Here is a 40,755-nt window from a genome sequence, read left to right on the forward strand (position 1 = left end):
AAAAGCGTGGTTTTCCCTTCCCTCACGGATCGCTGACATATTTACCGGTCATCGATCCGGGCGCCCTTCCCAGGCGCAGCTTGTCATTGACTTACGGTTCGAGTCATTGATTTGGGCGCCCCGCGCGGGGCGCATTGATGGACTTTTTGCGAGTCCATCAACCTTGCGCGAGGAAACGATCCCCACGCAGTAGGCGTAAAGCAGCAAGCTCACCATCATCTGGGGGTCGTAGGGTGGCTGCCCGCCGGCCGAACCGTCATAGGATGCGTAAATCCGTTCAAGACATATAATTCTGAGGGCGAACTTCTTCAGAATTATATGTTTTTCAGTGACATCATAGTACCATGGGCCGACAAAATATATCTAGGAGTCTGTGCCCTGCCTGTCTGGTTAGACAGGCAGGGCACAGACTCCTAGGCCCTGTTAAATCCTGATCCCCGGCTGAACTGTAAACTGAACTGGGAACGGTGAGCAGAAGATCCGCCCCCTGTATGTATTGTGAATACACTTTGTGAAAGTTCCCATTAGTAACAGGTCTTTTGGCTTTAAATATACCTTGTGCATAATTTCTCAAGAAAATCCTTGACAAGGGGAGGGAAGATTGTTATAAATTACACAAGCTCGGAAGACGAAACCCGGTTCAGAAATTCAGGGAGGTGATCAAAATGATGGAGTTCCTGCTGACGATGGCGGTAATCGCCTTGATCTTCGTCGCGGCGACCATCCTGGTAGCCCTGGTTGCCGGCGGCCTCATGAAACTCAAAGACGCGGTTTTTAAGCGTGAAGCAGAGAATACGAACCCGGAATGATCCGGGTGCCTTGTATCTGGAGGAGGTAAATAAAATGCTGGAATTCATCACAATGCTTTCGGTTATCGCCATGGTTTTCTGCGCCGCGACAGTCTTCGTGGCCCTTCTGGCCGGCGGGCTCCTCAAGGTCAGCCGAGCTCTCAAGAGGAAAGAGACGGAAGAGGCGGCATAACCATCTCGCCCCAGGCGATGGCAGGACGGGGAAGCTTTGCAGCTTCCCCGTTTTGTATTATAAGATAAACGTCATCCTGTTTAAGTGAGGGAGGGAAGAGATCAATGAAGATCACGAAGGCCGCTGATTACGCGGTTCGCTGCTGTCAGCACCTTTCCGGCGCCGGCGTCGGGGTACTTGTCAGCCGCAGGGAAGTCTCTGAGGCCATGGATATCCCTTCCCCTTTCCTCGGCAAGATCGCCCAGCAACTGACCAGAGACGGCATCATCGAGATCGTCCAGGGGGCTCGTGGTGGATACAGGCTGCTCGTGGGTCCAACGGAACTTTCCCTGCTCAGGATCATCGAAGCGGTCATGGGTCCCGTTCTGCTCAATGCGTGCGCTTTGGACGCGGGAAGCTGCACCAGGTCCGTCACCTGTTCTGTCCATGGGGTGTGGAAAGATCTCCTGGCGCAGTTCCGTCAGCAGCTGGATGAAAGGAAGATCGCTGATCTGCTGAACTGAGGAGCTGTCAGCTGACAGCCTCCTTCAGCCGCCGTATCCCTTCCACCACATCCCCCCTCACGTGAAACCGGATAACACGTCGACCGGCGTCCAGGAGAGCCTGGCGGTCTCCCATGGCCTGGGCGGCCTTGAGAACTCCGAAGGTGATGGCTGAAGGCTCTTTCCCTGCCTCGTCGGGAATGGGCAGGTCCCTGGGGGACCAACTGGTGATCTGCATGAACAGGCCGTTTCCCCTGTCTCCCTTGTGAAGCTGTCCGGTGGAGTGGAGGAACCTGGGTCCGAAACCGACCGTGGTGGCTGTCTTGAGCCGGTCCCGGATAGAGTGGCGCAGTTCACCAAGGGCCAGGGCTGCGTGAGCCGTGGGGTGGAGGAAGGCCTGGACAGCAACATAGTCACCCTCCCCTGCCTGGGCCAGGAAACCCGTTACAGCTTCACTGAGATCGCTCGCACCAGTATCCGTGAACACCTGGATATTCCCGTTATCCAGGTCCGCTTCAGGAGAGGGAAGTCGGCCCGTTTTGAGGTATGCGTCCAGCATGGCCCGGGCCTTTATCTTGGCCGCCTCCACGTTGGGTTGATCGAAGGGGTTTATCCCCATGACATGCCCGGCCACGGCGGTGGCCATCTCCCACCTGATAAACTCTCCTCCCAGATCATACAGGTTGGAAAGCTCGATGCGGACCACGGGATGCCCCGACTCAATGAGGGAATCGAAGGCCTCGTGAAAAGTCGTGTCCCCGTCAAGGTACAGGTAGGCGAAAAGCCGATCGCGGCCGTATACTTCCGGTGAGCCGGGGATCTCCCCTTCTACCGGCAGGATCCCCTTGCCCTCCTTGCCGGTACTTTCCGCGATGAGCTGCTCGAGCCAGGCGCCCATGGCGGTGAGGGAAGGGGAAGTGATAAAGGTCAGCTTGTCCACGTTTTCCCCATGGAGAGTGCCCAGGATCGCTCCCAGAATGGCGCCGGAGTTGTCTCCGTCAACGGGACAGTTGGACGGTTCACAGTTGCACACCATGGTGGCGGCGCGACAGAGCAGCCGTGCGATATCGATGCCGAGGAGGGCTGCCGGGACAAGGCCGAAATAGGACAGGGCGCTGTAACGGCCGCCGATATTGGGGTCGTTCAAAAAGATATCCCTGAACCCCAGCTGTCCGGCAAGACCGGCCAGGGAACTGCCGGGGTCCGTGATGGCGATAAAATGCTCCCCGGCGCTGAAGGCGCCCAGGGCGTCGCAGGTCCAGTTGTAGAAGTACTTGAAGAACGAAAGGGTCTCGGTTGTTGTCCCGGATTTGGTGGATACGATGAAAAGGGTCCTGGCCGGATCGAGACGCCTTGTGTGCTCGATGACCGCGCCCGGGTCCGTGCTGTCCAATATCCTGACGTCCAGGAACCCGGGGGTGATCCCGAAGGTCCTCCTCAGGAGGTCCGGTGCGAGGCTGGAGCCGCCCATGCCAAGGAGAAGGGCATCCGTGTATCCGGCCGCACGGACGTGGGAGACCATATCCATGATCCTGGGGATAACACCCTGCATGTTTTCAGGGCTGCTCAGCCAACCTAACCTGTTGGAAATCTCCTCCGGGGACTCTTTCCAGACGGTGTGATCGTGGTCCCGGATGCGGTCCATGATCCTGTTATCCCGGATCCCTTCCAGGGTGGACTGGATTTTCTCCCTGTAGGGCCCGGTCTCCCAGTTAAAAACAGATCTGCCCGCTCTCAGGTCGTCGACCTTGTGCCGGATCCCGGTCATGAGAGAGCTGAAGGATAACGCGAAAGCCTCGACCCCGGTAACCAGCAGTTTGTCGGTCACAGCCTCAATGTCGATGCCGTGTCTGGCGATGGCAGCCATGTGCTGTTTCGCTTCGGAAATGTCCTCCCCCAGCGTGAAGGCGGCTGTTCCATGATCCAGGAAGGCCTGGAGGGTGTCAACGGGAAGGGCGCTCACCGTGTGGGGCCCGATGAGATGGTCCACGTACATGGTGTCGATGTAGGCAGGGTTCTTGGTGCCGGTACTGGCCCAAAGGGGGCGCTGGACACGGCCACCGAGGTATGAAAGCTGTTCCCAGTCGTGACCGGCAAAGAGCCCCAGAAAATCGGCGTAGGCGAGCCGTGCGTTGGCGATGGCCGTACGCCCCCGCAGCTCGTCGGTCCCCTTTTCCTGCAGGAGTTCGTCAACAGCTGAATCCACACGGCTGAGGAAAAAGGAGGCTACGGAGGCAAGCGTGTTGATGGATCGACCTTCGGCCGATCGTTTTTTAAGACCAACGATATAGGCTTGAGCCGCGTCCCGATACTGCTGGAGAGAAAAGATCAGGGTGACGTTGACGTTGACACCTTGTCGTGTCAGTTCCTCGACGGCAAGGATGCCCTCTGTCGTGGCTGGAACCTTGATCATGATGTTTGGGCGGGCGAGGCGATTGAAGAGCCTGACCGCTTCAGAAACAGTACCCTCGGTGTCCGAGGCCAGATGCGGGTCGACATCAAGGCTGACGTAGCCGTCCCCTCCCCCTGTCCTCTCGTAGACAGGGCGCAAAAGGTCGGCTGCCATACCGACGTCTTCTACGGTGATAGCGTCGTATGCCAGTTCAGGGGACAGTCCGGTGCCCACAAGGGCAGAGAGAGCCCTGTCATAATCGGAACTGCCTGTGATCGCTTTTTCGAAAATGGTGGGGTTTGAAGTCATCCCGGTCACACCGAGGTCGATGAACCTTCCCATCTCTCCTGATGTGATGAATGATCTCCTGATATGGTCGATCCAGATCGATTGGCCGAGGACGCGGGCTTTATGAATGTTGTTCATTGGTTCCTCCGGAACGGAATACAGGGCGTAGCGCACAGAATAAAACCATAACAACTGTTTGACAACTACCCTGGGGAAACGATGTTTTTCCGAGTTTCTGGTCCTTACCCCTGTTGAAGAATGATGACTTCGCAAAAAGTCATCAACGCGCCCCGCGCGGGGCGCCCAAATCAATGACCCGCCGCGCCTGGGAGCGGCGCCCGGATCGATGACCGCCAAATATGTCAGCGATCCGTGAGGAAAGGAAAAACCCCGCTTTTTCCTTTCCGTGGAGCGAAAAGTCCCGGATTGGACTTTTTGCGACCCTGTCAAGTATAGCATTGCATACGGGAAAATCGATGGGGAGCGTTGTGGGAGGACCTCCGGTGTGTTAGCCTTTTAAAAGAGGTCCGAGTCCAGCCGCTTAACAATGTTGACAACCTCGCAATTAAAACCCTGGGAAATTCCCAGGCTTTGCCGTGGGTACCTGACAGAGGGGTTCCATGAACAGGTTCGAAAAACTCGTCTCCGGGACCAAAGAGAAAGGCCTGTACGCCAGCGGTATCGAAACCCTGCAGGTCAACGTTGGGCTGATCTGCAACCAGTCCTGTGCCCATTGCCACCTGGGCGCCTCGCGGGACAACCATGAGATCATGCAGTGGTCCACCATGCAGAAGGTCCTCTGTCTGGTCCGGGAGGTTAAACCGGCCCTGGTTGATATTACCGGAGGGGCTCCGGAACTGAACCCTCATCTGCGGCGTTTCGTCGCGGCCCTGGCGGGAGAAGGGTGCCGGATCCAGGTGAGGACGAACCTTACAGCACTCGCGGAGAAGGAAGGCGATGAACTCCTTGCCTTCTTTGGAAAACACCGCGTTCTGCTTGCAGGATCGCTTCCCTGCTACCTCGAGGAAAACGTGACGGCTCAGCGGGGAAAAGGTGTCTACGGCAAGAGCGTCGAAACTGTCAAGCGGCTTAACAAGCTGGGCTACGGAATCGATGAAGGCCTCCAGCTCAACCTGGTCTATAACCCCGGGGGCGCTTACCTGCCAGGTGACCAGGCGGGTCTCGAGGCCGACTACAAGCGTGAGCTGAAGGAACGTTTTGGCATCCGGTTCAACAACCTTCTCACCATCGTTAACATGCCTGTCGGCAGGTTCAGGAATATCCTCGAGGAGAAGGGAAACTACGACAAGTACATGAACCTTCTCACCGCGTCATTCAACGCCGCTACGGTCCAGGGGCTCATGTGCCGAAGCCAGATCAGCATCCGATGGGACGGCGCCCTTTACGACTGTGATTTCAACCTTGCCCTCAATCTGGTCATGAACCATGGAGCTCCCGACCACATCGACAAATGGGTTTTTGACGCTGTGGCCGGGAGGAGGATCGTAACCGGGACTCACTGTTTCGGATGCACGGCCGGTGCCGGATCGTCTTGCGGGGGGGCCATAGCGGATAGCTGAAGAGCTATCCGCTGAAGGGGGAAAAGAGGAAAAGGAGAAAAGGGGAAAGATCGGTTATTGTCTCCTCTTCTCCTCTTCTCCTTTTCCTGTAAACGTGGGGCTCCATGAACAAGGAACATAAAAAAACACCACCCTGGCGGCCGATCATCCTCCTTGTCGTGGTCATGGGGATCGTTGCCCTGTCGGCAAGGGTCGGGATCGGCCAAAAACTGGGCGATCTTCAGGAGTGGATAAGGTCCCTGGGTGCTCTCGGGCCCCTGGTGTTCACAGCGGTGTATGCGGTTGCTACCGTGGCCGCCCTGCCCGGATCTGCCCTGTCCATTGTTGCCGGAGCCCTCTTCGGGCCGGTGGTAGGGGTCATTACGGTGATCTTCGCAGCCACCCTGGGGGCCAGCCTGGCCTTTCTGGTGTCCAGGTATCTTGCCCGCGGTTCCGTCGAGGGATGGCTGGAAAACAACGAGAAATTCCGCAGGCTCGATGAGCTCACCGCGCGCCACGGTGACATCGTGGTGGCCATTACCCGCCTGGTTCCCATCTTCCCCTTCAACCTTTTGAACTACGGTTTCGGTCTGACAAAAGTGCCCTTTCGAACCTACGTCCTGTGGTCTTTCGTGTGCATGCTGCCGGGTACCATCCTGTACGTTACAGGCTCGGCAGCGGTGGTCGAAGCGGTCCGTGAAGGAAAGGTGCCGTGGATCCTGGTTCTGATAGTGGTCATGATCCTGGCGATCATTGTCGTCCTGGGTCAGCAGGCGAGGAAAAGGCTGGGAGAAGGCCCTTCGATCCCGCCAGGGCGGGCCTCAGGGTCGGGTAGCAGGCCCGTCGACCAGGCTTCCCAAGACCTGGCTCAGGGCGGGCAGGACAGGGAGGATAGAGGAGCAGACCATGGGTGACAAACCACTGCTGACTCCACAGGATGATTACAACCGGATCCTGGAAAACAACGTTCATCCGCCCGGCTGGGTTAACCCGAAGCCGCAGAGCCGGTACAACCTGGTTGTTATCGGAGCAGGAACGGCCGGGCTGGTGACAGCGGCCGGGGCAGCCGGCCTGGGAGCAAGGGTGGCCCTGGTTGAAAGACATCTCATGGGTGGTGACTGCCTCAACGTGGGGTGCGTCCCTTCCAAATGCCTTATCCGGTCTGCCCGTGCGGCGGCGGACGTCAGGGACGCGGCCCGTTTCGGCATCGAGGTGACCGAAGGCTACGAAGTGGATTTCGCTGCCGTTATGGAGCGGATGCGAAGGCTTCGTTCGGGGATCAGCGCCAACGACTCCGCCCGGCGCTTTTCCGGGGAGTTGGGTGTCGACCTCTTCCTCGGGGAAGGGAGCTTTACGGGGCCCGACACCGTGGAGGTGGATGGCGCAAGGCTCCGGTTCAAGAAAGCCGTGATCGCCACGGGAGCTAGAGCTTTCGTTCCCCCGATAGACGGCCTTGCCGATACCGGGTATCTCACCAACGAGACGGTTTTCTCCCTTACAGAAAGGCCGGAGCGCCTCGCCGTCATCGGTGCCGGTCCCCTGGGCTGCGAAATGGCCCAGACCTTCCAGAGGCTGGGCTGCCGGGTTTCCCTTCTGGAGATGGGACCCCGAATCCTATCAAGGGAAGATCGTGACGCAGCCCTCATGGTAGAGGCTGCCATGGTTCGTGACGGGGTCGAACTGATCCTGTCTTGCGGCATTACCCGGGTGGAGAAGGGGGCTGACGGTAAAACCGTTCACCTGCAATGCGGGGGTGACGAGAAAACGATCACGGTGGACGAGATCCTTGTCGGCGTGGGACGGGTGCCCAACGTGGATGGTCTGAACCTGGAAGGCGTGGGAGTCGATTACGACGAGCGCAGCGGCGTCAGGGTCAACGACCGTCTTCAGACCACGAACCCGGCCATCTACGCGGCCGGGGATATCTGCTTCCCTTACAAGTTCACGCATACCGCCGATGCCCTGGCCCGGATCGTCATCCAGAACACCCTGTTCCGGGGGCGGAAGAAGACCAGCGCCCTTACCATACCATGGTGCACATACACCGACCCAGAGGTCGCTCACGTGGGCATGTACGAAGGTGATGCGGCCTCAAGAGGGGTCGAGGTCCACACCATAACGGTTCCCATGGCTGATGTGGACCGGGCCATAGCCGAAGATGAAACCGGGGGGATGGTACGGATCCACCTGAAAAAGGGGACCGATACCATCCTTGGAGCCACCATCGTCGCCCGTCACGCAGGGGAGATGATCAGCGAACTCTCGGTGGCCATGGCCGCGAAGATGGGTCTCGGCGCTCTCTCTTCAGTCATCCATCCCTACCCCACCCAGGCCGAAGGGATCCGCAAGGCCGCGGATGCTTACAACAGGACGCGGCTCACGCCGGGAGTGAAAAAGGTTTTTGAAACGATCCTGAGATGGCAGAGGTAGGTGTATACTTGATGACTTTTTGCGAAGTCATCAAGAATTCTGCTTACTTCTTCCAGCAGGCAGCGGGCTTTTCCAGTATCTCCATAACCCAGAGCTTCGGTAAGAATTAAATGGTATCTACGTTTCTGGTTTGGGGTTAATCAATCATGAGAAAGTGTGTGCAAAATCGTTGCCTGATCATATGCATCAGTAGCTCTCGCCTATCTGGTTTTAAAGTTCTACGCCCTGGATGCCGGGTACCGCATACCGGGTACTGGGTACTGGCCTCATGAATTTCCGCCTCATCCTGTTCACCCGCTACCCCGTTCCCGGTTCTACAAAAACCCGCCTCATCCCGGCCCTGGGTGCCGAAGGCGCTGCCGATCTTCAGCGTGAAATGACGGAACACATCCTGAGTCGGCTCCGCCCTCTGGGGGGAGAAGGGGTCGAGATCGAGGTGCGGTACGATGGAGGGGACGAAAGTGCCATGGCCGCCTGGCTGGGAGACGGCCTCCTTTTAACGGCGCAGGGTGCGGGAGACCTCGGGCAGCGGATGGAGCGAGCGTTTACGGGCGCCTTCGCGGACGGCATAAAAAAGGCTGTCATCGTCGGCGGCGACTGCCCTGAGCTGGACGCTCCGGATGTCCGGGAAGCGCTGGCGCTGCTGGAGGACAACCCCATTGTCCTGGGACCGGCCTCCGACGGAGGCTATTACCTCATCGCCATGACATCGAGCGCATCGCCGGCTCTTTATGGGGCCGTGTTCTCAGATATCCCGTGGGGGACGAGGGAAGTTCTATGGCGTACGGTCAACGCCCTGGCAGACGCTGGTATGGACATGGGGCTCCTGGATGAAAAAGCAGATGTGGACGAGCCGGAGGATCTCGCCGTTTGGGAAACGGCGAGATCCAAGCGTAAAGCACGAAGCGCGAAGAGAGAGCCAGTTACCAAATGGTTCGCTTCTCCCTTCGAAGCAAGTCCCAAGTACCCGGTACCCAGTACTCAGGAAAGCAAACCTCAGGCGATCTCGGTAATTATTCCAACTCTCAACGAGGAGGAGCGGATCGGGGAGCTTCTGGTCGCCCTTGAGGATGAGGGTGTTGAGGTTGTGGTTGCCGATGGAGGCAGCACGGACAACACAGTGTCCATTTGCGAGGAGGCAGGGGTCAGGGTTGAAGTTTCACCCCGGGGGCGTGCGGAGCAGATGAACGCGGGTGCTGAGGCTGCGTCCGGGGATATTCTCCTTTTCCTCCACGCGGATACCCGCTTGCCCGAGGGGTTCGCCTTCAATGTCAGGAAAGCGGTTGCGTATGGTGCAGCCGGAGGGGCGTTTCTTTTCGGAACAGACAGCGACACGGCTTCCATGAGGCTCATAGAGAATGCGGTCCATTTCCGGACCGTCAGGCTTGGTATTGTTTTTGGTGATCAGGCGATTTTTATCCGTTCCGAAACTTTCCGGAAGATCGGCGGTTTTCCAGATCTTCCGGTCATGGAAGATTACGAGCTGTGGAAGCGGCTGGGCAAGGCGGGCAGGCGGGAACTGATTCCCCTGCAGGTCACGACATCTTCCCGGAAATGGACGGATCGAGGTGTCTGGCGCACCACCCTCATCAACCAGGCGGTCATGTGGCTGTATGTCCTGGGGGTGGATCCGGGGTGGCTGGGGAGATGGTATGGGAAAACAGGGAGAAGGGAGAAGGGAAAAGGGAAAAGGGATTTATGAATCTCATATCCCACATCTCAAAGTGGTGAAGATTCCAATCAACAACGCAGTTCCTTGAGATCTGAGATTTGAGATCCGAGATGGTGATTCCTGGATTCCATCCCTCCTTCCTCCTCCCTCCTTCCTCCTCCCTCCTCCCTCCTCCCTCCTCCCTGCTCTTTCCCCTTTCCCCTTTCCCCTTTCCACTGTTATTCTCCCTCCATGTCCCAACTTGCCTGGTTCCTCATCTTTCCCCTCGTCGGCGCCCTCGTCGGCTGGTTCACCAACTGGCTGGCTATCCTCATGCTTTTCCGTCCCCGTCAGCCGATCCGTGTCCTCTGGTGGTCTCTTCAGGGTGTCATTCCGCGTCGCCACTACCAGTTCGCCGACCGCATTGCTGAAACGGTGGAGAAGAGCCTCCTGACGCGGGAGGATCTGGATAAGGCCATGTCGGGGGTCGGGTGGCACGAGGAGATAAGCCGTCTCATAAGGGATGTCCTCCACGACAGGGGGCCGGGAGGGATCATCGAACAGATCCCCGGCGTCGCCCAGATCTGGAAGAACATCGTCCTGCCTTCCCTTCAGGAGGTTCTGAGCCGAGAGGTGATCCGGTTTGTCGAGGGGTACCGGTCCGGGTTCGTGGACCGGCTCAGGGATTCGGTGGATGTCAGGGAGATCGTCCGGTCCAGGGTGGAGCAGTTCGAGATCGAAACCCTGGAAAATCTGGTGATGTCAGTGGCCCGCAGGGAGTTCGGCCACATCCAGGTTGTGGGAGCGATCACCGGCGCCCTCATCGGGGTGATCCAGGGGCTGATCCTGCTGCTGGCAGGATGACTTGAGTGCAGAGTGTAGAGTACAGAGGGCAGAGGTGTAAAAAAAGACCAAAGATCAACAGCTGACCCACCGCACCCTTCCGAATATTTACCGCGTGATAAACGAGCGAGAGAAAGCCTTTTCTACCCTATACCTGCTTACTCCCTTACTCCCTTACCGCTCTTCCCACCGGCACCCTCATGTCTCCGCGTCCATCGGTTCTCTGGAAGCTCCAGACTTCGGTGCGTCTCCGTTTCTGTCCCGCAGGTTCAACGTCAACTGTGGATTGTCCGGGATGTCCAGGGTCACCATGTTAAACGGTATGGTGATCCCTTCCTCGTTGTAGCGCCGTTTCAGGTGTTTGACGAACTCGTGGGTCAGTTCGTAACCGCTGAGGAACTCCTCCACGGCCAGAACGGCCCTGAAATTGATGCTCGAGCTCCCGAACTCGTTGTACCGTATCCTGGGTTCATGGTCACGCTTGGCTCCGTTCACCGCGGCCTGGACATCACGGATCACTTCCAGGGTGACCCTCTCCACCTGCTCCAGGTCGCTGTCGTAGTGCACCCCCACGGGGACGAAGACCAGCATCTCCTTTGCCGGCTGGTGGTAGTTCGTGAGGATGGCCGAGGCAAGCTTTGAGTTGGGAACGATGACCATGTTGTTGTTGATCCCTTTAATGGTCGTGTTGCGCCAGGTCACGTCGGTGACATACCCCTCCTCGCCGGTGTCGAGGTGGACAAAGTCACCGGGCTTGACCTGGCGCGCGGCGATGATCTGCAGACCTGCGAAAAGGTTGGAAAGGGTCTCCTGGAGCGCCAGTGCCACCGCCAGGCCTCCCACCCCGAGAGCCGTGAGGACCGGCGTGATGGAGACGCCGAGGGTCTGGAGGATGACGAGGATGCCCAGGATGTAGACCCCGAGCTTGATGAGGTTGGAAAAAAGGGAGATGGTGGGTGTATCGCCTTTCCCTTTCCCGGCCTTGAGGTCAAAAATACCAACGGAGATCCGGGCGAGGAGCACGGTCAGTGACAGCAGGAACAAAACAACAGGGATCTTTTCAAGGAACCGGATGAGGTCCGGTTTCATGGGGGCGGCCGCAATGGCGCCGGAGAGGCCGGCAAGGAACCCCCACAGCAGGACCATCCCCTTCAGGGACCGGGCGACGAGGGTCACCGAGTCGATGTCGAGCCTCCTGGCTGCCCTGAGCAAGAGGGGCAGGATCACCCTCTCTGCCAGCAATCCCAGGGTAATACCGCCAACCAGAAAAGCGGCGGGGATCAGCCACTCCTGTAACCATTCGATCTGCATCGGCAACCCTCCCCGGATTGGCCCTGCTCCCTGATTTCCTTAGCGTTTTGACGACCATATTGTATCATAAAAAAAAGGGCGCCCCCGGAATTGTAAAATCAGACCCATCGCAATTCCGGGCGCGCCCTTTTTTATAAGTCTCCCGGTATGGTACTATTCTGACAGGGACAGGTACGGGGCGTGTTACGGACTCTTGGGACTGCCGGGAGAGGATGATGGAAAGAGTGAAAGGGAAGGTAAAGAGGCGCAGGGTGTTTCACCGCCGGACCATGCCCGGGGAGGTTCCCGGAACCGTCCAGACAGATCCCGGCGCCCCTTTCCCGGTGATCCACATCATCTCCTTTTCTCCCGAGGAGAGCGTGGAGGTCGAGCACGCGACGGTTGAGGAAATCGGTTCCTGCCTGGAAAAGTGGCCCGTTACGTGGGTCAACGTGGACGGCCTGGGGGATGCCGACACCCTCATTGCCCTGGCTGAACTTTTCGGGATCCACGGGCTGGCCCTCGAGGATGTGGTCCACGTTCACCAGAGGCCCAAGGTCGAGGAGTACGAGGATAACCTTTTCATCGTGGCGCGGATGCTGTCGCTGGCAGAGGGGCGGGTCGGCTCCGAGCAGGTGGGGGTCTTCCTCGGTGACAGGTTTGTGCTGACCTTCCAGGAGCGCCAGGGCGACTGTCTCGATCCGGTCCGTGAAAGGATCCGCAAAGCCCGTGGCCGGATCAGAAAATTCGGGGCAGACTACCTCGCCTACGCTATCCTCGACGCTGTGGTCGACGCCTGGTTCCCCCTGCTGGAAGATTACGGTGAACTGTTGGACAATCTTGAGGTCGTCATTCTCGACGAACCCGACGAGACCACCGTTAATGACATCCACCGGGTCAAGCGCGACCTGATGGAGATAAGGCGCACCGTTTGGCCCATGCGGGAAACGGTCAACTCATTGTTCAGGAACGATTCCTTCATCAAACCGGAAACCCAGCTGTACCTCCGGGACTGCTACGATCACGTTGCCCAGGTCATCGACATGGTGGAAAGTTACCGTGACATGGCCAGCGGACTCATGGACGTTTACCTCTCCTCGATCAGCAACCGCATGAACGAGGTGATGAAAGTCCTCACTATCATCGCCACCATCTTTATCCCCCTGACCTTCGTGGCGGGGATCTACGGCATGAACTTCAACACCGAAGCGTCTCCCTTTAACATGCCGGAACTCAATTGGAAGTACGGCTACCCGGCTTTCTGGGGCCTGATGCTCGTCATAGGCGGTGCCATGGCCCTTTTCTTTCGCAGTCGCGGGTGGCTGGGTGGGGGAAAACGACCCCGCAGTTGAGTCCTCAGCTTGAAGCGCTGGATATGAACATCCCCAGTGACCTTTGTTCCGCCAGGAGGTTTTCGTGAACGGGGAAAAGCAAGACAAGCCGCTTATTCTGCTCACGGGAGCCTCAGGCTACATCGGAGGCCGCCTGCTTCCCTTGTTGGAAAACAAAGGTCTCCGGGTCCGGTGTATCGCCCGTCATCCGGCGTACCTGATATCAAGGGTGGGTAAGGGGACGGAGGTGGTTCACGCTGATCTCCTGGAGCCCGATAGCCTTGAAGCCGCCCTGGAGGGCGTCCAGGCCGCATACTACCTGGTCCACTCCATGGGGGCGGCGGGCGATTTTGAGGAAAGGGACCGGGTGGCGGCGCAAAACTTCGGACGCGCCGCACAGAAGGCCGGTGTGGACCGGATCGTCTACCTGGGGGGGTTGGCGCAGGGGGAGGAGCTGTCAACTCACCTTGCCAGCCGGCATGAGGTGGGAAGGATCCTGGCTGACTCCGGTGTCCCGGTCATCGAGTTTCGCGCCTCCATTATCATCGGTTCGGGCAGCCTGTCCTTCGAGATGGTCAGGGCGCTGGTTGAGCGGCTTCCGGTCATGACGACTCCCATGTGGGTGCGGTCCTGCACCCAGCCCATCGCTGTTGAGGATGCCCTGGCTTACCTCGTCTCGGCCCTCGACCTTCCTGAAGGACAGGAGGGTATCTTCGAGATAGGCGGCGCCGACCGCGTTTCCTACGACGGCATCCTCCGGGAGTACGCCCGACAGAGGGGCCTTCCCCGGCTCATCATCCCCGTGCCTTTCATGTCGCCCCACCTGTCCAGCCACTGGCTGGCGCTGGTTACTCCGCTTTACGCGAAAGTGGGCCGCAAGCTCATCGAGGGGGTGCGTAACGACAGCTGCGTCGCGGACCCGCGGGCGCTGCAAATGTTCGATATTCAGCCCAGGGGGCTTTCCGATGCCATAGCCAGGGCCATTGCCAACGAGGATCAGCAGATCGCCGCCACCCACTGGTCCGATGCCCTTGCGGACAGGAGCGACGAACACCACTGGTGGGGGCTGCCCTTCGGAACACGTCGTGTGGATTCCTACTCGCGGTTCCTGTGTTATGAACCGGAAGAGGTCTTCGCTCCCATCCAGTGCATCGGCGGGGAAAATGGATGGTACGCTTACAACTGGATGTGGAAGTTTCGGGGGGCGATGGACCGGATCAGCGGCGGTGTCGGTCTGCGCCGGGGCCGTCGCGACCCCTTTGATATCAGGGAGGGGGACGCCATCGATTTCTGGCGGGTTGAAAAGTACGTCAAGGACCGTCTGCTCCTCCTTTACGCAGAGATGAAGCTTCCGGGGCGGGCATGGCTTTATTTCGAGGTCGGCCCCCACGAGGGAGGTTCAGAGGTCCGGATGACAGCCGTGTTCGATCCTGTCGGGGTCTGGGGAAGGGTATACTGGTACGCGGTCTACCCCTTCCACTTTTTTGTCTTTAACGGGATGTTCCGGGGGATCGTCAGGACCATCGAGCGCAGCAGAAAGGAGTGTACCGTCTGATGGACCGTTACCGTTGGGCCGCGGCGTTCTTCATATTCCTGATGATGTGCCTGGGTGCCGAGCTTACGGGAAGCCTTCTCACCGCTCCTGCCATCCGTTCCGGCTGGTTCGAAGCCCTTGAAAAACCGGCGTTTAACCCCCCGGCATGGGTCTTCGGCCCCGTGTGGACGGCCCTGTTCTTCCTCATGGCAGTGGCCGCCTGGCTCGTCTGGAGACAGGAGGGTGAAAAACCGGTACGCATTCCCCTGGTCGCGTTCTACATCCAGCTTGTGTGCAACGTCATGTGGTCGGCCCTGTTTTTCGGGTCCATGCGGCCGGGGTGGGCACTGGCTGAGATCGTTATCCTCTGGGGTCTCATCCTGATAACGGCGATGCTGTTTTACAGGGTCAGCCGTCTTGCCGGGCTCCTGTTCATCCCTTACCTCGGATGGGTGGCTTTCGCGGCGGTGCTTAACGGGTTCATCTGGTGGATGAACCGCGAAGGAGTCGTGCAGGTCACCGGAATGCAGTTGTAACCCGGTCCCGCCCTGGGAGGGGGAAAACCTTCCCGGCCCCTGATCTCTTCTGGCTACGGAAACTTTACCCTTCCGTAAGGTACCTGGATATTTCGGTCTGCAGGATGTGGGAGATGGCATCAGGGTCCTCGGAGATCTCCCAGATGGAATCGATGTGTTTGAAGCGGGCTACCGATCCCTTGCTTTTCTTTACGATAACAAGGGACGTGGATAGGAGTTGGAACTGCTCCAGGTAGTGCCTGTTGGCCGGATCGTCGATGTTGACCACGCACATGGCCAGCCGGCCGTTAGTGAAGTGAGGACCGTAATAGGTTTCGAGGGCTCTTTGCAGCGTCGATTCGATGACCTCACACGAACCGCATCTGAACTTTCGATGGAAATAGTAAACGATGACCTGGTCGTCGGTCAGGTTGCCGAGGCAGCCATCGGGCAGGACATCTTCGGCATGGGCCGGTCCGGGTCCCGCGGCCATAAGGCCCGGCAGCGTCAGGAAAATGAGAAGGAACCCAAGGAGGCGGAATACGGTCATTTCGGATAGATTCTCCAGCGTGCAGGCCACCTTGACACGATCGTCTGAAACAACACCCGACAGGCCGGTGAAACCGCCCCGTTTACCTGCCGAACAACTAGTTATACTAGACCTATGTGAACTAAAATTCCAGCTAAATTAGGGATTTATCGTAAAGATCGTGACCTCCGCTGGAGCCAACAACCTCAGGGGCGGCCCCCAGGTCCCCGTCCCCCGGCTGGTGTAGATACGGCTTCCGCTGTCGAGTTCGTACAGGCCGGCAATGTAGGGGTGCCGCAGCTTTACCGGGAAGTTGAAGGGGAAGATCTGGCCTTTGTGGGTGTGTCCGGAGAGCTGAAGGTCGAACTGCCCCAGCGACCGGGTCGTGATATCGGGTTGGTGCTTCATGAGAATGGTGAAGCTGCTCCCGTTCCCCATGGCGAGGGCAGCGGCCTCATCGGTGTAGGACGCTTCACCGGTCCGTGATCCGGCCGGATCGTCCACCCCGGCGATGCGAAGCGGACCGGCCTGTGCTGACGTGCCGCGGAGCACCGTAAAACCGGCTTCTTCCATGAAAGCCAGGCTCCCCCTGAGCCCGGCGTAAAATTCGTGGTTCCCGGTGACGGCAAACTTTCCCAGGGGCGGATCGTACCGGGTGAAGGCTTTGCTGAGGTGGTTGGTGTGCGGCGTCATGCCGTCGATGAGGTCGCCGGTACACAGGAGGATGTCAGGCTTTTCCCTCTCAAGGATGGCAACGATCTGTTCCAGGCGCCTTTGCCCCTCGATAAGGCCGATGTGGATGTCGGAGATCTGGGCCACCTTCACGGGGCCGCTGGTCGAGGAGAAGGCTCCGCTTTTAATGGTGACATGCTCGACGGTGAGCCCGCGGGCCTCCACCAGCCCCCAGATGGTGGCGAGGGCGATGAGGACGAGGCTGACGAGCAGGGCGGGCCTGGCATGTATGATGAGGCGGTAGGCATCGGGTGCGATCTGTGCGGCTATCCGCACCCCGATATTGAACAGGTCCCGGATCACCGCGAGGAACCAGAACCAGAGAAGAAAGGCCATCCAGGTGTAGGAGATCCAGGCCAGCACGGTAGCCGGCATGATCTGGCCGTTTCGTTCCAGGATCCTGACGAGGATGGGGCCGTTGAGCATGAGCAGCAGGAAACCTGTAAAGGCGGCAAGAAACAACCCCTCGGGCTGGAGCACCTGGTGGATCTTCCAGAAAAGATAGGCGTGCATCGAGCCGTAGATGCCGAAATAGACAAGCATGAAAAGAATCATAATGACTCCCGGTTCCCGGATCTCTTCCCCTTTTAAAAATTACCACGATTCTTGCTGCGGTTGGCGAGCATCGACGGATTCCTCATCGCAATGCTGATGCCCGATAAGGCAATATACTGCGATTTCTCCATGTGTTAGAATCTGTAATGTATCATAATGAGAAATATATCCAGGCAAGTGGCCGAGCCTGGAGTCAATTTCATGGATTGTTATATTAGAATACGTTCAGGTTCCGCAAGCGCAACCTGAATGGAAATGTCCTGGGGGGCAGACGGATAAATGGTCGAGCTTGTCTAGCAGCGTGTCGGAAAACCTCTTGACACGCTGCTATAGGTTTTTCGGAAAGCCCTTTTTTGGGTCTTTTCTTGAAAACAAGAGCATTAAACCGGTAAATAACTCCGGTGAACTACCAAATGTGCCATATATTTGTTCTTTTCGGTCTAAATGCTACTTCCGAAAAACTATATTTAGGAGCCTGCATGGGGTTCTCCGACAGGCTCCTAGAAAGGAGCTTCCCATGTTTGTTTCTGTGCGGCTAGTCATAATCCTTGTCGTTGGATTTATCGCCACCTTACCAACAGCTTCGGTAGAAGCTGTTGGTCTCAACGAGGACGGGCAGGCGGTGGTAAGGCTCGCTGCCGACGAATACCGGCGAGTCAGCGAACAGAACCCCGTGGTCTCGCACCGGGAACTCGGCAGCTACGTCGAAAAGGTGGCGAGGGGCCTGGTCCCTGGAGGGACAACGCTGCCCAAAGGGGTGTCCCTTTCAGTGACCATCCTGGACAAACAGGTGCCGGAGATCTTTTCCCTCGCAAACGGGGTGCTGGTGATCACGACGGGGGCCCTCCTGACCCTGGAAAACGAGGCCCAGCTGGCGGCGGTCCTGTCCCACGAGGCGGCTCATATCACAGGTTCCCACTATCCGGCTATCTACCAGGCGTTCAGGGAAGGGGAGAAAAAGGCCCGCAGCAGATCCCTCGCGTCCGGCCTGGCGGGAGTGGTGGTGGGGGCTGCCATAGACTACACGGTCCTGTCGAAGACCAACGAAGTATACAGCGACCTCGAAGCCGGCGATGTCAGCTACCGGGAAGCCATGAAGAAGGTCCTTGCCCTCGAGGCCGGCGCAGGGGTTGTCGAGGGGTTTTCGGATGTTTACCAGGGACTGCCGCCGGAGACGAGGGCCGGTTCCGGGGATCCGAGGGTACCTCTCGAGATGGTGGCCGACGCGGAGGGGCTCAAGCTGCTGGCCATCGCGGGATACGATCCTTTACAGGCCGGAGAGGCGTGGCGGCGGCTCAGGAAGGCCGGCGATAAGGCGAAGGCTGGCAGCACCGAGTCCATGGCCATGGCGTTCCTGCCGCCGGAGATGCGGACACTGCTCACCGGGGTTGAAGGGCCCATGGGCGGGATCCGGGCCGAGCGCCTCACCCGGACGGTGAGCCAGAACCCTCCCGACCGTCCCGGCTTCCTGGATTCCATGGCCAGGTCGAAGGAGGTCACAGCCCTGACGAAAGGACGCGGGAAGGTCGGCCGGGAAGAGTTCGCCGCGGTCATCGGCAACTATGTTATGGGGGACGCCAGGGCTGCCTTCGACGCGGGGGATTACGCGACCTCGAAAAAACTTTTTCAGGCTGCCTGGGACTCCGGAAAACGCACCGCCCCCATCGCCTACTACCTGGGCCGGTCCCAGGTGGGAGAATTTGCCTTCGCCGCTTCCCAGCGGGAGAAGGAGAGCGCCGAGGAGTACCTTCTCAAGGCGACCGAAATGGACCCGAGGATGCCGGAGCCGTACAAGGCGCTGGGGGACCTTTACGGGGAATGGGAGATGTACGCCGAGGCGGCGGCGATGTACAAAAAATACCTCAAGGTAAACCCCAAGGCGTCCGATCGAAGCCGTGTCGAGAGTCAGATCGGCAAGATGGAAAGGAAAGCGAGATGAGAAGAGCCGCGGTTAACCTGGCAGCACCCATGACCTGCATCCTGCTTGCCGTCGCCTGCGTCGGGGTGTCGGAGGCCGCATCGGTAAAGCTGCGGTACGGCTTTCAAACCGGATCGGTTTACAGGGTGACCGAGCAGTACCACGACGTCGGCAAGTCGGTCACCGAAATGAACGTCATGGGGCAGCAGCAGACCATGGAAACCCCCACAGACCAGGTGTCCTCAGGCACCTGGAAGGCGAAGGTGGTAGGCAAAGTCGCAGGCGGCGTCAAACTGGCCGTTGAATACGGCCAGTACAAGGGAGGGGAGCGGTGGGCCTCCAACAAGATGGAGACGGGCGATATCTTCGGCAGCAGCAGCGCCGAGGTTGTGGTGCATCCTGTCGACGGGGCCGTTAAGGTCGTGGCCAGTCCCGCCGGGGACCAGACGGTCGAGATCATCTACCAGGGCCGTTTCGCGTGGATGCCGGAACTGCCGGAAGGCCCTGTCGGTGTGGGCAGCGAGTTCACCCACGAGTATGTGCTCCAGTCCGGGATGTACAACATCAAGGCTACGGATGAGTATTACCTCGCCGGGATCAAGGGCGGGTTTGCCACCTTCGATGTGGAAACGAGGCAGCTCATGGTGATCAGAATGGACCAGGGGGCCGGCGGTGGCGGGGCCATACCCGGTATGGCCATGGCGGACATGAAACTGGCCTACAAGGGGGAGGGGACCGCCGTTTTCGACCTGAAGGAGGGGATCTTCGTCGAGCGGGAAGGCAGGATGTCCTACTCCAACCTGGACAGCGGCCAGACAAATACCATGGGGATGGCCTTCTCCACGAGGATGACCGGGGTAGCAAGATACAAATGGGAAATGGAACGCCAATAAAGGCTACGCCTTTATTGGCGTATTGTCTGGGGGCTGGGAAAAACAGGGTGAACAGCGACTTGGCGATAGGGCGACCCTCTTTCGTATAAAGCTTCCACCGGCACTCTTCGAGCTATGGGGGACAAGTCGGAGGGCAGGCTGAGCGAGGTGGTGAAAAGGCCGTCATTTCGTGACTCCTCCGTGTTTGTCATCGCGAGCCGTGACCAGAGCGAAGCGATCTCACAGCGAGGGCCGTAAAGGCCGTAATTCCGGAAATCGACGCCCGGTGCGCGATTATCCGGAATCCAGGGGGAATATCCGAAACAGAGAAACAGGGAAAAGGCTGAAACATGAAACCTGAAAAACTTCACTACCACGGGGGAAGTGGAACGAATCTATCGATCAATCCGGGTTCGGCTCTGGTCGCAAAAACGATCTTTTTTATAACCCTGGCCATTTTCCTGTTCAGTGCTTCCCCCGCCATGGCTACCGAGGATTACGCGGCCGAGACGGGGCAGGGATGCCCGGTGTGCCATATCTCGGCCTCCGGCGGCGGCGGGCTGACCCAGGCCGGGGAGTCCTACAGTGAAGATCCGGGAAACTGGCGGCCGCCGGTGAGTTCAGGAAGAAAGACTCCCGTGTACCTTCGCATCGCTCACGTTGTGGTCCTGTACGGTCACCTCTTTTTCGGGATCATCTGGATCGGGACCATTTTCTACGTCCACCTTGTGCTCAAGCCCAGGTATGCCCTGGGAGGTCTTCCCAGATCGGAACTGAGGCTCGCCTGGATGTCCATGCCCATCCTCGCCGTGTCGGGGGTGCTTCTCACATTCTGGAGGTTGCGCCTGGCTCCAGGGCTCTTTTCCTCCCTTTTCGGGAAGCTGCTTCTCGTAAAAATGGCTGTCTTCGGACTCATGGTTTCATCGGCCGCCTTTGTCACCCTCTACGTGGGGCCCCGGTTAAAGGCCCTGGCCGCCATGCACGGGCCTGTGGAGGACGAGCCCGGGAAGGACAGGTACACCCTGGAAGAACTGAGGGATCATGACGGCGCCCAGGGCCAAAGGGTTTTTATCGCGGCCAATGGAAAGGTTTATGATGTTTCGTCGAGTCCCATGTGGAAGGGGGGGACGCACGCCAGGCGCCACAAGGCCGGGGCGGACCTCACCGAATTCCTCAAGGACGCCCCTCACGAATCGAACGTCCTGGACAGGTACGAAATGGTGGGGGAGCTTGACGTGAAAACCGCTCAGGTCCCTGCCGTGGTGAGGATCTTCACCGTGAACGCCTACTTCAACCTCATCGGGTGCTTTGTCATAATCCTCGTTCTCGTTCTGTGGAGATGGTAATGCCCATTGAGGACGAAAAGTAAGTCACGGCCACAGAATCAGTCACAGTCTCAGGCTCAGTAATCGCTCCAGCAAGATAACCAGGGGAGGAAGGGGATGAAGGCAGTCCGGTTTCATACCTCCTCCCTTCTGCCTCCCGCCTTCTCCCTACTTTTTCCTCGTCGGCGGCGCCATGAACTCCGGGCCTACCGGATCGGTGACCGTTTCAGACAGGATCGTGTCTATCACTGCCATGTCCTCTTCGGTAAGTGACCAGCCGAACGCCTCCTCTACCGCGTCCAGTTGACCCGGATGCCTTCCGCCCCAGAGGGCGATTTCCACTCCCCGGTCGAGGATCCACCGTACGGCCAGGGCCATCACTGTTTTTCCGTAACGCTCCCGTGCCAGGCTGTTAAGGCGGGTCACTGCTTCGAGGTACTGTCCAAAACGGGGCTGCTTGAACTTGGGGTCCCATTTCCGCAGGTCATCGCCGGAAAACTCCGTGTCCGGCCGCATCCTTCCCGAGAGCAGGCCCCTGCACAGGGCACCGTAGGTGAGAAGGGCAACCCCGTTTTCCTGACACCAGGGCAGGACATCAGCCTCGATCCCGCGTTCGAAGAGGTTGTAGGGCGGCTGAGCGGTTGAGAGCCTCGCCTCCCTGGAAAAAGAAGCCATTTCCTCCGGGGAGTAGTTGCTCACACCGACGGCCCGGATTTTCCCCTCCTCGACAAGGCGCTGCATCTGCTCCGCGGTTTCCTCCCTGGCCACAAGGGGATCCGGCCAGTGGACCTGGTACAGGTCGATAACATCCACATCGAGGCGGCGCAGGGAATCCTCAACCTCAAGTCTGATCCTCTCCCCCGTTGAGTTGCGGAAGACCTTGTTCTCCTTCCACTCCAGACCCACCTTGGTGGCCACGATGACCTTGTCCCGATCCAGCCCTTTAAGGGCTTTCCCCACGATCTCCTCTGACTTGCCGAAGCCGTAAACGGGAGCTGTGTCGATGAGGGTGATCCCCATCTCCACCGCCCGATGAATCGTGTTGATGGACTCCCGCTTGTCGGTCCCTCCCCACATCCATCCGCCGATGGCCCAGGTGCCAAGGCCCACCCTTGAAATCTGCATGTCCGTTCCCGGAACTGTGACGTATTCCATCTCGATCCTCCATTTGCAGTTCAGTGCGAAGAGCCTTTCGGCAAGACCCCTTCGACAAGTTCCCCTCGACCAGGCTCCCTTCCATGACCTTCCACCTTCGCGTAAACCTCCTTCGCTGAAGAACAATAAATACAGTGTAGCAGATTGCACCGGGAACCTGCCGGAGGACCCCACACAGACTCCTGGTGTGATAAACTTCTTTCACTTGACCACGCACAACGTACAGGCGGACAGTTGTTCCAGGTCCGAGGGGAGGTGCATTGAATGAAGTTATCACAGACTCAAAAAATGATCCTTCTCGCAGCCCTGGCTTTTTCCCTCTTCTCCGTTTCCTCCGCCCTGGCGACGACCGACTACGCTGCAAAAACGGGTCAGGGGTGTTCGGTGTGCCATATCTCGGCATCCGGTGGCGGAAGCCTGACGCCGGCAGGGGAATCTTACGGCGAAGATCCTGGAAACTGGCAGCCACCGGTGAGTTCAGGGAAAAAGATATCCCTGTACCTTCGCATCGCCCACGGAGTGATCCTGTACGCCCACTTCTTTTTCGGGATTATCTGGATCGGGACGATCCTGTACGTCCATCTGGTGCTCAAGCCCAGGTACGCTCTGGGAGGTCTTCCCAGGTCGGAACTGAGGCTGGCATGGGTGTCCATGCCAGCCGTCGCGCTGTCAGGTGTGCTCCTTACCATCTGGAGGGTCCACCTGGCCCCGGGGATTTTTTCCACTGTGTTCGGGAAACTTCTTCTCGTGAAGATAACAGTTTTCGGTTTGATGCTGTCGTCGGCCACCTTCGTCACTCTTTACATCGGGCCCCGGTTAAGAGCCCTGGCGGCCGCGCACCGGGCTGTGGAAGACGAACCCGGGAAGGACAGGTACAGCTTGGAGGAACTGAGGGACCACGATGGCTCCCGGGGAGGCAGGATCCTGGTTGCGGCACATGGAAAGGTTTACGATGTTTCTGCAAGTCACCTGTGGAGGGGAGGGATGCACGCCGGACGCCACAAGGCCGGGGAGGACCTGACCGGGTATCTGAACGACGCCCCCCACGGGCCGGATGTCCTGGACAGATACGAAAAAGCGGGGGCACTCGTCCGGGCTACCGGCAAGGTTCCCCCCGTGGTTCGGATCTTCACGGTGAACGCGTACTTCAACCTCATGGGGTGCTTTCTCATCATCCTGGTCATGGTGTTGTGGAGGTGGTAAAGGGCAGTCCCATGTCCAAAGTCCAACCGAAGGTTGGCATCACCTTCCGGGCCATGCGCCCCGGCGAGGAGATGGAAGTCTGCCATCTTGTCCACAGCTCTTTTGACCATTCGGTGGCCGCTGCCTTTACGAAAAGGGGCCAGGGTAACTTTAAAAAATACGCTGAACCTGAAGAGATGGCACGAAGGGTCCGGGAAGGCCATTTCGTTCTGCTGGCACTGGCAGACGGCCATATTGCCGGGATGATCGAGATGCGGCATTATCGCCATGTTTCCCTGTTTTTCGTGGGACCGGAACTCCAGGGGAGGGGGATCGGGGAAGAACTTCTTGAGAGAGCCATTGAGCTCAGCCGCTCGGTAAATCCACACCTCGGGAGCGTGACGGTCAACTCATCCCCCAACGCCCGCGGTGCCTATGAGCGGATGGGGTTTACAGGCACAGGGAGGGAACAGGACATCAACGGAGTGCGATCCGTTCCCATGAGAAAGGTATTGTGAAAAGATCAGGAGCCATCCTCCTTCGCCAAGGCTTCCACCGTCGCTCTTTGAGCTTTGGCGGACAAGTCGGAGGATAGGGGGGTCAGCTAAAAGCTACCAGCTACCACTGCGCCCGGGGAGGGTGCCCGGATCAATGATGAACAGGTTGGATCATTGATCCGTGAGGAGAGGGAAAACCACGCTTTTCCCTCTCCGTGGAGCGGGAAGTCCCGGCTGGACTTTCCGCGACCCTGTCAATAGAGGTGACATGAAAAGTTTTCTTAAGGCTTTAGTGGCCTGTTCCGTGGTGGTAGATCCCGTGGGCACCTCCCTGGTGTTCAATGCCCCCACTGGCGGAAATGATGAGCCTTACAGCCGGAAGATGGCCTCCCGTGATGTCGTCCTGTCCACCGGCTTGGTGTTGTTTTTCGGTTTTCTTTTTTCAAAGGCTCTTGTCCGCCTCGTCGGCCAGACGATCAACAACGTTTTCAAGAGACCCCTGGTTGTTCTTCTCGCTTCTCTCGCCATCCGGTTCGTGGCCCACGGTATCAAGGGACCGTGGGGCTAGGAACCTGCCGGAGAACCCCATGCTGATGGAAAATCTGGGATACAATGGCACTTTGGCCCGGGCACTGAAAGAACTGGGCCTGGACGATGTCGTTCCCGGCCGCATCGTGTGGCAAAGCGCCTACGACTACCGTGTTCAGTGCGAGGAGGGGGAGGTCGCGGCCCAGGTCACAGGCAGGATCCGATCGTCAGGACTTCCCGGAGTAGGTGACTGGGTGGCCGTGCGGGCCGACCCGGACTTTGAGAAGGGGACCATCGCCGCGATCCTTCCAAGGAAAAGCGCTTTTTCCAGAAGCGCTATCGGAAGGATGGTTTCAGAGCAGGTGATCGCCGCCAATATCGACGAAGTATTCATTGTCACCGATCTGGACACCGATTTCAACCTGCGCCGCATCGAGCGGTACATCACTCTGGTCTACAACAGCGGTGCCATCCCGGTCGTTGTGCTCAACAAGACCGACCTGGCGTTGGACGTCCAGTCGGTCCTTGATGAAACGGAGGCTGTTTCTCCCGGGATCCCCGTCTACGCTGTGAGCGCCGAAGAGGGGCAGGGGATCGATCAGCTGGAAAATCGGCTGGGACACGGGAAGACGGTTGCATTTCTGGGATCGTCCGGCGTGGGCAAGTCGACCCTGATCAACTGCCTGCTGGGCGAAGAGCGCATGGAGGTTGGAGCAGTCCGGGAGGGGGACGGCAAGGGACGCCACACGACGACTCACAGAGAGCTCATCCTTTTACCGGGAGGGGGCGCCGTCATCGATACTCCCGGGATGCGGGAGATCGGGGTCTGGGGCGATGAGCAGGGACTGGCCGGAGCCTTTCCGGAGGTCGGCGACCTGGCTTCAGCGTGCCGGTTCCGGGACTGTCGTCACGAGATCGAAAAGGGGTGCGCGGTCATTGCGGCTGCCGATTCCGGTGCGATCGACTCTGACAGGCTCGAAAGCTACAGAAAGCTCAGGGCCGAGTTCGAAAACCTCGAGGTCAGGAAGGGCCGGCACGCCCGCATGGAGGAAAGGCGTGAGGGTAAAAGGTTTGCGAAGATGGTCAGAGAAGTGGAGAGGGATAATCCGAAGAGACGAAAATAAAGGGTCTGGTCTCAAGAAGTGGTACCTGTTCAACCGGGGCAGGGACTTCATCTATGCACCTGGTAGCGTGTCGAGGTTCTTCGACACCCTGCCAGTCTCCCTGCACCTGGCGGCACTTCTGCACTTGAACTCAATACCCGAATCGAAGACACAGGAACCCTCCACCAGCTAAACAGCCCCTCGACTTTCATTATCCCGATAAAATTTGTAAGTAAAAAAGATTGACAAGCCTTGTCTGTTTTAATATAGTAATGATTATTATTAGCAATAATTGGAGGGTTCGATGAGTGGACAGTCCCGGAGAATGACCCGGCAAAGAGATATGATCCTGGAGGAGGTCCGCAAAGTCCGGACACACCCCACGGCGGACGATGTTTACGAAATGGTGCGTCGGCGTCTTCCCAGGATCAGCCTGGGAACCGTTTACCGCAACCTCGACCGCCTCTCGCGGGAAGGACTCATCCTGAAGATCGAAGGGGAAGGCCAGAGGCGGTACGACGGCGACACCGGCGATCACCTCCACCTTCGCTGCGCCCGGTGCGGATGTGTCGGGGACCTTCCCCAAGCCGCACGCATACCGGCCGAGGTCCTGCGGGCCGCCAGGGCGGTGGGTTTCGCCGTGACCGGTTGTCGCGTCGAGTATCTGGGGCTGTGCGGGGAATGCGCGAAAGCCAGGAGTCAGGATCCAGGAGCCAGGACCCGGGAAGAAGCATGAAAATGAACTCTCTTCCCAAAAAGACACCAAGGCCGCCGGATCAGTTGGACCTGACCAGGGAGCGGTTCGAGGAGATTTACGAGGTCTACAACCGGCCCGAGTTCATCCATCCTGATCCCCTCGAGATGGTACTTCGCTACCATAGCCCGGCGGACCAGGATGTTGTTGGTCTCATCGCCTCTTCCCTGGCCTACGGAAAGGTGAGCCATATCCTCGCCAGCCTGGAAAAGGTTCTTCCTCTTCTGCCGCACCCGGCTCCTGACCTGGAAGGAGCCCCCCGCAGCAGTCTGAGGCATCTGTTCGACGGTTTTCGCCACCGCTGGACCAATGGAGAAGAGCTTGCGGACCTGCTTCTCGGGATCAGGATGGTCAGGGAACAGTGGGGCAGCCTTCAAGCGTGCTTTGCCTCGGGTATCAAGAATGGTGACGAGGATGTTCTGCCCGCCCTGACGGCGTTTGTCGCCCAGCTGAGGGCTGCGTCGGGCAGGAGGGACTCAAGCCTCCTGGCATGCCCCTCACGAGGGAGCGCCTGCAAAAGGAGCTTTTTGTACCTGCGCTGGATGGTGCGCAGGGACGCTGTGGATCCGGGGCCGTGGACAAGCGTGAACCCGTCGATGTGGGACGTGTCAGTGAATATTTAGTACCCCGGGCAGTTCAGTCTGCTAACCTGTAATGTGAGCCTTAAAAAACCCGAAAAGGAGAGATTGCCATGAGTCTCAAGGGAACACAGACCGAAAAGAATATCCTGGCGGCGTTTGCCGGAGAGTCACAGGCCAGGAACAGGTACACCTACTTTGCCGGCAAGGCCAGGAAAGAGGGATACAGGCAGATCGCCGAGATCTTCGAGGAGACAGCCAACCAGGAGCGGGAACATGCCAAGAAGCTCTTCAAGTATCTCGAGGGTGGCGAGGTGGAGATCACAGCCACCTTCCCGGCCGGTGTCATTGCGAGCACTGTCGAGAACCTGGCAGAGGCCGCTGGTGGAGAGAACTACGAGTGGACCGAGATGTACCCCTCCTTCGCCGGAACGGCCCGCGAAGAAGGGCTGGAGGAAATCGCTGCCGTGTTCCTGGCTATCGCAATCGCCGAAAAACAGCATGAAAAGCGATACCGGGCCCTCAAGAGAAATATCGAGGCCGGCGAAGTGTTCTCCAGGGACGAAGAGGTGACCTGGCGGTGCCTGAACTGCGGGTACGTCCACGAGGGCACCGAAGCCCCCGGGGAGTGCCCGGCATGTGACCATCCCCGGGACCACTTCGAACTGCTGTGCGAGAACTGGTAATTCTAAATTCGGTTCCCGAATTAAGAATATGGAATGCGGATACCGGAAATCAGACATCAGAAACCGGGGCGCCAAAGCGTCCCCTCGAAGGGAGAAACCGTTATGAGTACTGAAAGACTGCAGGTATACAAATGCGGAGTTTGCGGGAATATCGTGGAGGTCGTCCACCCCGCCGCCGGGGAACTGGTCTGCTGCGGGCAGCCCATGAACCTTCTCGTGGAGAACACAACCGATGCGGCGGTGGAGAAGCACGTGCCGGTCATCGAGGAGCTCGAGCACGGCGTCAAGGTGACGGTGGGAAGTGTTCCCCATCCCATGGGACAAGACCATTACATCGAGTGGATCGAGGTGGTAGCCGCTGGCAAATCGTACACGGCTTTCCTCAAGCCCGGCGATGCTCCGGAGGCGACCTTCTGCATCAAGGCCGGGGATATCACCACGGTTCGTGAGTACTGCAACCTCCATGGGCATTGGAAAAGCTGAAAAACAGTATACAGTTATCAGTGATCAGGTGATCTTGAGCCCGGAGGTCTTTCCTCCGGGCTTCGGTATTCAGGGCTGTCGGAAGAACCAGTTACCTGATTTAAGTGTCCTGAGTCGGTCCAATTTTGACAGGGTCGCAAAAAGTCCAATCCGGGATTTTTCGCTCCACGGAAAGGGAAAAGCGTCGTTTTCCCTTTCCTTACAAATCAATGACTTACGGAGTGAGTCATTGATTTGGGCGCCCCGCGCGGGGCACGTTGATGGACTTTTTGCGAGTCCATCAATTTTGACACCAGTCAAAAAGCGACAGTTTTAGGGGTGTTCAGGGCAAGGTTATCCTATGATTCGCAGGGACACTTGTTATATTGCAGCCATGAAAAGCGATTTGAGGACTACTACTGAATACTGGTTACTGATTACTCAGTACTGATTCCAAGGAGGTTCAAAATGGCTGTCAGAACGATGGTGCATATCGACGAGGACAAATGCGACGGGTGCGGATTGTGTGTGCCCGATTGTGCCGAAGGTGCATTACAGATCATCGACGGCAAGGCGAAACTGGTAAGCGACATCTACTGTGACGGACTTGGCGCCTGTCTGGGCTCCTGTCCCCGGGACGCCATCACCATGGTGAAAAGGGACGCGGACGAATACGACGAAGAGGCCGTTAACGGGCGCCTCAAGGACCTGGGCAGGGATCCCCTGTCCCATGACCACGACCATGGCCACGGGACTCAGGCCGATCCTCCCAAAGCCCAGATCGACGATCTGGCCTGCGGCTGCCCCGGCACCCTGTCACAGTCCTTCGATCGTCCCAGGCAGGGCCTGAGCCCCAGGGTCCCGGCTGCCGCCCCCGTGGCTAGCGGAGGCGGTTGTCCGGGTTCCCGTGCGCAGCAATTTGCCAGGCCGGAGGTTGCAGCGCAAGCCGCCCAGGGCAGACCGATGGCGTCGAGGCTGGGAAACTGGCCTGTGCAGATCATGCTCGTTCCCCCCAAGGCTCCTTATTTTGACGGTGCTGACCTGCTCATCGCTGCCGATTGCGCCCCCTTCGCTTACGGCGATTTTCATCGGAGGTTCATGGAGGGAAGAACCCTCCTGGTTGGCTGCCCGAAGCTGGACAACACGGATATCTATGTGGACAAGCTGACAGCCATCTTCCGGAACAACGATATCCGGTCCATCGGTGTCGTGTACATGGAGGTGCCCTGCTGCACCGGTCTGGTTCACCTCGCCAGGACCGCACTGGAGAAGAGCGGCAAGGCCATCCCCACCACACTGTACAGGATCGGGATCAAGGGCGATTTTGTGGAGGAGAGGGCCCTGGATCAGCCGGCGGCGTAGGACTCGTGCGTGCGTGAGGCGTACATGCGTAATTGCGGGGTTTCCAAAGTCCGAACAGCACAACAGGGAGGAAAATCATGGACAGGAAAAAGGCGTACGGTCTCTATGAGGCCGTCATGCTGGGAGCAGAACTGGAGGATGCGGGGTACGCTTTTTACTCGAGGGTCGCCGAGATAGCTGTTGATTACCGGGTCAAGAACCTTTTCGCGCATCTTGCCGATGCGGAGAAAGAACATAAAAGGGTCATCCTGGAGGATATCGAGCCCCTTTTCACACCTGAATGGTACCGTGAAGAGGACCATCAGATGATGGCTGACTACCTTCACAGTGTGGAGAAACAGCCGATCTTTCCTTCGCCTGACCATGCGGAGGAGTTTGCCGGAGCCACCTCGGACCCGGTGACGGCCGTGGATGTCGGGATACTCGCGGAGGAGCGTGCTATCGAATATTTCGGCATGCTCCGGGATGCGAGCCAGGACCAGGAGGGGAAGGACGTTTTTCATCGCCTGCATCTGGAAGAGATCAAGCACCTGCAGCTTCTTCAGGACCTGAAAAAGGAGATCTGAAGCGTTAGTACTTAGGGAACCCCCCCGGCTTTGCCGGGGGTACGTGACTTAATGGGAGGGGGAGGAGGTAGAATGTATGGCTGATAAACGTGAGGCCCATGTGGAGGCCCTCCAGATTGCTATGGACACCGAGAAGAAGGGGTGCAAGTTCTACAGGATCGCCGCAAAAAGCAGCAGCGACCCCCAGGCAAGGGAGGTATTCAAACACCTCGCTGACGACGAGATCGAACACATGGGTGCGTTCGCCACCCTGTACGAGTCGCTCCTGAACGACGAGCCCTGGATGACCTACGAGGAGGCTGCGGCCCGGTTCGGGGATACACCCCCCGAGGACATCATCTTCCTTGAGGTCCCCGAGGAGGCCCAGGAGGGGTTCGATGACCTGAAGGCCCTCGAGGAGGCCCTGGAGTTCGAGAAGAAGGCCGTCGCTTTTTACACCGAGCGTGCCGAAGCCGAAAAGGAAGGGAAAGCCAGGGCGTTCTACCGGAGCCTGGTGGAGATCGAGGGGGCTCACGTTCAGATCGTCCAGGCCGAGATCGATTCCCTGTCCGGCTCCGGGTTCTGGCTCGGTTACCAGGAGATCTCCCTGGAGGACTGAAAACCGGACACGGAGACGCGGAGACACGGGGAGGCTAGCAGCGTGTCGGAAAACCTCTTGACACGCTGCTGTAAGTTTTTCGGAAAGCCCTTTTTTGGGTCTTTTCTTGAAAACAAGAGCATTAAACCGGTGAATAACTCCAGTGAATTACCAAATGTGCCATATATTTGTTCTTTTCGGTCTAAATGCTACTTCCGAAAAACTATATCTAGGAGCCTGCATGGGGTTCTCCGACAGACTCCTAGGGGCAGTGAAAGGTGAAAGAAAAGTCGTGGCCTGTGATCATCAATGCAGTTGTATTATTCACTCTTGACAAGAATGTTCGGAAGAACGAATGTTTTTCACGCTTCACGCTTCACGCTTCACGAAAGGAGCCCCCTTTGTTCCTCCGCCTCTTCCTCCTCTTCACCCTCATCCCGGCCATTGAGCTTTACCTCCTCATCAAGGTGGGAGCCTTCATCGGGGCCGGGAACACCATCCTGCTCATTATCGGTACGGGGATCCTGGGTGCCTATTATGCCCGGCAGCAGGGTCTTGCTGTCATGACCAGCATCCAGGTGAGGATGCAGCAGGGGCGGCTTCCCGGTGACGACCTGGTGAACGGGGCCATGCTCCTGGTGGGCGGCGCCCTCCTCATCACCCCCGGCTTTCTTACGGATATTGCGGGTTTTTCCCTCATTTTCCCTCCCACCCGTGAGGTCATCAAGGTGGCGGTAAAGGGGTGGCTGGAAAGGAAGGCCAGGGAAGGGCAGGTCATCATCAACCGTGGTCACGATGACGGTGGCCCGTTCATCGACGTGTAAATGCGGGCTGTCGGCCCGCATTTACACGTGGCAGCTGAGAACCGAGAAACAAATTCCAGATTTCAAACCAGGAACAGCTTGCCTGGGTAAAGGAAAGGGCCGCATTCGCGGCCCCATAATCTTTCCACCTTCCACCTTCCACTTTTCCTCTTCACTTCCATATAAAATCCTTCCCCCTCGGATAACCCAGCTTGACCAGCATGTTTTCCAGGGGACACCAGCGGGTGAACGCCGACTGGATGAGGTTGACGGCGACGAAAGCCGGAAGAAGGTACCATAGTGGATCGAGGATCGCTCCAAGCAGCACGCCGGTCCCCACCATTGTGCCCGCGAAGATCCTCACCACGCACTCGGCCATCATCTTGTTCTTCGTGGCCTCGCCGCGCCGGATCTCGTCCATCCAGAGGGGGTGACGTTCTTCGGCGTAATCCAGTTTCACTTTCCCGCTGAACATGGAGGAGAACAGGGGCCAGTTGGCTTTAAGGACAAAGGCCCCGATGTGGGCGATGAAGGCCAGGAAGAAAAGCACGGTCCCGACGTTGTGCAGCATGGTGTTCCAGAAGGTGGCCCACCAGGGCATGTCCACGGCGGGGAGGTTGTCGGCGAATTTGACGAAACCGGTGACGATGAGAAGGATGATGGAAAAGCCGATGAGGGCGTAGGCCAGCCTCTGCTCGGCCAGGAACTTGCCGTGGGGAGGTTCCTTTTCGCCTTTGAGGATCGCCTTGATGATGTGGATCGATTCCCGGACATCCCCTTTCATGGGCAGGATGGAACGGCCTCCCTCGATGTAGTGGTATACGAGGTGGAAGATCCCCGCGAAGGTGAAGACGGCCGCAGCCACCATGTGGATCTCGAACTGGAGGATGAAATCGGAGACCCAGCCCAGGCCGGGAACCTCGTTGAGCATGTACCTCTTGTAGAGGGGCATCTGCCCGAACCCGGAGAAGAGGAGTACCAGGCCGGACAGGGCAACCAGCCAGTGCTGCATCATCACCAGGAAACTGTGCCTGACCACGTATCCCTCAGCCTGGTGGATCATGTCGGTTTCATGGATGTCGCGTTTCATTTTTCCACCTCCTGGCTGGTTGAACCGGTGCTGCTTTCATTTCCCGATACCTCATGCCTGGTTGGCGGTGGAACAGGGTCGTTTCTCTTCCCCGCTCCGAGAGCCCGCGCGCCGGCCATAACAGCCCCGGCGACCGCTGCGACCGGTGCCACAAGGGTAGCCTGGGCCCAGATGTTGGCTCTTTTCAGGGGGTTGGGATCCTTCGGGAAGAAGAACCGTTCCTTCTCCCTTTCGTGAAGGGCTGCATCGATCTTTTCGTAGGGAACCGGTGAGACGTAGAAGGTCCCGGTCCCGCCGTTCTCGTCGTCGCCGTAGACATAGCCGCCGATCTGTCCGGCCCTGATCCGGGCGAGGCTCAACATGTCCTTCCGCGGCCCGAAGGTGAGGGGAGCTTCCCTGCCGGGCCTGCTCCGGCAGGCGTCGACGCAGGCCGGCTGCTGTCCCCCGGCGATACGGGGAGCGCACAGGTCACACTTGTACATGACACCCCCGCCTGCCAGCTTCGGCATGAGCTTCAGGTAGATCCCGACTCCGGCCTGCCTCTGGGGGATACCCCATGGGCAGATCGTCCGGCACTTGGCGCCGCCCATGCAGCCCACCTCGTGGATGGATACGGCCCCCTTGCTGTCCTTCTCGATGACGCCGAAGGGACACACGGCGGCGCAGGTCGGTGTGTCGCAGTGCATGCACCGCCTCTGGATATTCAGGTTGTGGACGGTTCCCTCGTGTTCGATGTTGACCTTCTGCACGAAGGTGCAGTTATAGGGCGTCAGGGTCGTTTTAAGGTTGCGCCTGGATCTCCAGTCCTCGTGTTTTGTCTGGGGCCAGTAATCCCGGACATCCTCGTCCCTGGGTTCAGGGTACCTGGCTTCGTTCTGGGCCTGGCAGGAACTGACGCAGCGAGGGACGGGGACGTCGGAACAGCCGTCGCATTTCGCCAGTTCGACGACGATCCCGACATTTTCGTCGGTGGGGGCGGCCAATGCAGGTGCGGCCCGGACGATCCCCGTGGCGCTTCCCACGGCCGCCGCGGCGCCGATCCGTTTGAGGAACGAGCGTCGGGAGATGGTTTCTGGCATGCTGACCTCCTTGAATTTGTATTGGGTATTCAATATATGATAGGGTCGCAAAAAGTCCAATCCGGGACTTTTCGCTCCACGGAAAGGGAAAAGCGTCGTTTTCCCTTTCCTTACAAATCAATGACTTACAGTGCCGGTCATTGATTTGGGCGCCCCGCGCGGGGCGCGTTGATGACTTTTTGCGAGGTCATCAATATATTATCATAACCTTATATTGTCAACCGATCATCAGAAGGGCATGCAGGTGCCACATTCCCCCAAGCTTTACCGGTTAATTATAGCAAAGAGGCAGGGAGGAGGGAGGAGGGAAAGGGGAAAGGGGAAAGGGGAAAGGGGAACTCTGAACCCTGGAACCTGGACTCTAGAATCTAGACCCTGGACCCTGGCCCTTTCTGTACAGCACCCATCCATCCTCATCGACGATCATATCCACAACCATCTTCCCCCGCACGGCGTTTCCCACAACGACTTCCAGGGCTGTCTGGAAAACGTCCGGCGTGATGCTTCCCTCCCTGGCGCCGGTTTCTGCCAGGTAGCGGGCTCGCCACGTACCGGGGAGAAGACCGCAGGAGAGAGCCGGTGTGATCCATCCGTCAGATGTCCGGATAGACAGGCTGGTGATGGCGCCCTCGGTCATCTCACCAGCAGTGTTGCTGAACAGAACCTCGTCGAACCCCTCATCCCGGGCTGCGGCAAGTTCCTGGTCGTAAACTTTCCGGGACGTTGTCTTGTGAGCAAGGAGCGGTTCTGTCCGGTCCATGGCAACGGAGCTGAAAATGACCTTCAGCCCATTATCGTTCCTTTTCGTGGGTGAGGGGAGAAGCTCGTGCCATGTGTCGCCGCGCTTGTCCAGGCGCAGCCGTACCACCGCAGGACCCTCTGTGTTCTCGCCCAACCACTGAAAGAGCGCCCCCCTTATCATGGAAACCTCGAAGGGGTATCCCAGTTTCTCCGCCGAGTCCGCCATTCTGTTCATGTGATCTTCAAAAAACGGCAGGATTCCCTTCGAGTCGAGGAGCATCGTCTCCAGCAGGTCCACCTCTCCGCTGTTCATGTGGTTTAAAAAGGAGGATTTGAGAACGGTTTCCCGATACTCGTCTGAGGGGTCCGAGTCGGACACGATCCCGCTTCCCACTCCCATTTCACATTCTCCGTTCCGGTCCATCACGATGGTTCGGATGGCCACGTTCATGGCGAAATCGCCATCCGGGCCAAAGCGGCCGACAGCTCCGGTGTAGACCTTCCGCGGCGAACGTTCCAGCTCCCTGATGATCTGCATTGTCCTGACCTTGGGCGCGCCAGTGATGGAGCCCGGGGGAAAGGTGTGACTGATGATTTGCGAAAGGGTGCATTCCGGGTGAAGCTTACCCCGGACCCCGGTGGTCATCTGGTGCAAGGTCCTGTAGGACTCCATGTGGAAAGGGTCGAGGACCGTGACCGTACCAGCCTGGGCCAGGCGGCCGATATCGTTCCTCATGAGGTCCGTGATCATGAGGTTTTCGGCCCGATTCTTTTCGCTGCCCGCCAGCCAGTGGACCAGTTCCAGGTCCTTTGACCGGGTCTTTCCCCTCGGTGCGGTGCCTTTCATCGGTTTCGTTTCGAGGTCGTCCCCCCTTTTCACCAGGAACAGTTCCGGAGACTGGGAGAGCACTGAAAAGCTGCCGCAGTTCAGAAAAGCGGCGTAAGGGACAGGTTGAGCTCTTTTGAGTAGGAGGTAGAGTTCCCAGGGTGTCAGGGTGGACCTGAATCGGGCCCTGCAGGTGTAGTTGACCTGGTACGTTTCGCCGGCTCGAATGTGATCGAGGATCTGCTGAACATCGCTGGTGAATTCGTCAGGTGTGACATCGAGGATCGGGTCCAGGCTTTCTGTGACGGCCGGTGGGGCGGGGAGCTGGACAGGCCGGCGAGTGATCCTGGTACTATTGTACAAACCCATCCATATCAGGGGAAAGTCGGGGCGGTCCCGGTGCTCCTGATGAGGAACAAGGGCGCTCCCCGCCTCGTAACTGATAAAACCGGCCACATGGAACCCTTCGTCAAGGGCCTCGTCGATGGACTCCAGGGTCGAAAAGACATCTGAGGGTTCAGAGCAGATAATGATCTGTACAGGATCGGTGTACAAGGCCGACTCCCCGGACCAACCGTCTCCCAGCTGGTTTTCAAGCAGGATCGAGCCGGGGGAGGCCAGGTCGTCGGAACTCAGTGTCAGCAGGTTATGTTTATCCATAATAGTTTGATTACAAAGTGCGAAGCGCAATGAGCGAAGCGCGAAGAAGAACAGGAACTTTACCAGATTTCTTTCTGTGAAACACTGCGGAATAAGGAAGTGGGAACAGGGAATTGGGAATATGATCTGCGCATTTTTTCCACCCTCCCCTTTCCGCATTTTCCCTGTTGACGCGATAAGAGCAGATGGCCCATCATTGTTAACGATGCAAGGCCTGCTTTACCGGATAGATGAAAAGCCACCTCCTTCCGCCATGCTTCTGTATGCCCTTCAGTGGCTTGTGGTGGTGCTTCCCCTCGTGGTGATCTCGGCCCGTCTCATGGCTGCCTTCCTCGGCATGGATGCAGGGGAGGGGAACCTGCTTTTCCAGAAGATGCTTCTCGTGGTCGGTGCCGTTACGGTGATCCAGTGCCGGCTCGGGCACCGCTACCCCCTGGTGGACGGGCCTTCCGCAGCCCTGCTGCTCTCTGTGGCTGCTCTCGCCCAGGAGGGGTACGCAGCGGTCCTTGGCGGGATGCTCACCGGCGCCGCTGCCCTGGTGCTTCTCGGAATAACAGGTCTTCTGGGCAAGGTGACGGGACTTTTCGCCGATCGTGTCGTGGGCGTTGTCCTTATCCTCATCGCACTGACCTTTCTACCCCACCTGGTGCCGATGGTCACCGGTACCTCCCCATCGCACCCCGGCGGTGACCCGTTTATCATGCTTGTGGCGATCATTGTAACAATAACTATCATAGTGATATCAAGCTATGCCAGGGGTTTCCTGGGGAACCTTTCCATCCTGGCAGGCATCGTTCTGGGTTATATGATCATGGTCTTTGCCGGAAGGGTGGATTTTGCCCACGCCGCTTCCGCGCCTCTCGTTTCCCTGCCCTGGCCCATCCTGGGTCCGACTCCGAGGTTCACCACAGCGGGAACGGTTTCTTTCCTCCTGGCCAACGTGGCCGTCCTCATCAACGGGCTTGGCAGTTACACGGCCTCGGCACAGGTTGTCGGAGGAGAAGATGTCGACGGCCGTGTCCGTCGGGGTGTCTCAACCACAGGGGCGGCGGGAGTTTTAGCCGCCCTGACCGGGACCCTCGGCACCGTAAGCTACTCACAGGGTCCTGGTATCGTTCTGGTCACCCGGGTGGGCAGTCGCTATCCGGTCCTCGTCAGTGGTCTTATGCTGTGCGCCCTGGCCTTTTTTACCAGGTTCACGGCTTATCTCATCACGGTCCCGGAGGCGGTGGTCGGTGCCGCGCTCCTTGTAACCCTTTCCACCATGGTCGGCCTGGGCGTTTCGATCATCGGACGGCAGGGGGGTAAGGCGAGGGCGCGTGAAAACATGATCGTTGGACTTCCTCTTCTTCTGGGCGGCAGTGCGGCGTTGCTCAATGATCCCTTTTTAAGCCAGCTTCCCCTGCCGGTCCGTGGGATTGTGGGAAACGGCCTCATCGTCGGGATCGTAGCGGTACTGCTGTTGGAGCATGTGATTTTTAAGGCATCCAGGATCCAAGATCCAAGATCTAAAATCCAAGATCCAAGATCCAATGCGGCTAAAGACAATATGGTGCATAACATGACTATGCGAGCAATGCTATTACACAAACCCGCTCCAATAACCACGGCCCCCCTCGTCCTGACGGAAGTGGAGACTCCTGTCCCTGGTCCCGGGGAGATCCTCGTCAAGGTGTCGGCCTGCGGCGTCTGCCACACCGATCTCCACACGGTTGAGGGGGATCTGCCTATACCTTCGATACCCGTTATTCCCGGACACCAGGTGGTGGGTACTGTGGCGGCAGGGGGGGCTGGAACCAGCCGTTTCAAAATGGGGGATCGTGTCGGAGTTGCCTGGTTGAACATGACCTGTGGAAAGTGTGATTTCTGTGTTTCCGGCAGGGAGAACCTTTGTCCGGATGCACTCTTTACCGGGTACGACAGGAACGGCGGTTACGCCGAGTCCATAATCGTCCCGGAACAGTATGCCTATGCCATCCCGGAGGGGTTCGCGGACCTGGAAGCGGCCCCGCTGCTGTGCGCTGGGATCATAGGTTATCGGGCTCTGAAACTGAGCGGGGTGCGGCCGGGCCAGCGCCTTGGTCTATACGGTTTCGGGGCCTCGGCCCACTTGACGATCCAGGTTGCCGCACACTTGGGCTGTGAGGTTTACGTTTTTTCCAGGGGCGACGGGCACAGGAAACTGGCGGGCGTGCTGGGCGCCGTGTGGACGGGGCAGGTACCGGAACGGCCAGGTGTGAAGCTTGACGCGTCGATCATCTTCGCGCCCGCCGGCAGCCTGGTGCCTCCGGCCCTGGAAGCGCTGGAACGGGGGGGCACCCTCGTTCTGGCTGGGATCCACATGAGCGAGGTCCCCGCACTCGACTACGAGCGCCACCTCTATTACGAGAAGCAGATCGTCAGCGTGACCGCCAGCACGAGGGCAGACGGTCAGGAGTTCCTTGATCTGGCCGCCTCGATTCCGGCCAGGACAAAGGTCAGGACCTATCCCCTGGACGAGGCGAACGCTGCCCTCCTTGATCTAAAAGAGGGCAGAATAAACGGTGCGGCTGTCCTGGTGCCCTGAGTTTCGACGCGTCAGCCGCGCCGGTGAAAAGTTTCCAGTATCTGGTGTCCGGCAAGTTCAGAAAAAATTGCCAAGTATGCGGTTACCTTAGCTCTTGGCTCTTGGATCTTGAATCTCAGATCATACTATTCCCCCCGTCCACGGGCAGCCAGGTGCCCGTGACGAAGCTGCCGTGACGGCTAGCAAAAAAGAGGACCGCTCCCGCGATATCTTCGGGATGGCCAATGCGCCTCAACGGCGTGTGAGCGGCCGCCCCTGCCTTGGCCTCCGCCGGGAGCCAGGCGGTGGCGTCGGTCTCCGTGAGGCCGGGGGCGACGGTATTGACAGTGATCCCGTGGGGCCCGAGTTCGTGGGCGAGGGCCCTGGTCAAGGCGTCGAGGCCGGATTTGGCGGTGCTGTGGGCCACGAAGCCGTCCCCTGGAGTTCGGCTAAGTCCGCTGCTGACGTTGATGATCCTGCCCCATCCGCGTTCGATCATCTTGGGAACAACCGCCTGGCAGCAGTAAAAGGAGGCCCCGATCTCACCGTTTAACTTTTCGGCCATCCCCTCCCAGGGGAATTCAACGAAGGGTTTGACGGGGAAATTGATGTTGGCGTTGTTGACCAGGATGTCAACAGGGCCGAAGGTGCTCTCCACCGCATTGACAAGGGTCTGAACCTGCCCACTGTCTCTCACGTCCGCCTGGAAGGCTGACGCCTGCCCTCCGCCGGACCGTACCTTTTCGACAACCTGATCGGCGGCTTTTCGGTTGGCAAAATAGTTGACTGCTACGGCGGCTCCGTTTTCGGCCAGCAGCGCGGCTGTCGCGGCTCCGATGCCCCTGCTCGCGCCTGTGACAAGGGCAGTTTGTCCTTTCAGCAGTATGATAACCTCCTTTGCTTCTGTGTGAGAGAAGAGGGCCGAATCCAAGCTATCGTTATGATAGCATGCGGTTTGATACCCCTCCTATGACGGTTCCAAGCACGAGGATCATCGACATGACGACAAAGCTGCCCACGTAATTGCTGAAGATGTCCCTGGTGTAACCGATGAGGGGAATCCCCAGGAAGACGCCTACGTTAAAAACAGTGGTGAGGAGCCCGTACCCGGTACCGATCCTGGACGCGGGGACCACCTGGCCGGCAATGGTGAATATGGCGGGCGGCACCAGAGATATGCCCAGGCCGAGGATGATGGACCACCCGACAGCGAAGCCGCCCGGGTTGAGACCTATGGCCGCGACAGCTGCCGAGGAGATCAGACATCCGGTGACGGGGAGAGACCACCTCAGCCCGAACCTGTGGATGGCAAGGCCCGCAAGCGGGGTCACCCCGATGGACAGGATCATGGGAAGACTTCCCAGGAAACGGGCCCTGGCCTCGGGGATCCCGGCAGCGATGAAATGGTCGATAACATAGGTGAAATAGGACAGGACCCCAATGTTGAACAGAACCCACACTAAAGCTGTCAGCCAGATCCCTTTTCCCAGCCCCGGTGGGGAAGACGTCATGCCGTCTGGCCGGTTGGTTACGGGAGGAGGCGTGTCCGCAAAGGTCAGGGTGAAGGCGGCAAGGGCAACGAGGGAAAGGCCGGCCGTTGCGATAATGGGCACCGGGATCCCGTAGCGCTCAGCAAGGAGTCCCAGGAGGTTAAAAGCAGTGATGGTGCCCAGCGGTACAGCAGTGTTGAAGAGCCCCATGGCCCTGCCCAGTTCCCGACCGGTAAAACGCCTGGCGACGATCTGGGGTGCGACAACCACGAGAACCCCGGCACCGATGCCCCCGCAGATCCTGCCCGTATACAAAAAAAACGGCTCCAGGGGCATCATGAGCAAGGTCCCAACGGCCATGAGGGACAGGGACCAGATCCCCACGCTGCGAGGCCCCAGGGCATCAGCGACCCTGCCCCCGGGAAGGGCCAGGAACACCCCCGGCAGTGTGAAAAGACCCATGAGGACGCCCGCCTGGGCGTGGGTCAACCCCGTCCTCGCAACGAGTTGAGGCACAAGGGGGGGGATCATCTGCAGCGTGACGGCGAAAGAGAACATGGCCGCGTAGACCAGGACCAGGACCCACCACCGGGAAATGACTGAGGTTGTTGGGGGTGCAGATTCCATTGCCCTACTCTAAAGGGTCTGGACGATTTAAGGCAAGGGGAGAAGGGCGGAAAAGACGGCGCGGGAGCAGGGGCGAGGGGGAGCAAAATCGAAGGCCCGGCACCAGACCCAGGAACTCTTTCCTCTTTCCTCTTTCCTCCTTGATAGAGTCGCAAAAAGTCCAATCCGGGACTTTTCGCTCCACGGAAAGGGAAAAGCGTGGTTTTCCCTTTCCTTA

At 58.5% G+C, this 40,755-nt stretch carries 39 protein-coding genes and 1 pseudogene; 28 read left to right on the plus strand and 12 right to left on the minus strand.

Annotated elements, in window-relative coordinates:
- Nucleotides 1-48 precede the first annotated feature (48 nt).
- On the minus strand, nucleotides 49-273 hold the full coding sequence (locus P1S46_02015; GenBank protein MDF1535260.1) for a transposase: 225 nt from the start codon (nucleotides 271-273) through the stop codon (nucleotides 49-51).
- 392 nt (nucleotides 274-665) lie between these two features.
- On the opposite strand from P1S46_02015, the gene P1S46_02020 reads away from it, so the two are divergent.
- From P1S46_02020 to P1S46_02030, 3 genes are all read left to right on the plus strand, one after another.
- Nucleotides 666-809, plus strand: coding sequence for a hypothetical protein (locus tag P1S46_02020; GenBank protein MDF1535261.1), 144 nt, complete (start codon nucleotides 666-668; stop codon nucleotides 807-809).
- Between the two features lie 34 nt (nucleotides 810-843).
- Nucleotides 844-981 carry a hypothetical protein gene (locus P1S46_02025; GenBank protein ID MDF1535262.1) on the plus strand — a complete coding sequence of 46 codons (138 nt, stop codon included), beginning with the start codon at nucleotides 844-846 and terminating at the stop codon, nucleotides 979-981.
- A gap of 104 nt (nucleotides 982-1,085) precedes the next feature.
- Nucleotides 1,086-1,484, plus strand: a complete 399-nt coding sequence (locus tag P1S46_02030; GenBank protein ID MDF1535263.1) for an Rrf2 family transcriptional regulator — start codon at nucleotides 1,086-1,088, stop codon at nucleotides 1,482-1,484.
- Between the two features lie 7 nt (nucleotides 1,485-1,491).
- Here P1S46_02030 and P1S46_02035 read toward each other — a convergent pair whose 3' ends face one another.
- On the minus strand, nucleotides 1,492-4,281 hold the full coding sequence (locus P1S46_02035; protein ID MDF1535264.1) for a bifunctional transaldolase/phosoglucose isomerase: 2,790 nt from the start codon (nucleotides 4,279-4,281) through the stop codon (nucleotides 1,492-1,494).
- A 482-nt stretch (nucleotides 4,282-4,763) separates the two neighbouring features.
- On the opposite strand from P1S46_02035, the gene arsS reads away from it, so the two are divergent.
- The 4 genes from arsS (at nucleotide 4,764) to P1S46_02055 (ending at nucleotide 9,834) form a co-directional block, all read left to right on the plus strand.
- Nucleotides 4,764-5,723, plus strand: a complete 960-nt coding sequence (gene arsS, locus P1S46_02040) for an arsenosugar biosynthesis radical SAM protein ArsS (protein MDF1535265.1) — start codon at nucleotides 4,764-4,766, stop codon at nucleotides 5,721-5,723.
- 104 nt (nucleotides 5,724-5,827) lie between these two features.
- A complete protein-coding gene (locus P1S46_02045; protein ID MDF1535266.1) occupies nucleotides 5,828-6,616 on the plus strand; it encodes a TVP38/TMEM64 family protein in 789 nt (262 codons plus the stop codon).
- Nucleotides 6,609-8,132, plus strand: a complete 1,524-nt coding sequence (locus P1S46_02050; protein MDF1535267.1) for a mercuric reductase — start codon at nucleotides 6,609-6,611, stop codon at nucleotides 8,130-8,132. The genes P1S46_02045 and P1S46_02050 overlap by 8 nt, the downstream gene beginning before the upstream one ends.
- Nucleotides 8,133-8,400: 268 nt before the next feature.
- Nucleotides 8,401-9,834: a TIGR04283 family arsenosugar biosynthesis glycosyltransferase gene (locus P1S46_02055; GenBank protein ID MDF1535268.1), complete on the plus strand. Its 1,434-nt coding sequence runs from the start codon at nucleotides 8,401-8,403 to the stop codon at nucleotides 9,832-9,834.
- Nucleotides 9,835-9,837: 3 nt separating this feature from the next.
- Here the strand turns inward: P1S46_02055 and P1S46_02060 are convergent, their stop codons facing one another.
- Entirely contained in the window at nucleotides 9,838-10,020 is a 183-nt protein-coding gene (locus P1S46_02060; protein MDF1535269.1) for a hypothetical protein, read from the minus strand.
- A 15-nt stretch (nucleotides 10,021-10,035) separates the two neighbouring features.
- Here P1S46_02060 and P1S46_02065 point away from each other — a divergent pair, with 15 nt between their 5' ends.
- Nucleotides 10,036-10,647 (plus strand): DUF445 family protein, encoded by a 612-nt coding sequence (locus tag P1S46_02065; GenBank protein ID MDF1535270.1) that lies wholly within the window; start codon nucleotides 10,036-10,038, stop codon nucleotides 10,645-10,647.
- A 177-nt stretch (nucleotides 10,648-10,824) separates the two neighbouring features.
- Here the strand turns inward: P1S46_02065 and P1S46_02070 are convergent, their stop codons facing one another.
- Nucleotides 10,825-11,937, minus strand: a complete 1,113-nt coding sequence (locus P1S46_02070; GenBank protein ID MDF1535271.1) for a mechanosensitive ion channel family protein — start codon at nucleotides 11,935-11,937, stop codon at nucleotides 10,825-10,827.
- A gap of 215 nt (nucleotides 11,938-12,152) precedes the next feature.
- Between P1S46_02070 and corA the strand changes: the two genes are divergently transcribed.
- The 3 genes from corA (at nucleotide 12,153) to P1S46_02085 (ending at nucleotide 15,317) form a co-directional block, all read left to right on the plus strand.
- Nucleotides 12,153-13,268 carry a magnesium/cobalt transporter CorA gene (gene corA, locus P1S46_02075; GenBank protein ID MDF1535272.1) on the plus strand — a complete coding sequence of 372 codons (1,116 nt, stop codon included), beginning with the start codon at nucleotides 12,153-12,155 and terminating at the stop codon, nucleotides 13,266-13,268.
- Nucleotides 13,269-13,332: 64 nt separating this feature from the next.
- Nucleotides 13,333-14,802: an SDR family oxidoreductase gene (locus P1S46_02080; protein ID MDF1535273.1), complete on the plus strand. Its 1,470-nt coding sequence runs from the start codon at nucleotides 13,333-13,335 to the stop codon at nucleotides 14,800-14,802.
- Nucleotides 14,802-15,317 (plus strand): tryptophan-rich sensory protein, encoded by a 516-nt coding sequence (locus P1S46_02085; GenBank protein MDF1535274.1) that lies wholly within the window; start codon nucleotides 14,802-14,804, stop codon nucleotides 15,315-15,317. Before P1S46_02080 ends, P1S46_02085 begins: the two co-directional genes overlap by 1 nt.
- A 64-nt stretch (nucleotides 15,318-15,381) precedes the next feature.
- Here the strand turns inward: P1S46_02085 and P1S46_02090 are convergent, their stop codons facing one another.
- Together P1S46_02090 and P1S46_02095 are read right to left on the minus strand one after the other, a co-directional pair.
- Nucleotides 15,382-15,846, minus strand: a complete 465-nt coding sequence (locus tag P1S46_02090; GenBank protein ID MDF1535275.1) for a nitrophenyl compound nitroreductase subunit ArsF family protein — start codon at nucleotides 15,844-15,846, stop codon at nucleotides 15,382-15,384.
- Nucleotides 15,847-15,984: 138 nt separating this feature from the next.
- Nucleotides 15,985-17,112 carry a metallophosphoesterase gene (locus P1S46_02095; GenBank protein ID MDF1535276.1) on the minus strand — a complete coding sequence of 376 codons (1,128 nt, stop codon included), beginning with the start codon at nucleotides 17,110-17,112 and terminating at the stop codon, nucleotides 15,985-15,987.
- A 517-nt stretch (nucleotides 17,113-17,629) separates the two neighbouring features.
- Here P1S46_02095 and P1S46_02100 point away from each other — a divergent pair.
- From P1S46_02100 to P1S46_02110, 3 genes are all read left to right on the plus strand, one after another.
- A complete protein-coding gene (locus P1S46_02100) occupies nucleotides 17,630-19,051 on the plus strand; it encodes a M48 family metalloprotease (GenBank protein MDF1535277.1) in 1,422 nt (473 codons plus the stop codon).
- Nucleotides 19,048-19,923 (plus strand): hypothetical protein, encoded by an 876-nt coding sequence (locus tag P1S46_02105; GenBank protein MDF1535278.1) that lies wholly within the window; start codon nucleotides 19,048-19,050, stop codon nucleotides 19,921-19,923. Before P1S46_02100 ends, P1S46_02105 begins: the two co-directional genes overlap by 4 nt.
- 329 nt (nucleotides 19,924-20,252) lie before the next feature.
- A complete protein-coding gene (locus tag P1S46_02110) occupies nucleotides 20,253-21,248 on the plus strand; it encodes a cytochrome b5 domain-containing protein (protein MDF1535279.1) in 996 nt (331 codons plus the stop codon).
- 147 nt (nucleotides 21,249-21,395) lie between these two features.
- Here the strand turns inward: P1S46_02110 and P1S46_02115 are convergent, their stop codons facing one another.
- Nucleotides 21,396-22,388 carry an aldo/keto reductase gene (locus P1S46_02115; protein MDF1535280.1) on the minus strand — a complete coding sequence of 331 codons (993 nt, stop codon included), beginning with the start codon at nucleotides 22,386-22,388 and terminating at the stop codon, nucleotides 21,396-21,398.
- 258 nt (nucleotides 22,389-22,646) lie between these two features.
- Here P1S46_02115 and P1S46_02120 point away from each other — a divergent pair, with 258 nt between their 5' ends.
- From P1S46_02120 to fxsA, 12 genes are all read left to right on the plus strand, one after another.
- Entirely contained in the window at nucleotides 22,647-23,585 is a 939-nt protein-coding gene (locus P1S46_02120) for a cytochrome b5 domain-containing protein (GenBank protein MDF1535281.1), read from the plus strand.
- An 11-nt stretch (nucleotides 23,586-23,596) separates the two neighbouring features.
- Nucleotides 23,597-24,082 carry a GNAT family N-acetyltransferase gene (locus P1S46_02125; GenBank protein MDF1535282.1) on the plus strand — a complete coding sequence of 162 codons (486 nt, stop codon included), beginning with the start codon at nucleotides 23,597-23,599 and terminating at the stop codon, nucleotides 24,080-24,082.
- Nucleotides 24,083-24,329: 247 nt separating this feature from the next.
- Nucleotides 24,330-24,629: a hypothetical protein gene (locus P1S46_02130; protein MDF1535283.1), complete on the plus strand. Its 300-nt coding sequence runs from the start codon at nucleotides 24,330-24,332 to the stop codon at nucleotides 24,627-24,629.
- Between the two features lie 19 nt (nucleotides 24,630-24,648).
- Nucleotides 24,649-25,713 (plus strand): ribosome small subunit-dependent GTPase A, encoded by a 1,065-nt coding sequence (gene rsgA / locus P1S46_02135; GenBank protein MDF1535284.1) that lies wholly within the window; start codon nucleotides 24,649-24,651, stop codon nucleotides 25,711-25,713.
- A gap of 283 nt (nucleotides 25,714-25,996) precedes the next feature.
- Entirely contained in the window at nucleotides 25,997-26,428 is a 432-nt protein-coding gene (locus P1S46_02140; GenBank protein MDF1535285.1) for a transcriptional repressor, read from the plus strand.
- Nucleotides 26,425-27,069, plus strand: a complete 645-nt coding sequence (locus P1S46_02145; protein ID MDF1535286.1) for a DUF2400 family protein — start codon at nucleotides 26,425-26,427, stop codon at nucleotides 27,067-27,069. Before P1S46_02140 ends, P1S46_02145 begins: the two co-directional genes overlap by 4 nt.
- Before the next feature lie 68 nt (nucleotides 27,070-27,137).
- Nucleotides 27,138-27,710, plus strand: a complete 573-nt coding sequence (locus P1S46_02150; protein ID MDF1535287.1) for a rubrerythrin family protein — start codon at nucleotides 27,138-27,140, stop codon at nucleotides 27,708-27,710.
- 102 nt (nucleotides 27,711-27,812) lie between these two features.
- Nucleotides 27,813-28,193, plus strand: a complete 381-nt coding sequence (locus tag P1S46_02155) for a desulfoferrodoxin (protein MDF1535288.1) — start codon at nucleotides 27,813-27,815, stop codon at nucleotides 28,191-28,193.
- A gap of 447 nt (nucleotides 28,194-28,640) precedes the next feature.
- Complete coding sequence (locus tag P1S46_02160) at nucleotides 28,641-29,534, plus strand: 4Fe-4S binding protein (GenBank protein ID MDF1535289.1); 894 nt, start codon at nucleotides 28,641-28,643, stop codon at nucleotides 29,532-29,534.
- Nucleotides 29,535-29,611: 77 nt separating this feature from the next.
- Entirely contained in the window at nucleotides 29,612-30,100 is a 489-nt protein-coding gene (locus tag P1S46_02165; GenBank protein ID MDF1535290.1) for a ferritin family protein, read from the plus strand.
- Between the two features lie 76 nt (nucleotides 30,101-30,176).
- Complete coding sequence (locus P1S46_02170; GenBank protein ID MDF1535291.1) at nucleotides 30,177-30,698, plus strand: ferritin family protein; 522 nt, start codon at nucleotides 30,177-30,179, stop codon at nucleotides 30,696-30,698.
- Between the two features lie 380 nt (nucleotides 30,699-31,078).
- Nucleotides 31,079-31,501: a membrane protein FxsA gene (gene fxsA, locus P1S46_02175; protein MDF1535292.1), complete on the plus strand. Its 423-nt coding sequence runs from the start codon at nucleotides 31,079-31,081 to the stop codon at nucleotides 31,499-31,501.
- A gap of 151 nt (nucleotides 31,502-31,652) precedes the next feature.
- Here fxsA and P1S46_02180 read toward each other — a convergent pair whose 3' ends face one another.
- The 3 genes from P1S46_02180 to pabB form a co-directional block, all read right to left on the minus strand.
- Nucleotides 31,653-32,570 carry a cytochrome b/b6 domain-containing protein gene (locus P1S46_02180; GenBank protein ID MDF1535293.1) on the minus strand — a complete coding sequence of 306 codons (918 nt, stop codon included), beginning with the start codon at nucleotides 32,568-32,570 and terminating at the stop codon, nucleotides 31,653-31,655.
- The gene (locus P1S46_02185; protein MDF1535294.1) at nucleotides 32,567-33,649 is read right to left on the minus strand and encodes a 4Fe-4S dicluster domain-containing protein; all 1,083 of its coding nucleotides are present in this window, start codon (nucleotides 33,647-33,649) and stop codon (nucleotides 32,567-32,569) included. The genes P1S46_02180 and P1S46_02185 overlap by 4 nt, the downstream gene beginning before the upstream one ends.
- 361 nt (nucleotides 33,650-34,010) lie before the next feature.
- A complete protein-coding gene (gene pabB / locus P1S46_02190; protein MDF1535295.1) occupies nucleotides 34,011-35,876 on the minus strand; it encodes an aminodeoxychorismate synthase component I in 1,866 nt (621 codons plus the stop codon).
- Between the two features lie 253 nt (nucleotides 35,877-36,129).
- Between pabB and P1S46_02195 the strand changes: the two are divergent.
- Nucleotides 36,130-37,332 (plus strand): annotated as a pseudogene (locus P1S46_02195) (solute carrier family 23 protein).
- 111 nt (nucleotides 37,333-37,443) lie between these two features.
- Nucleotides 37,444-38,442 (plus strand): zinc-dependent alcohol dehydrogenase family protein, encoded by a 999-nt coding sequence (locus P1S46_02200; GenBank protein ID MDF1535296.1) that lies wholly within the window; start codon nucleotides 37,444-37,446, stop codon nucleotides 38,440-38,442.
- Nucleotides 38,443-38,557: 115 nt separating this feature from the next.
- Here the strand turns inward: P1S46_02200 and P1S46_02205 are convergent, their stop codons facing one another.
- Both P1S46_02205 and P1S46_02210 read right to left on the minus strand, forming a co-directional pair.
- Entirely contained in the window at nucleotides 38,558-39,352 is a 795-nt protein-coding gene (locus tag P1S46_02205; GenBank protein MDF1535297.1) for an SDR family oxidoreductase, read from the minus strand.
- Between the two features lie 7 nt (nucleotides 39,353-39,359).
- A complete protein-coding gene (locus P1S46_02210; protein MDF1535298.1) occupies nucleotides 39,360-40,538 on the minus strand; it encodes an MFS transporter in 1,179 nt (392 codons plus the stop codon).
- Nucleotides 40,539-40,755 lie beyond the last annotated feature (217 nt).

Source organism: bacterium, from assembly GCA_029210545.1.
Classification (GTDB): Bacteria; BMS3Abin14; BMS3Abin14; order BMS3Abin14; family BMS3Abin14; genus JARGFV01.

Excerpts from the sequence above, each read along its gene's own strand:
- P1S46_02020 (MDF1535261.1), top strand. The coding sequence starts at position 666 with ATGATGGAGTTCCTGCTGACGATGGCGGTAATCGCCTTGATCTTCGTC.
- P1S46_02025 (MDF1535262.1), top strand. The coding sequence starts at position 844 with ATGCTGGAATTCATCACAATGCTTTCGGTTATCGCCATGGTTTTCTGC.
- P1S46_02030 (MDF1535263.1), top strand. The coding sequence starts at position 1,086 with ATGAAGATCACGAAGGCCGCTGATTACGCGGTTCGCTGCTGTCAGCAC.
- P1S46_02035 (MDF1535264.1), bottom strand. The coding sequence starts at position 4,281 with ATGAACAACATTCATAAAGCCCGCGTCCTCGGCCAATCGATCTGGATC.
- arsS (MDF1535265.1), top strand. The coding sequence starts at position 4,764 with ATGAACAGGTTCGAAAAACTCGTCTCCGGGACCAAAGAGAAAGGCCTG.
- P1S46_02045 (MDF1535266.1), top strand. The coding sequence starts at position 5,828 with ATGAACAAGGAACATAAAAAAACACCACCCTGGCGGCCGATCATCCTC.
- P1S46_02050 (MDF1535267.1), top strand. The coding sequence starts at position 6,609 with ATGGGTGACAAACCACTGCTGACTCCACAGGATGATTACAACCGGATC.
- P1S46_02055 (MDF1535268.1), top strand. The coding sequence starts at position 8,401 with ATGAATTTCCGCCTCATCCTGTTCACCCGCTACCCCGTTCCCGGTTCT.
- P1S46_02065 (MDF1535270.1), top strand. The coding sequence starts at position 10,036 with ATGTCCCAACTTGCCTGGTTCCTCATCTTTCCCCTCGTCGGCGCCCTC.
- P1S46_02070 (MDF1535271.1), bottom strand. The coding sequence starts at position 11,937 with ATGCAGATCGAATGGTTACAGGAGTGGCTGATCCCCGCCGCTTTTCTG.
- corA (MDF1535272.1), top strand. The coding sequence starts at position 12,153 with ATGGAAAGAGTGAAAGGGAAGGTAAAGAGGCGCAGGGTGTTTCACCGC.
- P1S46_02085 (MDF1535274.1), top strand. The coding sequence starts at position 14,802 with ATGGACCGTTACCGTTGGGCCGCGGCGTTCTTCATATTCCTGATGATG.
- P1S46_02090 (MDF1535275.1), bottom strand. The coding sequence starts at position 15,846 with ATGACCGTATTCCGCCTCCTTGGGTTCCTTCTCATTTTCCTGACGCTG.
- P1S46_02095 (MDF1535276.1), bottom strand. The coding sequence starts at position 17,112 with ATGATTCTTTTCATGCTTGTCTATTTCGGCATCTACGGCTCGATGCAC.
- P1S46_02100 (MDF1535277.1), top strand. The coding sequence starts at position 17,630 with ATGTTTGTTTCTGTGCGGCTAGTCATAATCCTTGTCGTTGGATTTATC.
- P1S46_02105 (MDF1535278.1), top strand. The coding sequence starts at position 19,048 with ATGAGAAGAGCCGCGGTTAACCTGGCAGCACCCATGACCTGCATCCTG.
- P1S46_02110 (MDF1535279.1), top strand. The coding sequence starts at position 20,253 with ATGAAACCTGAAAAACTTCACTACCACGGGGGAAGTGGAACGAATCTA.
- P1S46_02120 (MDF1535281.1), top strand. The coding sequence starts at position 22,647 with ATGAAGTTATCACAGACTCAAAAAATGATCCTTCTCGCAGCCCTGGCT.
- P1S46_02125 (MDF1535282.1), top strand. The coding sequence starts at position 23,597 with ATGTCCAAAGTCCAACCGAAGGTTGGCATCACCTTCCGGGCCATGCGC.
- P1S46_02130 (MDF1535283.1), top strand. The coding sequence starts at position 24,330 with ATGAAAAGTTTTCTTAAGGCTTTAGTGGCCTGTTCCGTGGTGGTAGAT.
- rsgA (MDF1535284.1), top strand. The coding sequence starts at position 24,649 with ATGCTGATGGAAAATCTGGGATACAATGGCACTTTGGCCCGGGCACTG.
- P1S46_02140 (MDF1535285.1), top strand. The coding sequence starts at position 25,997 with ATGAGTGGACAGTCCCGGAGAATGACCCGGCAAAGAGATATGATCCTG.
- P1S46_02145 (MDF1535286.1), top strand. The coding sequence starts at position 26,425 with ATGAAAATGAACTCTCTTCCCAAAAAGACACCAAGGCCGCCGGATCAG.
- P1S46_02150 (MDF1535287.1), top strand. The coding sequence starts at position 27,138 with ATGAGTCTCAAGGGAACACAGACCGAAAAGAATATCCTGGCGGCGTTT.
- P1S46_02155 (MDF1535288.1), top strand. The coding sequence starts at position 27,813 with ATGAGTACTGAAAGACTGCAGGTATACAAATGCGGAGTTTGCGGGAAT.
- P1S46_02160 (MDF1535289.1), top strand. The coding sequence starts at position 28,641 with ATGGCTGTCAGAACGATGGTGCATATCGACGAGGACAAATGCGACGGG.
- P1S46_02165 (MDF1535290.1), top strand. The coding sequence starts at position 29,612 with ATGGACAGGAAAAAGGCGTACGGTCTCTATGAGGCCGTCATGCTGGGA.
- P1S46_02170 (MDF1535291.1), top strand. The coding sequence starts at position 30,177 with ATGGCTGATAAACGTGAGGCCCATGTGGAGGCCCTCCAGATTGCTATG.
- P1S46_02180 (MDF1535293.1), bottom strand. The coding sequence starts at position 32,570 with ATGAAACGCGACATCCATGAAACCGACATGATCCACCAGGCTGAGGGA.
- P1S46_02185 (MDF1535294.1), bottom strand. The coding sequence starts at position 33,649 with ATGCCAGAAACCATCTCCCGACGCTCGTTCCTCAAACGGATCGGCGCC.
- pabB (MDF1535295.1), bottom strand. The coding sequence starts at position 35,876 with ATGGATAAACATAACCTGCTGACACTGAGTTCCGACGACCTGGCCTCC.
- P1S46_02200 (MDF1535296.1), top strand. The coding sequence starts at position 37,444 with ATGCGAGCAATGCTATTACACAAACCCGCTCCAATAACCACGGCCCCC.
- P1S46_02210 (MDF1535298.1), bottom strand. The coding sequence starts at position 40,538 with ATGGAATCTGCACCCCCAACAACCTCAGTCATTTCCCGGTGGTGGGTC.